General features: G+C 72.3%; 54 protein-coding genes and 2 pseudogenes (2 of these 56 running past the window's edge). 29 read left to right on the top strand and 27 right to left on the bottom strand.

Annotated elements, in window-relative coordinates:
* Positions 1–1,251, top strand: partial view of an MFS transporter gene (locus OG764_RS03360; protein WP_328966860.1) — the 3' portion only. 168 nt of this gene lie to the left of the window's left edge; only the last 1,251 of its 1,419 coding nucleotides appear in the window; its start codon lies off the left edge, out of view; it ends in the stop codon at positions 1,249–1,251.
* 260 nt (positions 1,252–1,511) lie between these two features.
* Here OG764_RS03360 and OG764_RS03355 read toward each other — a convergent pair whose 3' ends face one another.
* On the bottom strand, positions 1,512–3,497 hold the full coding sequence (locus tag OG764_RS03355; RefSeq protein ID WP_328966859.1) for a glyoxal oxidase: 1,986 nt from the start codon (positions 3,495–3,497) through the stop codon (positions 1,512–1,514).
* A gap of 152 nt (positions 3,498–3,649) precedes the next feature.
* Positions 3,650–4,084: a VOC family protein gene (locus OG764_RS03350; protein WP_328972862.1), complete on the bottom strand. Its 435-nt coding sequence runs from the start codon at positions 4,082–4,084 to the stop codon at positions 3,650–3,652.
* Between the two features lie 297 nt (positions 4,085–4,381).
* On the opposite strand from OG764_RS03350, the gene OG764_RS03345 reads away from it, so the two are divergent.
* Positions 4,382–5,584, top strand: a complete 1,203-nt coding sequence (locus OG764_RS03345; RefSeq protein WP_328966858.1) for an enoyl-[acyl-carrier-protein] reductase FabV — start codon at positions 4,382–4,384, stop codon at positions 5,582–5,584.
* A gap of 111 nt (positions 5,585–5,695) precedes the next feature.
* Here the strand turns inward: OG764_RS03345 and OG764_RS03340 are convergent, their stop codons facing one another.
* Positions 5,696–6,127, bottom strand: coding sequence for an OsmC family protein (locus tag OG764_RS03340; RefSeq protein ID WP_328966857.1), 432 nt, complete (start codon positions 6,125–6,127; stop codon positions 5,696–5,698).
* 139 nt (positions 6,128–6,266) lie between these two features.
* On the opposite strand from OG764_RS03340, the pseudogene OG764_RS03335 reads away from it, so the two are divergent.
* Positions 6,267–6,546: pseudogene (locus OG764_RS03335) on the top strand (serine hydrolase); the annotation flags it as partial.
* A 114-nt stretch (positions 6,547–6,660) separates the two neighbouring features.
* Here the strand turns inward: OG764_RS03335 and OG764_RS03330 are convergent.
* Positions 6,661–7,281, bottom strand: coding sequence for an L-threonylcarbamoyladenylate synthase (locus OG764_RS03330; protein WP_328966856.1), 621 nt, complete (start codon positions 7,279–7,281; stop codon positions 6,661–6,663).
* A 143-nt stretch (positions 7,282–7,424) separates the two neighbouring features.
* On the opposite strand from OG764_RS03330, the gene OG764_RS03325 reads away from it, so the two are divergent.
* On the top strand, positions 7,425–8,009 hold the full coding sequence (locus tag OG764_RS03325) for a TetR/AcrR family transcriptional regulator (protein WP_328966855.1): 585 nt from the start codon (positions 7,425–7,427) through the stop codon (positions 8,007–8,009).
* Positions 8,010–8,071: 62 nt separating this feature from the next.
* Positions 8,072–9,247: a GDSL-type esterase/lipase family protein gene (locus OG764_RS03320; RefSeq protein WP_328966854.1), complete on the top strand. Its 1,176-nt coding sequence runs from the start codon at positions 8,072–8,074 to the stop codon at positions 9,245–9,247.
* Positions 9,248–9,309: 62 nt separating this feature from the next.
* Here the strand turns inward: OG764_RS03320 and OG764_RS03315 are convergent, their stop codons facing one another.
* Positions 9,310–11,673 carry an NPCBM/NEW2 domain-containing protein gene (locus OG764_RS03315; protein ID WP_328966853.1) on the bottom strand — a complete coding sequence of 788 codons (2,364 nt, stop codon included), beginning with the start codon at positions 11,671–11,673 and terminating at the stop codon, positions 9,310–9,312.
* A 1,141-nt stretch (positions 11,674–12,814) separates the two neighbouring features.
* Between OG764_RS03315 and OG764_RS03310 the strand changes: the two genes are divergently transcribed.
* Positions 12,815–14,509 carry a D-alanyl-D-alanine carboxypeptidase family protein gene (locus OG764_RS03310; protein WP_328966852.1) on the top strand — a complete coding sequence of 565 codons (1,695 nt, stop codon included), beginning with the start codon at positions 12,815–12,817 and terminating at the stop codon, positions 14,507–14,509.
* A 468-nt stretch (positions 14,510–14,977) separates the two neighbouring features.
* On the top strand, positions 14,978–16,609 hold the full coding sequence (locus tag OG764_RS03305; protein ID WP_328966851.1) for a carboxylesterase/lipase family protein: 1,632 nt from the start codon (positions 14,978–14,980) through the stop codon (positions 16,607–16,609).
* A gap of 57 nt (positions 16,610–16,666) precedes the next feature.
* Here the strand turns inward: OG764_RS03305 and OG764_RS03300 are convergent, their stop codons facing one another.
* The 3 genes from OG764_RS03300 to OG764_RS03290 form a co-directional block, all read right to left on the bottom strand.
* A complete protein-coding gene (locus tag OG764_RS03300; protein WP_328966850.1) occupies positions 16,667–16,978 on the bottom strand; it encodes a hypothetical protein in 312 nt (103 codons plus the stop codon).
* 201 nt (positions 16,979–17,179) lie between these two features.
* Positions 17,180–18,520 (bottom strand): phospholipase D-like domain-containing protein, encoded by a 1,341-nt coding sequence (locus OG764_RS03295; RefSeq protein ID WP_328966849.1) that lies wholly within the window; start codon positions 18,518–18,520, stop codon positions 17,180–17,182.
* 218 nt (positions 18,521–18,738) lie between these two features.
* Positions 18,739–19,320 carry a MepB family protein gene (locus tag OG764_RS03290; protein ID WP_328966848.1) on the bottom strand — a complete coding sequence of 194 codons (582 nt, stop codon included), beginning with the start codon at positions 19,318–19,320 and terminating at the stop codon, positions 18,739–18,741.
* 172 nt (positions 19,321–19,492) lie between these two features.
* Between OG764_RS03290 and OG764_RS03285 the strand changes: the two genes are divergently transcribed.
* Positions 19,493–19,963 carry a Dps family protein gene (locus tag OG764_RS03285; RefSeq protein ID WP_328966847.1) on the top strand — a complete coding sequence of 157 codons (471 nt, stop codon included), beginning with the start codon at positions 19,493–19,495 and terminating at the stop codon, positions 19,961–19,963.
* A 300-nt stretch (positions 19,964–20,263) separates the two neighbouring features.
* On the top strand, positions 20,264–20,752 hold the full coding sequence (locus tag OG764_RS03280; protein WP_328966846.1) for a phospholipase: 489 nt from the start codon (positions 20,264–20,266) through the stop codon (positions 20,750–20,752).
* 97 nt (positions 20,753–20,849) lie between these two features.
* Here OG764_RS03280 and OG764_RS03275 read toward each other — a convergent pair whose 3' ends face one another.
* The 3 genes from OG764_RS03275 to OG764_RS03265 all read right to left on the bottom strand — a co-directional run bounded on the left by OG764_RS03275 (position 20,850) and on the right by OG764_RS03265 (position 26,000).
* A complete protein-coding gene (locus OG764_RS03275) occupies positions 20,850–23,648 on the bottom strand; it encodes a DUF7824 domain-containing protein (protein ID WP_328966845.1) in 2,799 nt (932 codons plus the stop codon).
* Entirely contained in the window at positions 23,645–25,240 is a 1,596-nt protein-coding gene (locus OG764_RS03270) for an SWIM zinc finger family protein (RefSeq protein WP_328966844.1), read from the bottom strand. The genes OG764_RS03275 and OG764_RS03270 overlap by 4 nt, the downstream gene beginning before the upstream one ends.
* 190 nt (positions 25,241–25,430) lie before the next feature.
* The gene (locus OG764_RS03265) at positions 25,431–26,000 is read right to left on the bottom strand and encodes a DUF4291 domain-containing protein (protein ID WP_328966843.1); all 570 of its coding nucleotides are present in this window, start codon (positions 25,998–26,000) and stop codon (positions 25,431–25,433) included.
* A gap of 298 nt (positions 26,001–26,298) precedes the next feature.
* Between OG764_RS03265 and OG764_RS03260 the strand changes: the two genes are divergently transcribed.
* Together OG764_RS03260 and OG764_RS03255 are read left to right on the top strand one after the other, a co-directional pair.
* Positions 26,299–26,700, top strand: coding sequence for a hypothetical protein (locus tag OG764_RS03260; RefSeq protein ID WP_328966842.1), 402 nt, complete (start codon positions 26,299–26,301; stop codon positions 26,698–26,700).
* A gap of 89 nt (positions 26,701–26,789) precedes the next feature.
* Positions 26,790–27,473, top strand: coding sequence for a DUF6766 family protein (locus tag OG764_RS03255; protein ID WP_328966841.1), 684 nt, complete (start codon positions 26,790–26,792; stop codon positions 27,471–27,473).
* 97 nt (positions 27,474–27,570) lie between these two features.
* Here the strand turns inward: OG764_RS03255 and OG764_RS03250 are convergent, their stop codons facing one another.
* The 3 genes from OG764_RS03250 to OG764_RS03240 are packed head-to-tail and all read right to left on the bottom strand — an operon-like array spanning position 27,571 to position 28,845.
* A complete protein-coding gene (locus tag OG764_RS03250) occupies positions 27,571–27,987 on the bottom strand; it encodes a DUF5133 domain-containing protein (protein WP_328966840.1) in 417 nt (138 codons plus the stop codon).
* Positions 27,987–28,454, bottom strand: a complete 468-nt coding sequence (locus OG764_RS03245) for an STAS domain-containing protein (protein WP_328966839.1) — start codon at positions 28,452–28,454, stop codon at positions 27,987–27,989. The genes OG764_RS03250 and OG764_RS03245 overlap by 1 nt, the downstream gene beginning before the upstream one ends.
* Before the next feature lie 13 nt (positions 28,455–28,467).
* Positions 28,468–28,845 (bottom strand): helix-turn-helix transcriptional regulator, encoded by a 378-nt coding sequence (locus OG764_RS03240; RefSeq protein WP_328966838.1) that lies wholly within the window; start codon positions 28,843–28,845, stop codon positions 28,468–28,470.
* Positions 28,846–29,043: 198 nt separating this feature from the next.
* Between OG764_RS03240 and OG764_RS03235 the strand changes: the two genes are divergently transcribed.
* The 4 genes and pseudogenes from OG764_RS03235 to OG764_RS03220 all read left to right on the top strand — a co-directional run bounded on the left by OG764_RS03235 (position 29,044) and on the right by OG764_RS03220 (position 32,507).
* Positions 29,044–30,138, top strand: coding sequence for a carboxylate-amine ligase (locus OG764_RS03235; RefSeq protein ID WP_328966837.1), 1,095 nt, complete (start codon positions 29,044–29,046; stop codon positions 30,136–30,138).
* A gap of 174 nt (positions 30,139–30,312) precedes the next feature.
* Positions 30,313–30,765, top strand: a pseudogene (locus tag OG764_RS03230) (SRPBCC family protein); the annotation flags it as partial.
* A gap of 327 nt (positions 30,766–31,092) precedes the next feature.
* Positions 31,093–32,058, top strand: coding sequence for an LLM class F420-dependent oxidoreductase (locus tag OG764_RS03225; protein WP_328972861.1), 966 nt, complete (start codon positions 31,093–31,095; stop codon positions 32,056–32,058).
* Between the two features lie 173 nt (positions 32,059–32,231).
* Positions 32,232–32,507, top strand: a complete 276-nt coding sequence (locus tag OG764_RS03220; RefSeq protein WP_328966836.1) for an isoamylase early set domain-containing protein — start codon at positions 32,232–32,234, stop codon at positions 32,505–32,507.
* 11 nt (positions 32,508–32,518) lie between these two features.
* Here OG764_RS03220 and OG764_RS03215 read toward each other — a convergent pair whose 3' ends face one another.
* Positions 32,519–32,707: a DUF6381 family protein gene (locus tag OG764_RS03215; protein WP_328966835.1), complete on the bottom strand. Its 189-nt coding sequence runs from the start codon at positions 32,705–32,707 to the stop codon at positions 32,519–32,521.
* Positions 32,708–32,900: 193 nt separating this feature from the next.
* On the opposite strand from OG764_RS03215, the gene OG764_RS03210 reads away from it, so the two are divergent.
* Positions 32,901–33,323 carry a secondary thiamine-phosphate synthase enzyme YjbQ gene (locus OG764_RS03210; protein WP_328966834.1) on the top strand — a complete coding sequence of 141 codons (423 nt, stop codon included), beginning with the start codon at positions 32,901–32,903 and terminating at the stop codon, positions 33,321–33,323.
* A 48-nt stretch (positions 33,324–33,371) separates the two neighbouring features.
* Here the strand turns inward: OG764_RS03210 and OG764_RS03205 are convergent, their stop codons facing one another.
* Positions 33,372–34,175 carry an alpha/beta fold hydrolase gene (locus OG764_RS03205; RefSeq protein WP_328966833.1) on the bottom strand — a complete coding sequence of 268 codons (804 nt, stop codon included), beginning with the start codon at positions 34,173–34,175 and terminating at the stop codon, positions 33,372–33,374.
* Positions 34,176–34,304: 129 nt separating this feature from the next.
* Between OG764_RS03205 and OG764_RS03200 the strand changes: the two genes are divergently transcribed.
* The 7 genes from OG764_RS03200 to OG764_RS03170 all read left to right on the top strand — a co-directional run bounded on the left by OG764_RS03200 (position 34,305) and on the right by OG764_RS03170 (position 41,830).
* A complete protein-coding gene (locus OG764_RS03200) occupies positions 34,305–35,012 on the top strand; it encodes a TetR/AcrR family transcriptional regulator (RefSeq protein ID WP_328966832.1) in 708 nt (235 codons plus the stop codon).
* A 44-nt stretch (positions 35,013–35,056) separates the two neighbouring features.
* Positions 35,057–36,439, top strand: a complete 1,383-nt coding sequence (locus OG764_RS03195; protein WP_328966831.1) for a mycothione reductase — start codon at positions 35,057–35,059, stop codon at positions 36,437–36,439.
* Between the two features lie 204 nt (positions 36,440–36,643).
* Positions 36,644–37,009, top strand: coding sequence for a PRC-barrel domain containing protein (locus tag OG764_RS03190; RefSeq protein ID WP_328966830.1), 366 nt, complete (start codon positions 36,644–36,646; stop codon positions 37,007–37,009).
* A gap of 197 nt (positions 37,010–37,206) precedes the next feature.
* Positions 37,207–38,787, top strand: coding sequence for an FMN-binding glutamate synthase family protein (locus tag OG764_RS03185; RefSeq protein ID WP_328972860.1), 1,581 nt, complete (start codon positions 37,207–37,209; stop codon positions 38,785–38,787).
* 46 nt (positions 38,788–38,833) lie between these two features.
* The gene (locus OG764_RS03180) at positions 38,834–40,561 is read left to right on the top strand and encodes a thiamine pyrophosphate-dependent enzyme (protein WP_328966829.1); all 1,728 of its coding nucleotides are present in this window, start codon (positions 38,834–38,836) and stop codon (positions 40,559–40,561) included.
* 126 nt (positions 40,562–40,687) lie between these two features.
* Positions 40,688–41,056, top strand: a complete 369-nt coding sequence (locus tag OG764_RS03175) for a PRC-barrel domain-containing protein (protein WP_328966828.1) — start codon at positions 40,688–40,690, stop codon at positions 41,054–41,056.
* 375 nt (positions 41,057–41,431) lie between these two features.
* Positions 41,432–41,830: an ATP-binding protein gene (locus OG764_RS03170; RefSeq protein ID WP_328966827.1), complete on the top strand. Its 399-nt coding sequence runs from the start codon at positions 41,432–41,434 to the stop codon at positions 41,828–41,830.
* 128 nt (positions 41,831–41,958) lie between these two features.
* On the opposite strand, the gene OG764_RS03165 is transcribed toward OG764_RS03170, so the two are convergent.
* Complete coding sequence (locus tag OG764_RS03165) at positions 41,959–42,408, bottom strand: SRPBCC family protein (protein ID WP_328966826.1); 450 nt, start codon at positions 42,406–42,408, stop codon at positions 41,959–41,961.
* Between the two features lie 175 nt (positions 42,409–42,583).
* Here OG764_RS03165 and OG764_RS03160 point away from each other — a divergent pair, with 175 nt between their 5' ends.
* Together OG764_RS03160 and OG764_RS03155 are read left to right on the top strand one after the other, a co-directional pair.
* Positions 42,584–43,651: a mechanosensitive ion channel family protein gene (locus OG764_RS03160; protein ID WP_328966825.1), complete on the top strand. Its 1,068-nt coding sequence runs from the start codon at positions 42,584–42,586 to the stop codon at positions 43,649–43,651.
* Positions 43,652–43,786: 135 nt separating this feature from the next.
* Positions 43,787–44,215, top strand: coding sequence for a VOC family protein (locus OG764_RS03155; RefSeq protein WP_328966824.1), 429 nt, complete (start codon positions 43,787–43,789; stop codon positions 44,213–44,215).
* A gap of 75 nt (positions 44,216–44,290) precedes the next feature.
* Here OG764_RS03155 and OG764_RS03150 read toward each other — a convergent pair whose 3' ends face one another.
* From OG764_RS03150 to OG764_RS03140, 3 genes are all read right to left on the bottom strand, one after another.
* Positions 44,291–44,656, bottom strand: coding sequence for an ATP-binding protein (locus OG764_RS03150; protein ID WP_328966823.1), 366 nt, complete (start codon positions 44,654–44,656; stop codon positions 44,291–44,293).
* Positions 44,657–44,865: 209 nt separating this feature from the next.
* Entirely contained in the window at positions 44,866–45,036 is a 171-nt protein-coding gene (locus tag OG764_RS03145) for a hypothetical protein (protein ID WP_328966822.1), read from the bottom strand.
* 286 nt (positions 45,037–45,322) lie between these two features.
* Positions 45,323–45,841 (bottom strand): DUF5709 domain-containing protein, encoded by a 519-nt coding sequence (locus OG764_RS03140; RefSeq protein ID WP_328966821.1) that lies wholly within the window; start codon positions 45,839–45,841, stop codon positions 45,323–45,325.
* 273 nt (positions 45,842–46,114) lie between these two features.
* On the opposite strand from OG764_RS03140, the gene OG764_RS03135 reads away from it, so the two are divergent.
* Entirely contained in the window at positions 46,115–46,387 is a 273-nt protein-coding gene (locus OG764_RS03135; RefSeq protein ID WP_328966820.1) for an SH3 domain-containing protein, read from the top strand.
* A gap of 52 nt (positions 46,388–46,439) precedes the next feature.
* Here OG764_RS03135 and OG764_RS03130 read toward each other — a convergent pair whose 3' ends face one another.
* The gene (locus tag OG764_RS03130) at positions 46,440–47,330 is read right to left on the bottom strand and encodes an oxygenase MpaB family protein (protein WP_328966819.1); all 891 of its coding nucleotides are present in this window, start codon (positions 47,328–47,330) and stop codon (positions 46,440–46,442) included.
* Positions 47,331–47,606: 276 nt separating this feature from the next.
* The gene (locus OG764_RS03125) at positions 47,607–47,873 is read right to left on the bottom strand and encodes a protealysin inhibitor emfourin (protein ID WP_328966818.1); all 267 of its coding nucleotides are present in this window, start codon (positions 47,871–47,873) and stop codon (positions 47,607–47,609) included.
* Between the two features lie 940 nt (positions 47,874–48,813).
* Between OG764_RS03125 and OG764_RS03120 the strand changes: the two genes are divergently transcribed.
* The gene (locus OG764_RS03120) at positions 48,814–50,976 is read left to right on the top strand and encodes a SpoIIE family protein phosphatase (protein ID WP_328966817.1); all 2,163 of its coding nucleotides are present in this window, start codon (positions 48,814–48,816) and stop codon (positions 50,974–50,976) included.
* Between the two features lie 25 nt (positions 50,977–51,001).
* On the opposite strand, the gene OG764_RS03115 is transcribed toward OG764_RS03120, so the two are convergent.
* Positions 51,002–51,400, bottom strand: a complete 399-nt coding sequence (locus tag OG764_RS03115) for a hypothetical protein (protein ID WP_328966816.1) — start codon at positions 51,398–51,400, stop codon at positions 51,002–51,004.
* A gap of 17 nt (positions 51,401–51,417) precedes the next feature.
* On the bottom strand, positions 51,418–51,693 hold the full coding sequence (locus tag OG764_RS03110) for an isoamylase early set domain-containing protein (RefSeq protein WP_328966815.1): 276 nt from the start codon (positions 51,691–51,693) through the stop codon (positions 51,418–51,420).
* A 207-nt stretch (positions 51,694–51,900) separates the two neighbouring features.
* Here OG764_RS03110 and OG764_RS03105 point away from each other — a divergent pair, with 207 nt between their 5' ends.
* Positions 51,901–52,095, top strand: coding sequence for a hypothetical protein (locus OG764_RS03105; RefSeq protein WP_328966814.1), 195 nt, complete (start codon positions 51,901–51,903; stop codon positions 52,093–52,095).
* Positions 52,096–52,257: 162 nt separating this feature from the next.
* Here the strand turns inward: OG764_RS03105 and OG764_RS03100 are convergent, their stop codons facing one another.
* Both OG764_RS03100 and OG764_RS03095 read right to left on the bottom strand, forming a co-directional pair.
* On the bottom strand, positions 52,258–53,463 hold the full coding sequence (locus OG764_RS03100) for a hypothetical protein (protein ID WP_328966813.1): 1,206 nt from the start codon (positions 53,461–53,463) through the stop codon (positions 52,258–52,260).
* Between the two features lie 87 nt (positions 53,464–53,550).
* On the bottom strand, positions 53,551–53,985 hold the full coding sequence (locus OG764_RS03095) for a CU044_2847 family protein (RefSeq protein WP_328966812.1): 435 nt from the start codon (positions 53,983–53,985) through the stop codon (positions 53,551–53,553).
* A gap of 60 nt (positions 53,986–54,045) precedes the next feature.
* Between OG764_RS03095 and OG764_RS03090 the strand changes: the two genes are divergently transcribed.
* The gene (locus OG764_RS03090) at positions 54,046–55,260 is read left to right on the top strand and encodes a hypothetical protein (protein ID WP_328966811.1); all 1,215 of its coding nucleotides are present in this window, start codon (positions 54,046–54,048) and stop codon (positions 55,258–55,260) included.
* Here OG764_RS03090 and OG764_RS03085 read toward each other — a convergent pair.
* Positions 55,250–55,417 carry the end of an NUDIX domain-containing protein gene (locus OG764_RS03085; RefSeq protein WP_328966810.1) on the bottom strand. 483 nt of this gene lie beyond the right edge of the window, so only the last 168 of its 651 coding nucleotides appear in the window; its start codon lies off the right edge, out of view — the gene reads right to left on this strand; the stop codon is at positions 55,250–55,252. The two genes, OG764_RS03090 and OG764_RS03085, sit on opposite strands and share 11 nt — an antisense overlap.

Genomic DNA, 55,417 nt, shown 5'->3' with positions numbered 1-55,417 from the left:
ATCTTCCTGCTGGTCATGGCCGCCCTGATGATCCCCGGCGGCAAACTGACCGACCGCTACGGCCGCAAACAGTGCCTGCTCACCGGCCTCGTCATCTACGGCGTCGGCGCACTGCTCAGCGCCGCCGCACCAGGCCTGGGCGTCCTCATCCTGGGCAACTCGATCCTCGAAGGCGTCGGCACGGCGCTGCTCATCCCGCCCGTCTACATCCTCACCACGCTGCTCTTCACGGACATGACCTCACGCGCCCGCGCATTCGGAACGATCATGGCGCTCGGAGGCATCGGCGCTGCGGCCGGCCCGCTGATCGGCGGACTCATCACCTCCGCGATCAGCTGGCGGGCCGCCTTCGTGTTCCAGGCCCTGGTGATCGTGGTGATCATCGTCCTCAGCCGCCGCATCGAGGACCCCCTCCCGCCGGACCCGACCCGCCCCTTCGACACCGTCGGCACCGTCCTGTCCGCCGTCGGCCTCGTCCTGGTCGTCACCGGAATCCTGGCCGCCGACGACAACGGCTGGCTGATGCTCGCCCTCCTCGCCCTCGGCGCGATCTTCCTGGCCGCCTTCTTCCGCTGGGTCCGCGCCCGGGAACGCGCAGGCAAGGAACCACTGCTCTCCACCAGCCTGTTCCGCATCCGCACCTCCAACCTCGGACTGGTCACCCAGAACACCCAGTGGCTGCTCCTGATGGGGGTGTCCTTCACCGTCGCCTCCTACCTGCAGGTCGTCCGCGGGTACGACGCGATCCAGACCGGCGTGATCTTCACCGCGGCCACCCTCGGAATCCTCGTCTCCTCCCTCGCGGCAGAACGCCTCGCCAAACGCCGCGCCCAGCGCACCCTCATCCTCACGGGATTCCTCACCACGATCGCCGGCATCGTCCTCCTGACCGTGATGGTCGGCGGATCACCCAGCCCCTGGGCCTTCACGCCCGGACTGCTCCTCATCGGCCTCGGGCTCGGCGTGATGCTCACCCCCTCGGTCAACATCGTCCAGTCGAGCTTCGCCGAGGACCAGCAGGGCGAGATCTCCGGCCTGTCCCGCAGCGTGTCCAACCTCGGATCCTCCCTCGGAACGGCGGTCGCCGGCACCATCCTCGTCGCCGGCCTCACCAGCCACGCGTACGCAGCCGCCATGATCACCCTGGCAGCCGTCGGGCTCATCGGCCTCACCGCCGCCGCGCTTCTCCCTCACCACTCGCCCCACACCCCGGCCCGGCCAGGCCCACCCAACCCGGCCGGCGGCAAGTGAGATCAGCCCGCCCATGGGCCAAGGCACCCCACGCCGCACTGCATCAGCACGCAAGGACGCACCAGGCCAACGCCGTCACCGCCGCCCACTGGTCACTGGAGATCACCGACAATTCGTGAAGAACAGCGTCCTCGCCTGCCGGACCACCGATCTGTGGCGGTGCGCTCGGCCCGCAGCGAATACCGCGCCGTTCGAATGACGCTCCCCGCCAGCTGTGCCGCGCGGCGCCGGCCGGCCTGCGGCACGCCTCGCTGGGGGAGTCAGCGGGAATCCGGGGCCCGGCCGAGCTTCACCCATTTCGCCGTGCTGGGGACGCCCTTCGCGTTGAGCAGGAACAGCATGTAGTAGCCGGGCGGGGCGTCGGCCGCGCTGGGCGGTGTCCGCAGCCCGATGGTGTTGCCGCGGACGCCGGTGCGCCGGAGCTCCAGGTGCCGCTGGCTGGTGTTCACCGAATGGGTCACGGTCGTCGGCGCCAGCAGCACGGCGCGTGCGACGTCGCCCGGCGTGGTGCTCGACACCTGGAAGTCGGCGTCGTGGGCGAGTTCGCCGGCCGGCACCCGGTCGAGCGCCGGGCGGGCACCGCGGTGCAGGTATGCGGGCTCGTAGAGTTCGATGCTGCCGTCCATCCCGTCCCCGATGTCGGGGTCGTTGGCGATCTGCTGGAGCTCGTCCCCGGTGACCAGCATCCGCCCGTCGGGCAGCACCAGGGCGTTGGAGTGGTAGCCGCGCGGCAGCCGCTGCGCCGGCCCGAGCCTCCAGTGCCCGCGCGCGTCGCGCAGCTCGATCTGCCGGTACTTCGGATCGGCCGTGGGATTGAACGGCCCGTTGCCGTAGTCCCGGGTGTCGAAGGCGCCGTTGACGGTCAGCAGGGTGCCGTCGGGCAGGATCAGCGTGTCGTCCTGCGTACGCCCGAAGGCCCGCGGCCCCTCGATGGTCCAGCGGCCGCCGGACAGCCGGTACGTGAGCGGATCGCGCGGGTCGCCGCCGAGCACCAGCACCGAGTCCGGCCCGCGGAACCCGGCGGGCAGCGGAACGGCCGAGCCGTACCCCCGGAAGTCGGCCGGCCGCCGCGGCAGGTCCTTGCGCACCTCCTTGACCGGGTCGAACAGCCACTGCTGATCGGCGTCGCGGCCCAGCCCGTAGATCATCCCGTCGCGCAGCGAGAAGAGGTGCGGATAGTCGTTGCGGAAGGGGGCGTCGGTCCGCAGCCGCTGCGACGCGAGGTCCAGCGGGATGTCGAACGGACGCCAGGGCACGGGGTGCCGCAGCGAGGGGAAGCGCTCCACGACCGGGGTGGGGGTGCCCGTACCGCGTTCGGACTGGCCGGACATGATGATCTGACGGCCGTCCGGCCCGGTCACGGCCGAGGGGTACCAGCGGCCCACGGCCATGTCCCGGTTGCGGTACCAGTGCTCGGTCCACGGGTCGAACACGAAGGACAGCTTGGCGCCGCTGCCGCCCTTCCCGCCGACGTTCCCGCCGAAGACGCCGACCATTCCGTTGGGGAGGTAGGCGTGCCCGGCGCAGAAGAACGGCGCCGGGCGCGGCGCGTAGCGCCCGTCCGGCATCAGGACCACGGGCGGGGGCACGTTCTTGAATGCCTGCGGGCCGGTGCCGCGGGCCGGGTCCCACAGGTAGGCGCGGCCGGCGTTGGTCACGCCGACCGTGTTGGTGGGCCCGGTCTCCTTGGTGGGGTCGGCCTCCACGCGTTCGAACGAGAAGAGCAGCACCTTGCCGGTCGGCAGCAGGGCCACGTGGACGCCGAAGTCGGGCGACGGGAAGAACTCTGTGAACCTGCCGAACCGGGCCGCCGGCAGACCCGCGTTGGCCTTGAGCTGGGACTCGCGGAGTGCGGCCAGGCTCGCCGTGCGCTTCGTCTGCGGATAGCCCTGGGTGCCCTTGGCGGCCTCCCGGAGCCGCGCGTGCGCCCGGGCGTGCTCCTCACCGATCACGGCGGCCTCGCCGGCCCGGACGTCGCCGGCCCGGACGTCGCCGGCCCGGACGTCGCCGGCCCGGACGTCGCCTGCCCTGAGCTCCCCTGCCCTGAGCTCGCCGGCCCTGGTCTCGGGCCCGCTCGCGGGTCTGCCGACGGGGTCGGCGTGGCGGCGTTCGGCGTGCGGGGACCGGTCGAGGGCGGGGGTCGGGGTGGAGGCCGTGGCCGGGCTCACCGCGGTGAGGGTCGCGGCGGCGATCACCCAGGCCGACACGGCGGCGATCCGGCGGGCGCGGGACAGGGGAGTCCTCATGCCGCAGACATTATGCGCAAAACGGGCAAATGTGATGATTTGGCGCGACGGAGAGACCAAGACGGCTCTCCGCCCCCTCCTGACCCCACGCCGACCCTCCGAAGCTCACCCGGCCCCGCCGCCGGAAGCCTGCCGAAGGCCGGCGCACTGCCTCAATCCAGGCAGAATTCGTTGCCCTCCGGGTCGGCCATCACGATGATCCCCTCGTCGATGCCGTCGGGCTCCAGCCGGTACAGCCGCTTCGCTCCCAGCCCCTCCAGCCTGGTCGCCTCCACCTCAAGCCTGGCCATCCGCTCGGCCCCGGCCAGGCCGGGCGCCGAGCGCACGTCCAGGTGCAAGCGGTTCTTCACCGTCTTGCCCTCCGGGACCTTCTGGAAGAACACCCGCGGTCCCTTCCCGTCCGGATCGGTGATGGCCGACCGGTCGTTGTGCCGCTCGGGCGGCACGCCCCACGCCGTCAGCGCCGCCGGCCAGTCGGGGAAGCCCTCGGGCGGCGGCTGGACGCGATAGCCCAGCGCCTCGGCCCAGAACGCCGCCTGCGCGCCCGGATCGGCGCAGTCGTACGTGACTTGGAATTCCTTGGCCATGACGCCTCCGAGCATTCGAAACCTGTCCACGTCCACGCTCCGGCCGTCGCCCGGAACGCACCGCCATCCTCGCACCGCCCTCTGACAATCGCCCACCGATCCCGGTGCCGGCAGCGGTGTCAAGACCGAAGGCCACAAGAAGCCGGGCACATCCTGCGTGACGCACTGTCACGAACCCTCCCCGGCCCCGTGGATACGATCTTGGAGGGGCCCGGCCGGCCGCGCGGGACCGCGGATCCGGACGCACACCCAGACCGCCTCGTACCGACGCCTCGTACCGACCGGAACGGACCCATCGTGAGCCTTCGCCAGATCGAGCCCAAGCAACGCGGATTCCTCATAGTCAACTCCCACCCCGAAGGGGCCGCGCAGACCGTACGCCGGACGTGGGACGGCATCGAGGCCCGCACCGACGGCCGCAGGCCCGTCGCCCTCATCCTGGGACACTCCGCCGGGTACGGGCTCGCCACGCTCCTGGCCGGACTGCGCCGGCACGGCATCCGCGGGGTCGGGGTCGCGTTCGAGTCCGCCGACACCGGACGCCGGACCGCGACCGCGGGCTGGTACCGGACCGCGGAGGCCGCCCGGCTCGCGGCCGAGGACGGCCACGACATCCGGTTCGTCAACGCCGACGCCTTCTCCACTGACGCCAAGTCGCACGTCTTGGACCTGCTGGAGGAGCACTACGGACCGGTCGACCACCTCGTCTACAGCCTCGCCGCGCCCCGCCGTACCGACCCGGCCACGGGCGCGGTCCACCACTCGGTCATCAAGCCGCTGGGCGCCGCGTACGAGGCGCCCGCACTGGACTTCTCCGGCGCGGACCCGAAGGTGTCCCGGGCCCGGATCGAACCCGGCACCGACGACGAAGTGCGGGCGACGGTCGCGGTGATGGGCGGCGACGACTGGGCCCTGTGGGTGCAGGCCCTGGCCGCCCGCGAGCTCCTCGCGGACGGGTTCACGACCGCGGCCCTGACGTACGTCGGGTCGGAGGTGACCGCGCCCGTGTACCGACAGGGCACCATCGGCGCGGCCAAGGAGCACCTGGAGCGGACCGCCCACGCACTGAGGGCCTCGGCCGCGCTCAAGGAGAAGGAGGGCCGGGCGTTCACGGTCGTGGCCGGCGCGGCCGTCACCCAGGCATCCAGCGCGATCCCTTCCATCGCGCTCTACACCGCCTTCCTCCGCACCGTCGTGGGCGAGGACGGCTTCCGCGGCACGGCCGAACAGGCCGTGGACCTCTGGGACCAGCTGGAAGGCCGTACTCCGCTCGTCCTCGACGAGGCGGGGCGGATCCGGCTGGACGGCTGGGAACTCGACGCGCGGGTCCAGGACCGCGTACGCGAGCTGTGGGCGGACCCCGAGCGGGGACTCGCGGCCGCGCGGGCCGGTGCGGACTGGTTCATGAGCCAGGTCCAGGACCTGTACGGCTGGGAGGTCGGGGGCGTGACCTACGGCCACCCGGTGGAGACCGACGTACCGTGGCCCGCACCGCGTTAGAGGCCTCCTCCCGGCCCGACCGGGCGGACTTCTGCGGCGGCCGCCGCGCACCGCCGGTCAGCTGCGCACGGCCGGTCAGCTGCGCACGGCCGGTCAGTCGCGCACGGCCCGTCAGTCGGCGGCGACGACCTTCGTGGCGACCGGCGTCCCGGCCTCCACGGTGCGGCTGACCGTGCAGAGCTTGTCGTGGGATGTCTTCACGGCGCGCGGCAGGATCGCCCGGGCACGGTCGCCGCTCTCGCCCGCGGGGAAGCCGACGGTGAAGGCGACCTCCAGGTCCGTCATGCGGTTGCCCTCCTCGTCCGCGACCTTGTGGCCGCTGACGGTGAGGGAGAACGCGGTGGGCTCCGCGTGCCGGGTGGTCGCGACGTCCACGTCCGCCGCGGAGCAGCCGCCGATCGCGGCGAGCAGCAGCTCGACGGGGGTGAAGCCCTCGCCGGAGCCGGTGGCGAAGGTGATCGTGCCACCGCGGGAGTTGGTCGCGGTGAAGAGGCCCGGACCGGTCCGCTCGACGGTGACGGAGCGCAGGGAGTCAGCAGTCATGGCACCGACCCTAACCCCACCTCCCGGCGCCACCCGGGCGCGCCGCCGCCCGGAGCCGGGGCGCGCACAGTGGCAGGGGAATCCAGCGCACGATGTGGGGCAGCCGCAGGCCCGGCAGCACGGTCAGCGCGATCACGGCGAGAAGGCAGACGGCAGGGAGTCGACGTACCGCGCCGACGAGCGCTGCGCCTACGCCTCCACGTTCAAGGCGCTCGCCGCTGGCGGCCGTGCTCCGTACGCACACGCCGGGCGACATGGACAAGGTGGTCGGGTGCTCCGAGGACGACCTGATCGCGAACTCTCCCGGGACCGAGCGCCACGTCCGGTCCGTGATGACCCCGCGCGAGCTGTGCGACGCGGCCGTCCGCTACGGCGACGACACCGCGGCCAACCTGCTGTTCGACGCGCTGGGCGAGCCGGCGAGCGGCCTCCTGAAGTCGTGAGCCGTGAGCCGTGAGCCGTGAGCCGTGAGCCGGTCGACCGGCCGGCCCGGTCGACCGGCATGGGGCGCCCCGGGGCCGTCCCCTCCGCTACTACTCGAAGCGGAGGGCGTCGCCGGCACCGCGGCGAACGACCTCGGCGGTGCCGCCGGAGAAGTCGATCACGGTGGTGGGCTCGGTGCCGCAGTCCCCGGAGTCCACGACGACGTCCACGACGTGCTCCAGCCGTTCCTTGATCTCCCAGCCCTGCGTCAGCGGCTCGGCCTCGTCGGGCAGGAGGAGGGTGCTGGAGAGCAGGGGTTCACCCAGTTCGGCGAGCAGGGCCTGCGTGACGCCGTGGTCGGGGATGCGGACGCCGACCGTCTTCTTCTTGGGGTGCTGCAACTGGCGCGGCACCTCCTTCGTCGCGGGCAGGATGAAGGTGTAACTGCCGGGGGTGGCCGCCTTGATGGAGCGGAACACGTCGTTGTCGATCTGCACGAACTGACCCAGCTGCGCGAAGTTCTGGCAGACGAGGGTGAAGTGGTGGCGATCGTCGAGGTTGCGGATCGACCGGATGCGGCTGAGGCCGTCGCGGTTGCCCAGCTGGCAGCCCAGCGCGTAACAGGAGTCCGTCGGGTACGCGACGAGCCCGCCGGACCGGATGGTGTCCACGATGGTGCTGATGGTGCGCGGCTGGGGGTTCTCGGGGTGCACGTCAAAATACTTCGCCATTGGTCGAGCCTATGGGATCAGGACACCCCCGACGGCAACGCGCCCGCTTCATGTGTGCCTGAACTCCTCATCGATTTGCCTAAATGAGTTAGGCAGATCCATAATCGAATTCGTCAGGATGGCAGACGAGACGGAGGATCGGGATGGCACAGGGAGGCCGGGTGGGACTGACCACCGAGCGCCTGGTCCGCGCCGGCGCGGAGCTGGCCGACGAGATCGGCTTCGAGCAGGCGACCCCCGCCGAACTCGCCCGGCGGTTCGGGGTCAAGACGGCGAGCCTCTACTCGCACGTGAAGAACGCCCACGACCTCAAGACCAGGATCGCCCTGCTCGCCCTGGAAGAACTCGCCGACCGGGTCTCCGCCGCGGTGGCCGGTCGCTCGGGCAAGGACGCGCTGACCGCCTTCGCGGACGCCTACCGCGACTACGCCCTGGAGCACCCGGGCCGCTTCACCGCCGCCCGGTTCCCGCTCGACCCCGAGACGGCGGCCGCCAGTGCCGGCGTCCGGCACGCCCGCATGATGCGTGCGATGCTGCGCGGCTACGACCTCGCCGAACCACAGCAGACGCACGCGGTGCGGCTGCTCGGCAGCGTCTTCAGCGGTTACGTCACGCTGGAGAGCGCCGGAGGATTCAGCCACAGTGCCCCCGACGCCCAGGAGAGCTGGACCGACATCCTCAACGCGCTCGACGCCCTGCTGCGTGCCTGGCCCGCCGCGTCCTCCTGACGGACCCACCGCCCACGTCGCGTGACCACCTGCCCGAGCAGCCGATCGGAACCCGCGAGAAGATGAACGCCGACCACGACTGGACCGCCACCCCCATCACCGCCGACCTCCTGCGCGGCGCCCTCGACCTGGAGCACACCGAGCGGGGCGTGCTCCCGCACCGGCTGCCCGCACGTGCCCGGCAGCAGATCCCCGACGGCCAACTGGCCATGGCCCAGTCGCAGCCGTCCGGCGTCCGCCTCGTCTTCCGCACCCGGGCCACCGCCGTCGAACTGGACGTCGTGGCAACCAAGCGGGTCTACCCCGGAGCGCCGCCGCGCCCGGACGGGGTGTACGAGCTCCTCGTCGACGGGCGGCCGATGGGCCGGGCCGTCGCGCCCGAGGGCGACGTCCTCACCCTCGACATGGCGTCGGGGACGGCGCAGACCCGCCCCGGGCCGGTCCGGACCCTGCGCTTCGGCGGGCTGCCGGGCCGCGAGAAGGACGTCGAGATCTGGCTGCCGTACGACGAGACCACGCTGCTGGCCGGGTTGCGTGCCAACGCGCCCGTCCACACGCCGCCGCCCAGTGGACGGAAAGTCTGGCTGCACCACGGCAGTTCGATCAGCCACGGCTCCAACGCCGCCACCCCGACCGGGATCTGGCCCGCCCTGGCGGCTCGCCTGGGCGAGGTGGAGCTGGTGAACCTGGGGTTCGGCGGCAGCGCCCTCCTCGACCCGTTCACCGCCCGCACCCTGCGCGACGCTCCGGCCGACCTGATCAGCGTCAAGATCGGCATCAACATCGTCAACACCGACGTGATGCGGTTGCGCGCCTTCGGCCCGGCCGTCCACGGCTTCCTCGACACCATCCGTGACGGCCACCCCGACACGCCGCTGCTGGTCGTCTCCCCGTTGTACTGCGCCATCCACGAGACCACGCCCGGTCCCAGCGCCCCCGACCCCGGCGCGCTGCGCGAGGGCCGGCTGCGCTTCGCGGCCACCGGCGATCCCGCGGACGCGGCGGCCGGGAAACTGACCCTGACCGTGATCCGGGACGAGCTGGCCCGGATCGTCCGGCAGCGTGCCGCCACCGACCCGAACCTCCACCACCTGAGCGGCCTCGACCTCTACGGCGGAGCCGACCACGCCGAACTGCCCCTGCCCGACGCCCTGCACCCGGACCCCGCCACCCACCGGCGCATCGGCGAACGCTTCGCCCGCCTCGCCTTCGGCAGCGGCGGCCCGTTCGCAGCCTGAGGGGCGGGTCGCGGACCGGCGGAGGTCGCCCCGAAGGCTCCCCGCCGGCCCGCGGGCCGGTGTCAGCGCACGAGTCGGGCGCCGGCCCAGTCGGCGTGGTCGCTGTTGATGCCGTCGCCGGTGTCGGCCACCTTCAGTACGAGGGTGTTCACGCCGGTGATGTCGACGTCGACGGCCCGGGTGGCGCTGGCCGGTGTCATGGCTGTGGGGCTCTCGTACAGCTTGACGCCGTCGCCCCAGACCTCGAACTTGACCGTTGCGTTGGCGTTGACCTCGTCGTCGACTCCGATGTCCGACCGGAAGCGCGTGTACGCGCCGTTCAGGGTGTACGTGACGGCGCCGTTGGCGTGCGTGCCGATGCCCTTGGCGTAGGCGGTGCCGTTCAGCCGGATCGGGTTCCCGTCGACGCTCTTGTCCTTGCGCACGGATCCGAAGTCGCTTCTGGCGTCGCTCCAGGTGAGATCGCTGAGATCGACCGTCCGGCCGTCCACCGGCGTCCCCGCCGTAGCGGTCACGGACGCGCCGGCGGCCACCGGTACGGTCACGTACGACACCGTCCTGCCGTACAGCGTCTTGGTCTGAGGCGTCTGCGGGGCGCCGTTCACGGTGATGGTGGTGGGGGTCCCGTAGAACTGGGCCTCCCAGTTGACGGTGCCGCCGGAGGTGTTGGTCAGCGTGGAGCCCGTCGTGCCGGTGTGCTTGAGCTTCAGGTCGTTGTCACCGACCTTGAGGTGGTCGATCTCCACCCACGGCGTCTCGGACGTCAGCCGGGAGACGGTGGCCACCTTGTCGTGCGGGGCGTCCGGCTGGACTCCCATCATGCCGTCGATGACGCTGCTGACCGCCAGGAACGAGATCTCCGGGTAGCCGTTCTTGCCGGTCATGAGCTTCTTGAGCCACGCCCAGCCCTCCGTGGACCGGTTGTACTGGTAGTACATCTCCGGCAGGTAGGAGGTCGCCTCGACATTCAGATCGTCGTCGTTGGCGGCGATGAAGTCCAGGTAACTGCTGGTCCGGGCGCCGTGGTCGCCCAGCCCGGTCAGCATCATCAGGAAGCTGGCCTCGTGCCCCCAGCTGCTGTAGCCGGTGCCTGCGGCGTCCTTGCCCCGGACGTACCGGTTGGCCGACGCATCCCACCAGTTCGCCTCGAAGTGGCTGCGCACCCGCTTCGCGCGCTCCGTCCACTTCGCGCTGTTGGCGGTGTCACCCTTGGCCTTGAGGATCTCCGCGTAGGCGAGCATCGACTGGTACTGGTACCCGAGCGAATCGGCCGCGGAGACGAGGTTCTCGTTCGGGAACTCGAAGAACGTCGCCGTGTATTCCCCCGGCTGCTTCCTCGAAACCGGCTGCTCGGCGGACGGGTTGGCGTCGTTCCACTTCACCTCGTGGCCGGCCAGGAACGAACCCATCGTCGAGTCGTAGAACGCGGAAAGGCTCGGATCGTTGATCCATTCCGACGAACCGGTCCACTGGTACTGCTTGTACGCCTTCGTCATGAGGTTGAACGGCGACGGCAGTTCACGGAAGCCGGTGCCGTCGATGTAGTACATGGCGCCGGAGGAACTGTGCGCCCACAGCGGCCAGCCGTTCTGACCCGGATCGTCGGCGTCGGCGGCGAACGTCTTCATCATGTGGAGCGTCTCGGCGTCCAGGCCGAGCGCGTGCGCGCCGTCCGACTGGTGGGCGATGTCCCGGTTGTAGTACGACTCCCGGTTGGTGTACGCGCCCCAGTAGCCGGGCTCCACCGTCGGGTGCGCGGCATTCTTGAGGCGCCACCACTCGGGTTCGTGACCCATCATCGGGTTCCCCGGGTAGAACGTCATGCCCAGGGCCCGGTTCTTGCCCCAGTTGAAGCCGTCGTTCAGTGTCGTGTTCGGGGAGTTGATGGACAGCGTGCTGGTCGGCGGCCCCACGTGCTGCTGGATCGTGATCTTGTCGACGCGCGGGACCTCGCCGGTGGACGTGGCCGTCAGCTCGACGACGTCACCGGCCTTGAGCGCCACCTTGCTCGACGTACGGGTGTCGATGCTCATCGGGTCGGTGTGGTCATGACCGTACCGCTGGGACGTGGCCCAGGAATCCACGGGGGTGGAGTTCACGGAGACCGCGTACCTCACGCCGTTCGCGGTCTTGCCGTTGTAGCGCGTGATGAGGTCGTAGGTTCCGGCAGACCCGTTGAAGGTCGTTCGGGCGGTGCTCGTCTGACCCGATGCACCCCGGGCGTAGGTGACGTTGTCGACGGTGGCGCCGTTCCAGGTGTGATTCACGGTCTCTGTCGCGAAGTTGGTCAGCGACATGTTCTCGACTTCGATCACGTAGGGCCCTGCCATCGCCCCCGGCACGGCCGCTGCGGGCGTGCCGGGAACGGCGATCACGGTGCCGACCGTCGCGAGGAGGACGGTCAGCGCACAAGCAGAACGATGCATGGGCAGTGGATCCTTTCGGGTGGGGGGCTCCCCGCACGAGGGCGGTCGGTCGCGACCGCCCGGCCGTGAGGGTGTGGAACATGCGGGAAGGCCGCGGTCCCTGCGGTGGGACGGCGGCCCGAGATCGTGCCGACGACGGCGCGCGACCGGCTGAGCTGCTGAGGTGCTGAGCTGTCGTACTGGCGTGCTGGCGTGCTGTTGGAAGTTGTTGAACTGTGTTGCCTATTGATGCTTTGACGCGGAGTGGTGTCAATAGTTGCGTTCAGTTCGATCGCGCCGGGTTCGCTTGGGCGGGGCTCGAGGTGCTCTGGTCCGACTGGGCCGCTCCGGTGTGCTCGGGCCGGTGCGGGACGGCCTCTCCGACGCCGTGAACTGGCAGGTCAGCGGCTTGATTCGGGCGCAGCCGGCCTGGTTCGGGTGGTCGGCCGGGGGTGGGGTGGGTGTGTCTGGAGAAGTCTGCGAGTGTGCTTCCAACTTCGGCCTTGCGGCGAATGATTGACGCACATTCAGAAAGTTTTCATCAATGGTTGCGGGATGCGGCACGCGTGGGTAGGGTCCTCGCCGTAACGCTCACCTTTGAACCGCGCAGGATCGATCACCGCTGCCGTCGCGGCGGTGGCTGTGCCGCGCGGATTATGACCGGACCGTCACAAGATCCCGTCGGGGGAACACATCCGGCGCGGTGCGCATCTTGGGATGCGGCAGGGGCCTTCGAGCCCAGGCGGAACGTATCTGCGAACAAGGCTGGGCTGGGATGACGACGGTAGCGATGACGGGTGGTTCGGAGGCGGGCGCGGAGACCGAGGCGGAGGCCGAAGTCGGCGCTGAGGCTGGGGCCGAGGCTGAGGCGGAATCTGGCGCCGCGGCTGGGGTCGGGGCTGAGGTCGAGGCTGAATCCGGCGCTGAGGCTGAGGTCGGGGCGGAGGGCGAGGCGGAAGCCAGCGCTGAGGCCGAGGTCGAGGCGGAGGGGGAAGTCGAGACCGGGCTGGCCGACGGTCCGGAGGCGGAGATGTCTGCCGATGGCCGCGCAGAGGAACCGAGCGCAGAGGAATCGAGCGCAGAGGAATCGAGCGCGGAGGAGCCGAGCGCGAGTCTCCCCGAGGAACCGGCGGAGGATGTGCCGGGCGACCCTGACCCGCGCGTGTCCTACTCTTCCGGAATCACCGACGAGGTCCCCGAATCGCCGGAAGTGGAGGAGCCCGAAGCCGCCGCCCCGGCCGCACCGCGATCCGGAACCGCCGTCCCGGACGAAGAGCCCCAGGCAGCCGGCCCGCTCCAGCCCGTGCCCTCGTGGGCGCGCGCCGAGAGCGACGCCGAGCGCACCAGCACGTTCGTCGCCCTGAAGAGCCTCGACGCCCCCACGACCAAGGTCGCCGTTCCCGCACCCGCCCCGGCCTCGGCCCCGGCGGCACCCGGAACGGCCGACGTACCCGCCCCGGCGGCACCCGCGCTCCTATCCGCCGCCCCGGCCGGCGCGCCGACAGCCGGGACACCGGCGGCGCCCGCGACCGCGCCCGCCGTTCCCCCCGCGGCCCCCCTCGACCTGCTCGCCCAGCTGACCAACACCCCGCCCCCGCCCGAGACCCTCCGCCGCACGGCGCTGCGCCGCGCCAAGGTGTGGGCGCCGGTCCTGCTGCTCCTCGCCGGCGCGTTCACCGGCGGCCAGATGCTGCGCCCGCTGCCCGAGGCGCGGCTCGTCGCGTCCGAGCAGGTGCACACCGTGGCGGGCCGCTTCGACATCCCGTGGCCCGCGAAGGGCCAGGGGGCCGCACGCATCCCCGGTTCCGGGACCATCGGCACGTTCGGCGAGCAGAAGCCGGTGCCGACGGCCAGCGTCGCGAAGGTGATGACGGCCTACGTGGTGCTCAAGGACCACCCGCTGCGCAAGGGCGAGGCCGGCCCCTCCATCGAGATCGACGCGAAGACCGTCGCGCAGGGCGGTTCCGAAAACGAGTCCCGCATCGAGGGGCTCACCGAGGGCAGTAAGTACAGCCAGCTGGACATGCTGAAGATGCTGATGATCCCCTCGGGCAACAACGTGGCCCGGCTGCTGGCCCGCTGGGACACCGGTGGCGACTCCGAGGCCGCGTTCGTGCAGAGGATGAACGCCGCCGCCCGGGAACTGGGCATGAAGGACACCAGGTACACCGATCCCAGCGGGCTCGACGCGGGCACGGTCAGCACCGCCGTCGATCAGCTCAAGCTCGCCGAAGCGGTGATGAAGAACGACGCCTTCCGCTCCGTGGTCATGCTGCCGGAAGCCGAGATCGAGAACCTCTCCCAGCGGCTGATCAACAACAACTCGCTGCTCAGCGCACCCGAACTGAGCATCCGCGGCATCAAGACCGGGTCGAGCACCCCGGCCGGCGGCGCCCTCGTATGGGCCGGGTACAAGTCCGTCGGCGGCGAGACCCCGTTGGTCCTGGGCGCGCTCATGGACCAGCACGTGGACGGGGCGGACCCGAACGCGACCCGCAGCCTGGCCCTGGTGCTGGCCAACAGCAAGAAGGTCATCGAGGCGGTCCGTGGAGCACTGGCCGCCGCGCCGGTGGTCCACAAGGGTCAGACGGTCGGATACGTCGACGACGGCCTCGGCGGCCGCACGCCCCTGGTGGCGACGAAGGACCTGAACCTCGTCGGTACGCCCGGCCAGCGCTTCCGCATCTCGCTCCGCAACGCCGCGAAGGGCGGAGCGGTGCCGCACTCGGCCGCGGCCGGGACCGAAGTCGGCGTGCTCACCGTGGGGGAGGGCGCCGGGGCCAAGGCCGTACCGGTGGCGGTCGGCGCGACCCTGGCCGAGCCTTCCTTCGGCACCCGCCTGACCCGCCTCCGCTGACGACAGGCGACACCGGTACTCCCACCCCGGCCCACCCCGACCCGACCCGGCGCGAAGCGGTGCGCCGGGTCCGGGTGGCTGATTCATTGCGCTGAGCCGGATCGCCCGGAGGGCACAAATACCTTGCCGATCTCGTTGAGTGGCGAATTTTCGCCGCACCCGCATTTTGGTTGAAAGTCGCCGCAATTCGCGATCACTTTCGCGTTCGGCTTTCGCGCCGAAGCTGCTTGAGCCGCCGAACTGCCGAAGTGCGGAATTCCACTTCGTGCGGCCTTCGATATGCGGATTCACGGGTTCCTGAACCGGCAAGATCCGTTGTCGGGCCCGCCCGAGCCGCGGAGTCCCCACAGTCGCACTCACCCGTCCGGGGTGGGCCAGGAAAGCCTGGCCTATTCGAGGGACATGGCGTAATCATGGCTCTCGGAAATTGCACGCCCCCATCTCGTGACCCAGAGGGAGTGACGCAATATGGCCCCCGATCGATTACGGCGGGACATCCTCAAGACCGGTGGCGTACTGGCCGGCGGACTACTGCTCTCCGGCGCGCCCGGCACAGGTCAGGGACCGGCGCGGGCCGACGCACCGACGCCCCCGCCCCCGCCTTTCGTCGACCTGCCCGCAGGCCGGCTGCGCGGCGCCGTGGAGGGAGGCGTCGCCGTGTTCAAGGGCGTGCCCTACGCCGCACCGCCGGTCGGCGCCCTTCGGTGGCGGCCCGCCCAGCCCCACCCCGGCTGGGACGGAACGCGGGACGCGACCGCCTTCGGACCGAGCGCACCCCAGCTGTACCTGGAAGAGGGCGACCAGATCCTCGGCCACCACGGTTCGCCGCCCTTCTCCGAGGACTGCCTGACGCTGAACGTCTGGACCCCGGGTGCCGACGACTCCAAGCGTCCGGTGCTGCTCTGGATCCACGGCGGCGGCTTCATCTCGGGATCCGGCGCCCTGCCCCACTACTCCGGCGAAACCTTCGCGCGCAACGGCGACCTGGTGGCGGTCACCGTCAACTACCGCCTCGGGCCGCTGGGGTACCTCTACTTCGGCGAGGACGACGCCGGTGGAAACTTCTGGCTGACCGACCAGCGCGCCGCCCTCCAATGGGTACGGGACAACATCGCCGCCTTCGGCGGGGACCCGGACAACATCACCGTCGCCGGTCACTCCGGCGGCGCGCTCTCGGCGGCGGCCCTCGCCGGCCAGTCCAAGGGCCGCCCGCTCTTTCGCCGCGCCATCCTGCAGAGCCCGCCGCTGGGCCTGCGGATCCCCACCCGCGCCGAATCGCTCCAGCGCACCGCCACCTACCTCGACATCGTGGGTGCCGGGAACGTCGCCGAGCTACGGACCGTGCCGTGGCCCCGGCTGATCGGCGCCATACCGGAGATGTTCGGACGCACGGCACGGTGGGGGTACTGGCCCACCCCGTTCCTGCCGGTGATCGACGGCGTGACCCTGGACGCCCACCCCGCCGAACTCCTGCTCAGCGGTTCGGGCGAGGGCATCGACGTCCTCATCGGCTGGACGCGGGAGGAGGCCAACTTCGCCTTCGGGCTCGACGAGGGATACGCGGCGGCGACCAGGGACCAGGTGGTCGCCAGAGTGCGCGACACCTTCGGGAGACAGGCCGACGAGGCGTACACCGCCTACGCGGAAGTCCGGCCCGGAGCCCGTCCGGTGGACGTGCTCATGGACCTGATCGGCGACGACCTGTTCCGCATGCCGAGCCTGGCACTGGCCGAACGGCGGGCGTCGCGGGGGCGCCCCGTCTGGGCCTACCAGTTCGGCCTCCCCACACCCGCGCACAACGGCCGACTGGCCGCCGCGCACTGCCTGGAACTGCCGTTCGTGTTCAACAACTTCGACAAGTGGGCACCCGCGCCGTTCCTCGCCGGGCTCCATCCCCGAGTCCGCGACGGCCTCGCCGCGACCATGCACCAGTCCTGGATCTCCTTCATCCGCACCGGCGACCCCAACCACCACCCGATGCCGAACTGGCAGCGCTACGACCGCAAGACCCGCACCACCATGAACCTGGACGCCGTCACCACCGCGGCCGGTGACCTCGTCGGGTACTGGCGGCAACTGCGCCGTCCGGCAGCCGGATAGCTTCGGTCATCGACGCCGCTCCGCACCGTGGTGCGGCTTCGGGGGGTTCCGGCGGAGTCAGCTCGGCCGTTTCCGGTCGTCGTCTTCGTGCGGGGGCGGGGGCGGCGCGGACCGCTTGGCGGTACCGGGCACCACGTGCGGGGTTTCCGGCGTCTGCGGCATCGGGCCGCGCAGGACCTCGTGCTGCGGAGGAGCGGACCGCTTGGCCGCCTCGGGCGGTGTGTGGGTGGTCGCAGGCCCGGAGTGCGGCACGGCCGGCTGGGACGGCGCGGCCATCCGCCCGGCGACGCCGGGCGGATGCTCGCCCCGGTCCGTTGCCTTCTCGTCCTTCTGTGCCTTCTGGTGCTTGAGGAAGTCGAAGATTCCCATGGTGGTGCGCCTCCGCCTGCTGGTGGTCCTCCGGGCCGGGTGCCTTCCCCCACTCTCGGCCACGCCGGCCCCCGCCGCCCCCTGACGGCCTCCTCCCGGGTGGCCTCGACCCGGTTCCGTCCGAGGCGGGGACCGTCCCGGGGACGGCCCCCGCCTCACGCCGCTGCGGAGCGCGCTGCTCCCGACTTCACGGCAGACGGGTCAGAGCGCGCCCCCGTAGCCGTCCTCCGCGGCCGCGGCGGCGCGCTGCGCGCGGAAGTTGTCGCGGTAGGCGTCGTGGACCGCGGCGTCCTCGTACTTCAGCAGGGTCTCGTCGTTGGCGGTGAGGGCCAGGCCGGTGAACGTGTGGCTGCCGGTGAAGGTGATCTTCTGGTCCTTGAGGCCCTTGTAGGCGCCCTCGACCAGCAGGTACTTGGTGTGGCTGGCGGTGCCGGCCGCCCCCGAGAGGGGGTCCTTGTGGTCGTTGTTGTTCAGGCGGTGCAGGGTGATCCGGCCGAGGGCCGTGGACCTGGTCAGCCAGTAGGCCGTCTCCCGGTGCTCGCCGGTGGCCTCGTAGTCGGACAGCTTGCCGTACACGACGTCGATGAAGCAGCCCGCGTCGGCCAGCTCCCACAGCTTGCGGGCCACCGCGGGGCGGGAGACGTGGCCGTTGGCGATGCGGATCACGGTGCGGCCGTCCGCGGTGCCGTGGCCCGGGGTGTTGCCGTGGCAGACGGGGGTGGTGGGGGTGACCGGGGTGGCGACGGTGGTGAGGATGTTGACGATCACGTCCTCGGGCGTCCGCGGGAAGAAGTACGCCTTCGCGGGCCCGGCCTGCACGTCCTGGTCCAGGTCCGCGGTACGCAGCGGATCCGTCGGACCCGTCTGCGAGGCGGCGGACAGCCGGTCGAAGTAGGAGACGTAACCGGCGTGCAGGGCGCTGTTGCCCACCACGGTCATGGCGTCGTTCCACAGCTCGTTCGAGTCGGTGGCCGTCAGGTTGCCCGAGGACTGCACGACCACGTCGTCCACCGGGACGCCCGTCGTGGGGGTGCCGCTGCCGGTGGTGCGGGAGAACAGGAAGAACTTGTTGTGGTTGACCCCGCCGGTGCCCTTGGCCAGGCACGCCTGTCCGGCCGCGCACTTCTTGAACCAGGACGTCCCGAACTGCTGCCCCGCGGCCGGCGCCTTCGCGAAGGCCGTCTCCAGTTTGCTCTGCACCAGCTTGCCCGAGGAGCCCATCCAGGCGGCGTTGACGGAATCGTCGTCCACGAGCACCTGCACGCTGACGTTCCGCTGGTGCGCGGCCACCAGCTGGTCCGCGAGCCAGCTCGAACCGAAGGCGTACAACGATATCCGGATGGTCGAGCCCTCGGTGGCGCCGCCGACGAGGCGGCCGAGGTGGCTCAGGATCGCCCGCTGCTTGACGCCGCCCGGGTCCTTGGGGTCGTTGAACACGGGGCCGGTGCTCACGTACGTCGTCGGCTCGGCCGAGGCCGAAGGGGCGGCCACCGCCAGCGCGGCCCCGACGAGGAGGGCCGGCAGGAGTTTCTTTTTGAACATGTGCACACGATAGAAGGGCCCTGAACTGCGCTGATGCCCCACCCATCCCCTTCGCGTCCGGACACGGCCCGGACGGCGCCGGACCCGGCCGTTCGGGTGGAACAAGGCGGCCGCCCCATGGGCACCCGCGGCCGGCTCTGCGCCCCCGCCCACGGTCCGGGCGATCGGTGATCGGGCGGTTGGCCGGCTCTTGCCGTGGTGGTGCCGGCGCCGTCGCCCTACGGGTGGTAGAGCCTCTGGGCGCGGGCGGTGTCGAGGGGCCCGTCCTTGGACCCGTCCTCGGGCACGTGCAGGAAGTAGTCCAGCTGCCACGCCTGCGCCCTGCCGGCCTGGTCGTTGGTGGTGGTCACCCAGGGCGGGTAGACGCGGAAGGCCCGTTTCCCACCGGAACCGTTCGTCGACACGACACCGTGCCGGCGGAGCGCGTCCACGGTAAGGACGAACTGGCCGAAGTGGTGCCGGTCGCGGGTGCTGATCACGAAGAGGTCGACGGGGTCCGCCGCGTCGAAGGGCTGGATGGGCCCGCCCGGGGACCTCTTCCACACGGTGACGAACTGTCCGACCTTGGTGGGCGTCGTCCTGGCCGCACGGAATCGGACGGAGAGCCCGTCAAGGGTGAACGCGTGGGCGGCGTACGCGGCGCTCTCGGCTTCGGGGACCGGCTGCGAGCAGGTGAACCCGCAGGGGGTGTAGACGAGGGCTTTCGCCGCGAGGAGATCGCCGTGGACGGGGGCGGCGTCCGTCCACGGCGGGAAGTCGGCGGGGTGGAGGTCGGATGGGCGTTCGCGTTTGGTCACCATTCACACACCCTGTCACGCATGATCACCGGTCGCGTTTCGTGCGCCTTGGGGATCTGATCGACGTTCAGCGGGCCCGCCCGGAGCTGTCGTTGCCCTCGGGATGTGACTCTACGGATAGGGTATTTGCGATTCGTCCCGTTTCGCGTGGTTGTTGAGACAGAAGGAAGATCGCATGTACGTCGTGAAGAGCCCGCTGCCCGACACGGATCTCAAGACGGTTTCCGAGGCGCTTCAGGGGGCCCTGGTCGACCTGATCAACCTCACCCTGCTGGCCAAGCAGATCCACTGGAACGTGGTCGGCCCCCGCTTCCGCTCCGTACACCTCCAGCTCGACGAGGTGGTGGACACCACGCGGGTGCACTCCGACGCCGTCGCCGAACGCGCCGCCACCCTCGGCGTGTCCCCCGACGGCCGCGCCGCGACGGTGGCGCAGAGCCCGGCCACCGGGACCGTGGCCGCGGGCTGGATCAAGGACACCGACGCCGTCGCCACGCTCGTGGACGCGCTCGCGGCCGTGATCATCCGGATGCGGGAGCGCATCACGGCGACCGCGGACGCGGACGCGGTGAGCCAGGACCTCCTCATCGGCATCACGGCCGACCTCGAAAAGCACCACTGGATGTTCCAGGCCGAGAACGGCTGAGCGGGTCGGCGGGTGATCGGCGTGGTCTGCTGCGGCAGATCGAGCGGCGCCGGCGGCGACGTGGGCGGCGAGGCGTGCTCCGTCCCCTGATGTGAGAACGGCAACCGCGGTGCGCCGAGTCGCAGTTCACTGTCGTTGTGCCCCGGGGTGTCCGCTGTGCCCCGGGCGGCTCCCCGGGGTGATGCCGGGGTGTAACCGGCGGTACAGCGGGGCTCCAGTCCCGCGATATCCCGCGCTCCCAGTCTGTGAGGCACGCCCGCGCCGGTACCGTTCCGGCGCTCCTCTCCTGGGAGTTCACGCATGCGCCGTCACCTCGCCACCGTCCTGGCCGCCTCCGCCGCAGCGCTCCTGGCGCTCGCCAACCCGGCCGCCGCCGCCCCGGCCGACAAGCCCCAGGTGCTGAGCAGTTGGACCCAGACCAGCGCGGCCAGCTACAACGCCTGGGTGTCGGCCAACAACAACAAGGGCGCCTGGTCGGCGTACGGCTTCGACTGGACGACCGACTACTGCTCCACCTCCCCCGACAACCCCTTCGGCTTCCCGTTCCAGACGGCCTGTGCCCGCCACGACTTCGCCTACCGCAACTACAAGGCGGCCGGCAGCTTCAGTTCCAACAAGTCCCGTCTCGACGACGCCTTCTACGCCGACCTCAAGCGCGTCTGCGGCGCCTACTCCGGCCTGAAGAAGACCTCCTGCGACTCCACCGCCTGGACCTACTACCAGGCCGTCAAGGCCTTCGGCTTCAGCGCCGCCGTCGACGGGACCGCCGACACCACCGCCGGCCGCTAGCCTCCGGACCGAAGGCCCGTACCACGGACCCGGCGGCGAGGACGGTGGAACCCACCGCACCGCACCGCGCCGTCGGGCCCGGCGGTCGTGGACGAGATCAGCCGACCGGCGGCTGGTCGGCCAGGGCGGTCCGCAGGCGCCGGGCCTGTGTGGCGAGCTGGCTGGTGCCCTTGCGGGCGGCGGCCTCGGCGAGGCCTTCGGGGAGCGGCCCCGTGGCGCCGCTGTGCTCCGCGCAGTCCGCGGCCACGGCGAGCAGTTCTCCCGCGCCGCGGACCGCGCCGTCGGCGAGTACGGCGGGCAGGGCTCCGGCCAGGATCGCCCAGGTGGTCGCCCAGGCGCCGGTCGCGGCGGCCGTCCGGGCGGCGTCCGCCAACCGGTTGGGTTTCACGGTGCCGAGGGACAGCAGTTCGGCCAGGTCCCGGCCGACGCGGTGGGTGTCCAGCTCACCCCGCCCGGCGAGGACCAGCAGCGCGTCGACCGCGGCGAGGCGGTCCTCGGCGTGGCGGGCGCCCAGCCCGGTGGCCACGGCGAGGTGCAGTACGGGCCCGGCCGTGCCACCCAACTCGGCCAGCAGCGAAAGCAGTTCACCGGCACCGCGTTCGTCCACGGTCGCGCAGGCCGTCACGTCGGGCAGCAGCCACAGCGCCTGGGTCTCGCGGTCCTCGGGGAGAGCCGCGAGGCGCGCGGACCGGCCCCCGCGCCAGTGCCAACAACGCGAGCCGCGGCCGTCGAACGGGCGGCCGAACTCGTGGAACACCCGCGGAAAGCCCTGCTGGAGCGCCGGGCGTTCCGCGGCGTCCACGACGATGCGCCGTACGGTCTCCCGCCGGTCGACCCACCAGTGCCGGGGCGCGGCGCCGCCCTCGTGGACGGTACGGGTGTACTTCACCGGTCCGCTGTCGACGCCGGCGGTGGTGAGCCAGGACGCGAGGCGCTCGCCCCAGGGGGTGCCGAGGGCCGCCGCGGCCGGCGCGGCCTGCGGGTCGAGGCGCACCCGGAGCAGCGCCTGGGCGAAGTCCACGGCGGCGGGGGAGGCGCCCGACTTCCCGTATTCGGCGAGGCGTTCGACGAGGTCCCCGGGCTCCAGCGACCCCGAGTCCCAGCTGGGCATGGCGAGCAGGAACGGCAGCGGGTCATCGCGCAGTATGCGCAGCGCTGCCTCATGCATGCGTGCGACGGTGATCCGGTCCAAGGCGTCGTGGATGCACCGGCGTTCGGAGCCGGCACCGCCGTCGTTCCGGTCCGCCGCCCGCAGGCTGCGCGGGTCGAGGCGGCCGAGGACGGCTGCCGCGACGACCTCCACGCCGTCCAGGTGATCGGGATCCGTCCACCCTGACCCGCCCTCAGGGTTCTCCGAGACCCAGTGGCGGTCCGCCAGGGCCGGGCGCAGGGCTTCGGCCAGTGCGGCCCGGTCCCGGTACGCGTGCCGGACCAGCAGGTCCAGGGCCGTCTCGGTTTCGACCATGTCGGGCGCGGAGGAGTTGACCAGGGCGGCCACCAGCTCGACCGTCTCCGCCACCGACCTCCCACCGCTGCCGCCCCCGTCGCCGCCGCTGCTCCCGGCGCCACCGCCGAGGCGGCGGCGGACGGGCGCGGCCGGCAGGGTCTCCTCGTACGCGGCAGCCGCGCCGAGGGTCCCCTCGCCGTCCCCGTCGCCCTCGGCGCCGTCGCGCATGTCGTCTCCGAGCAGCTCGCGGGCGGCGCGCCGCAGGGCCGGACTGAGCTGTTGCGCCTCGAAGGCGAGCTCCTCGCGCAACGCGCCGTCCTCGGGCCGCAGATGGGAGGCGACGAGCTTGAAGGCTCGCTCCTGGATGCCGGTGTCCGCGTGGCCGAAGGCCGACGCGACGGCGGGCAGCAGGACGAAGCGGTCGCCGCGCTCGCGCCGCAGGGCCTTGCCCAGCAGCACGAGCTGGGCGCGTACGAGCTTCTTCTCGGGGCGGAAGAGCACCGCGGTGGACATCTCGGCGAGGCGGTCGGCCGGCAGGCGGCCCTCTGCGAAGAGTCCGGACAGGATCAGTTGCGCGCGGCCCGCTATGGGCGACTCCGCGTCGGCGGCCACCGCGATCCAGTCGGCCGTGTGCTCCGCCCTTTCGTCCCCGGTGAGTTCGAGGACGTCGAGCAGGTCGGCGTAGAAGGCCAGTTGGTTCGCCCGGCCGCCGCGCAGCAGCCGGGCCACGCTGCCGTCGACGAGGCAGCGGCGTTCGACGACGCCCTCGGCGGCGAGGTCCGCCAGTTCCGCGGGCCAGTGGTCGGGTGCCTTGGGGTCGTCGTACCAGCCGAGCGAGGGCGCGGGTTCGGCCGTCTCGAAGAGCATCGGTACGAGTTCCCGTACGGCGGGATCCTCGCGCAGCACCACCCGCAGGGGCCGGGGACGGCGGCGGCCGCGGAGGACGTCCCGCCCGCCGGCGCCACCGCTGGTGCTGCGACCGCCGGCGGCGGCGTCGAGAGCCCAGGCGTGTACGAACGCGTCGTCGGTGGGGGAGGGAGCCGCGGTGTCCTCAAGGAGGGCGCGGATCAGAGGGTAGTCCTCCTGGACGGTCGTCGTACGGGCCGCGAGCCGGTGGGCGACGTCGGCGCGCCACGCGGGCTCGCGGTCGGCCAGGAGCACGGCCAGCGCCTCGATGTCGGGGCCGCCGCGTCCGTCGCGCAGGTCGCGGGCGCCGATCCAGGAGGCGGCGGCCGCCGCGCCGGTGTGGCAGACGGCTCCGGCGAGGTGCAGGGCACGCAGTACGTGTTCCTCGTCCCAGCGGCGGCTCCACCCCCAGCCGCGGATCTCCTTGCGCAGGGCGGTCAGTTCGGGGACGAGCTCCCGGCGGTCGGCTTCGCTGAGCGGCGGGAGCAGGCCGGCGACCGAGGTGTGGCGTCCCGCGCGGACGGCGTCGAGGAGGGCGTTCATCGGGTCTCTCCGGGGGTGCGGGTGCCGACGGCGGTTGCGGTGGTCGCGATGGGTGAGGCGGCGGGCGCGGGCCCGCTGGAATCGGCAGGTCCGGGCAGTCCGGTGGCGGGCGTTCCGGTGGTGGACGAGCTTGTGCTGGACCAGCTGGTGGTGGCCGGGTCAATGGTGGACAGGCCGGTGGGGGACGAGCTGGTGGTGGCCGAGCCGGTGGTGGACCGGTCGGTGGCGGACCGGCCGGTGGCCGCGCGCCGTGCGGTGCGGACGGCGAGGGCGTGCTTGCACGGGCCGCGCCGGCCCCGGTAGTCGGCCCACCACTGGCAGGTGCAGCCGAGCACACCGCCGGCGCTCTCGCGGACCTGGTAGGTGCGCTCGCCGGACCGGACGGTGGCGGTGGCGTCGGCGCGCAGAGTGACCGCGCCGTCGGCGACCAGGGCGCGGGCGGCCACCAGGCGGGGGTTGTGCCGTTCCGCGCGCCGGGTGTCGTAGGGGAGCTCGCGGTGGAAGTAGGCGGCCTCCGCGGTGTCGTAGCCGACCCGGCCCGCGGTGCCGAGCCGGACGAGCGCGGCACGGACCCGCTCCGGGCTCAGACCGCCCTGGGCGGCGAGATCGGCGATGTCGACACGCGGCTCCCACGCCAGCAGTACGGACACGAGTTCGGCATCGGCGGCCGCCTCGTCCGTGGCGAGGGCCTCCAGGACGCCGCCCTCCCCGGAGAACCCGCGGGACGAGTCCGGGGACAGGGTCAGGGTGAGCCGCATCCCCGGCAGGGTGACCTCCCAGGCGGTCGCGGTGGCGGCTCCGTCGTGGCCGGCGGGACCGTACACGCGCAGGCCGGTCGCGTCCCGCAGGACCCGCTGGAAGGCGGCCAGGCGCTCCGGGCCGGGCAGGCAGACGGCACCGGCCCCGGGGCGGGTCGTGGGTCGCAGGGTCCGGCCGGCGGGCACCACCCACAGGGGGCCGCCGGTGCCGGCGCTGCGCGGGAGGGAGCGCACGAAGCGTACGGCTTCGGCCGCGGACAGCTCGGCGCGCAGGTCGAACCCGGCGGTGGCCACCTGCGATTCGGCGAAACCGCGCAGCCAGCGGTCGGGCAGCGGCACCTTCTTCTCCACCACCGGACCGTCCAGGGTGGTGACCGCCAGCTCGTCCGGGCCGACCCGCAGGTGCAGGGGCTCGTGGCCCGCCAGCCGGGAAAGGGCCTGGCGCAGGGGGTTGTTGACGTCGACATTGGTGGTGCCGTGCCCCGTGTCCGCGCCGTCGAGCCCGTCCGGGAGCACGTCGAGCCGGGCGTACACCCCGCAGCACCCGGAGAACGACTCGAAGCGCAGCCGGTCCCCGTTGGCCGTGACGACCGGGTCCAGGGAAGCACGCAGCGTCCGCTGGTAGTAGCGCGCGGCGGCGACGTCCGCGACGGCGAGCAGTCCCCGGGCAGCCGCCTGAGGGGAAGTCAGAAACCCTGCGAAGAACTGCGGATGGGCCTCGGGGCCGACGGGAGTCAGCCCGCCGGCCGTCTCCAGACCGAGGAGACGGCCGTCCCCTGCGGAGGTAAGTGCGGACGGGCGTACGTAGGCGAGTGCCTGAACGGATCGGCTCATGAACGGCAACGTAGGCGCCTCCACTGACAACGCTCCGCCCCGCCCGTCACCCATGCCCCGCGCGAACCCGTTCCGACGCCGAACGGACAGCACCGGACCCGCAGCCCGCAACGGGCAGCCCGCAACCCGCAGCCCGCAATCGGCAGTGCTCAACCGGCAGGGCCAGCGAGCAGTGCTCGACCGGCAGCGCTCAACGGGCGGCAGCGGTGAGGCGGTTCTCCAGCGCCGGAGGCAACGGGTAGACGCGCTCCGCCGGGAACAGCCGTCTGGCCTTCGCGGCGTCCCCGTTCTGCATCAGGGAGGCGGCCTTGCGGACCTGCGGGGTGAGGTCGGTGAGGCCGACGACCCACTCGTCGGCGAACGTACGGATCAGGTGGCGGCCGATGCCGACCTGGATGCTGTAGTGGTTGAGGGCCGCCCCGCGAGGAGAGCGCTCCGGGTCCCACTGCACGTGCACGGCCGCCCGGGCCACGGCCTCCGGGTCGGAGGTGGTCAACACCCCCTGGGACAGGGCCTCTTCCCAGCCCGCGCGCGTGATGCGCACCGCGAGCACCCGCTCCTGACCGGGCTTGCGGGCCCAGTTGCTGCGGTGCATGAGCCACATGAACGACGGCTTGATCCACGTCATCCGGTGGAACGAGAACGGCGCCACGAAGCGGCCCGCCCGCAGCGCTGCGTCGGCGATGGCAGGCGCGTACGCCTGGTAGACCACGACCGTGTCGGCGTCGTGGTCCGCACGGATCTGATACCGGGGTGCCATGCCCCGCACCCTGCCATCCGCCCGACCGGCGCCGCGAGCCGTTTTCCCGCGGCGCTTTCCGCACGACTGCCGGCGGGGAGGTCGCCGGACGCGTCGGGCCCCCCGGAAAGCCCGGGTGCGTCTCGTCGGCGTCCAGGCCCAGGAAATCTCGGCGGTACCAAGCGCCCGGGGCCGCCGGGCCCGCCCTCGCCGCCTCGCGCCCGTCTCGGGCGGGGTGTGCTGACCGAACGGGCTAAGCGGCGCGTGTCGCGACCCCATGGGCGGGGGCGGCGGCGCCGGCGGCGACATGCTCGGGCGCATGCGTCCGATCACTGGCTGGTTGTTGGCAGGCACGGTGGGCCTGGGCGCCTCGGGGTGCGCGACGGTCGGCGAACGGGCCGTGGCGGCCGAGGCGGCGGCCCGGAGTTTCGAGCGGGCGCTGACGGCCTCCGACAGCGTACGGGTGTGTGACGCGCTCGCGCCCGCGACGCGGGAGGAGTTGGAGGCCGACGCGCCGTGCGGCCCGGCCCTGGACGCGTTGCGGCTGCCGTCCGAGACCGGTCCGGTCGAGCGGGTGGACGTCTACGGCTCGCAGGCCAGAGTGGTCTTCGAACACGACAGCGTCTTCCTGGCCTCGTTCCCGAACGGCTGGCGGGTCACGGCCGCCGGCTGTACCCCGCGGTCGGGGCGCCCGTACCGCTGCGAGCTGAAGGGGGACTGAGTGGCTCAGGTGCGCGTGCTGTTCGTACTGTTCCTGGCCGGGGTGTTCGGAGGGCTCGGCTACGCCTTCACGGTGGGGCTGGCGCACCGGTGAGCGCGACCGGACGGTTCCTTCGCGACAACGGGCTGACGCTGGCGTTCGGGCTGGGGTTCCTGCTCTCCCTGGTGGGCCAGGCCATCGCCGGCCACGCGGAGCTCAACAGCGTCCTGGAGGCGCAGAGCCTGCACCCGCTGCCTTTCGTCGACTACCTCCTCACCTCGGACTTCACGGTCGACGTCACCGAGAACTGGCAGTCGGAGTTCCTCCAGTTCTCCCTCTACATCGTCGGCACGGTGTGGCTGGTGCAGCGCGGATCCCCCGAGTCCAAGCCGCTGGACGACGTGGGGACGGGATCGGACGAGCGGCAGCGGGTCGGCGCCCACGCGCGTGCCGACTCCCCCCGGTGGGCCGCGGCCGGCGGCTGGCGCCAGGCCCTCTACTCGCGCTCGCTCGGTCTGCTGATGGGCCTGGTCTTCCTGCTGTCGTGGCTGGCCCAGTCGGTCACCGGGAACATCGCGTTCAACGAGGAACAACTGCGGGAGCTCCAGGAGCCCGTCGGGTGGACGACGTACGTGAGGTCCGCCGAGTTCTGGAACCGCACGCTACAGAACTGGCAGTCCGAGCTGCTGGCCGTGACGGCCATGGTGCTCCTCTCGGTCTACCTGCGCCAGCGCGGTTCGCCGGAGTCGAAGCCGGTGGGCGCCGCCCACGCCGCAACCGGGGTCGAAGGCTGACCGCATGCCGCATGCCGCATGCCGCTGACCGCTGCCCCCTGACCGCCGGCCGCTTCCGTGTCCGGGGGAGCGGCGGCCGGCACTGCCGGGCACAGCATCAACCGACGCTGATGTACTGGAGGGCGTCGGCTACCGCTACGTCGGGGCGGGGCTGGGACATCAGCACGCACAGGGTGTAGACGGCGTCCTCCAGGGCGCGCCGTGCTTCCTCGTCCGCGGGCGCGGACCGCAGGCGGATCCTGGCGTCGAAGAACCGGCCCAGGGCATGTTCCGTTTCGGCGAGGGCCGGAAGCAGGAGGTCGCTCGCCGGCGGTGCGGGACGGGCCGCGGACGAGCGGCCCGCTGCCACGCTCTGGCGCAGGCAGCGGTCGAGGCGGGTGGGCAGGGGTGCGCCGCCGGAGGCGGAGGCGGCGACGAGGGCGCGCGCGAACTCGGCGACCGTGGTGCAGGCCAGGGCCGCCGCGCAGGCCAGGATCCGTTCGGCGTCGTCGGCGAGGCAGGGTGTCCCGGCCATCACCATCCCGACGGCCTGGGGAACGACGGGCTCGGGCGCAACCGGTCCGGCTCCCCAAGGGCTCGCGGACGCGCCGACAGCCCCTCGGGGGCGGCCACAGTGAAGAGGTGCAGCGTGTCGGTCAGCTCCAGGAGGCGGCTGACCCGGGGGCCGAGGGCGGTGAGCACGAGGGTCTTGCCGGTGCCGGCGGCGAGCGCGTCCATGTCGAGCAGGACGCGCAGTCCCGACGCGTCACAGAAGGTGACGTCCGAGAGATCGAGGTCGAGGCCGGTACGGGCGGCGTCCAGGGCCGCGGAGAGGTCCTGGTGGAGGTCCTCCGCCTGGTCCAGGTCGATTTCGCCGGCGACGCGGGCCAGCGCGCGGTCCTTCCGGGTTTCCACGAGCACGGTCAGGAGGGCGGGCCCGGGCGGGCGGATGGCCGGGGGTTCTCCGGCGCCAAGGGCGGGTGACTCAGGAGCCCAGGTCATGGCCGTTCTCCTTTCAGTGCCGTGCCGGTGCGTCGACGTCCTCGCGGTCCGTGGCGGAACGGTCCGTGGCGGCGTGGTCGCCGGAGCCCTTCGGCGGGCCGAGTCGGGCCAGCAGGCTCAGGAGGTCGGCGACTTCGTGGTGTCCTTCCGCGGGGTGGCGGAAGGAGGTCCCGGGGGTGATGTTGTAGTGATTGCGCCGCCCCTGGCGGACCCGGCTCAGGTAGCCGGCGGCCTCCAGGTCGGTGACGATGGCCTGTGCTGCGCGTTCGGTCACGCCGCAGGCGGCCGCCATGTCCCTCAGTCGCACCCCGGGGTCCCGCTGGATCATGGCGAGGATCCGGGCGTGGTTCGTGATGAACGTCCAGGTGGTACGAGGCTCGACCGTTCCCATGGACCAAATCATACGATCAGGAATTCCGGTTTCGCCAGAGCGGAATCCGTGATCCGGATTTGGTGATCCGGATTCGAAGATCCGGATTCGGAGATCCGGTGAAGCCGTCGTCGACACCGTCCGCGGCCCCCGCGGACGGGGGCGGCCGGGGTGACGGCCGCAAGGCGTGATCATGGGGTGCCGGGGTAGCCGCACGATGTGATCACCGTCGGAGTGGAAGAAGAGTATTTGCTGGTCGACCCGCTCACGGCCGTCCCCGCATCGCGCGTGGAAGAGGTCAGCCGTACGGCAGGCCTCGGCCGCCTCGCCGAGCGGGGCGAAGTCCAGGACGAGCTGCTCCAGGCCCAGATCGAGGTGGCCACTCCCGTGTGCTCCACCTTGGCGGAGGTCGGCGGCCACCTGCTGCGCCTGCGTCACGCCCTGGCCTCGGCGGCGGAGGCCAACGGCTGCCGGATCGCTGCCACGGGCGCGGCTCCGCTGCCCGGCGACCGGCCGGTGCCGGTGACGCCGATGCCGCGCTACCGCAGGCTGGAGGGCGCGGCGCGGCAGCTGGTGGACGAGCAGCTGATCTGCGGCATGCACGTGCACGTGGGGGTTCCCGACCCGGAGACCGGCGTGGCGGTGCTGAACAGGATCCGGCCCTGGCTCCCCACGCTGCTGGCGATGTCGGTCAACTCGCCGCTGTGGGACGGCCGGGACACCGGCTTCGCGAGCTGGCGCACCATCGTGTTCGGGCGGTGGCCGGTGAGCGGTCCGCCGCCTGCGTTCGACGGGTTCGCCGACTACGAACGGCGCCTGGACGCGCTGGTGGCGTCCGGGGTGGTCGCCGACCGGGCCCAGGCGTACTGGCAGGCGAGGCTGTCCGACCGGTACCCCACCGTCGAGGTGCGGTGCCCGGACGTGCAGCTCCGGGCCGACGACGCCGTCATGATCGCCGGCATCGTCCGGGCGCTGGTCGCCACGGCCGTCGCCGAGACGGAGGCGGGCGTGGCACCGGACCCGTGCGCGCCGGAGCTCCTGCACGCCGCCAACTGGCACGCCGCCCGGCACGGTCTGAACAGCACCCTGGTGGGCCGGGACGGCCTCCCGTGCAGCAGTGGCGACCTGCTGAGCGCCCTGTTCCGCCACCTCACGACCGCGCTGGAGGAGTCCGGGGACTTCCGGGAGGTGAGCGCCCTCGTCCACCGGATGCTGCGCGAGGGCACCCCCGCCGACCGCCAGCGCCGCGCACTGGCCGACGGCGGGCTACGGGGATTGATCGACCTGATCACCGGAACCACGGCGTCCGACTGAGGCCGCGTCCGGCCGCTCCGGCCGCTCCGGCTGTGCCCGGCTCTCGCCTGCTCCGCCCCACCACCGCCCCGCGAGCGTCCCGGCTCCGGGGTGGATCGGATTGAAGCGCGATGCGCCGGGCAGGCGCCGCGTAGCCGGCACGGCGTCGGTTTGATCGCAGGGAGGCGAGATCCCGTGAGCATGGTGAAGGAATCCATCGACATCGATGTTCCGGTGGGCAGTGCGTACAACCAGTGGACGCAGTTCGAGGAGTTTCCCCGTTTCATGGAGGGCGTCGAGGAGGTTCGCCAGATCGACGACCGACGTTGTCACTGGAAGACCAAGGTGGCGGGCGCGGAGCGCGAGTTCGACACGGAGATCGTGGACCAGCTGCCCGATGAACGGATCGCGTGGCGGTCGGTGAGCGGCGATGTCCGCCAGCGGGGTGTCGTGTCCTTCCAGCGTCTGGACGACGCGCACACGCGGGTCAGTCTGGCGATGGACTTCGAACCCCAGGGCATGGCCGAGAAGGCCGGAGACCTGTTGGGCGTCCTGGACCGCCGGGTGAAGGGCGACCTCAAGCGGTTCAAGGGCTTCATCGAGGAGCGTGACCACGAGAGCGGTGCCTGGCGCGGCCGGATCGCGCCCACGCAGGAGGGCATGAGCCACGGCATGGGGACCCGGGGGCCCGGCGACACCTCGCCGCGCGTGACCCCGGACTCTCCCGGACCGATGGGTGCGGCGGGCTCGGGCACGGGCACGGGCACGGGTGCGGCCCCTGGCGCGGGCCGAGACTCCGGACCGTCCCTCGTCGACCCGGACGACATGCGGCACGGCTGACCCACGGGCAGTCGTGTTGCCCCGGGGCGGCACGAAGGCGGCCCCGGGGCAGCCGCATGCGGTGGGGCGGGGGCCCGTGGCGGGGCCGGGGGAGTGCCCATGGGCATGGAAAGGACAGAAGGGCAGGGCGCCGACATGGTGCGAATCGGGTACACGATGATGACCGAACAGGCCGGGCCGCGTGAGCTGGTTTCCCACGTCGTGGGAGCGGAGGAGACCGGGTTCGACTTCTCCGTCATCTCCGACCACTCCTACCCCTGGCTGGCATCGCAGGGGCACGCGCCGTACGCGTGGAGCATCCTCGGCGCGGCCGCGCAGGCCACGTCGAGGATCCCGCTCATGACGTACGTGACCTGCCCTACGTACCGCTACCATCCGGCGGTCGTCGCGCAGAAGGCGGCGACGGTGCAGATCCTCTCCCAGGGCAGGTTCCGCCTGGGGCTGGGCTCCGGCGAGAACCTCAACGAGCACATCGTCGGCGCCGGCTGGCCCGCGGCCCACGTGCGCCTGGAGATGCTGGAGGAAGCCGTCGGCATCATCCGGCGGATGTTCACCGGCGAGTGCGTGAGCCATCACGGCGCCCACTTCGACGTCGAGAACGCCAGGCTCTGGGACCTCCCCGAAGAGTCGCCCCCGATCGGGATCGCCGTCTCGGGGCCGCGCTCCTGCGAACTGGCGGGCCGCAGCGCCGACCTCCTGATCGCCACCGAACCGGAGCAGGAGTTCCTGCAGCACTTCGATGCCCATGGTGGCGCGGGCAAGCCCCGTATCGGACAACTGCCCGTCTGCTACGACCGCGACCGCGACGCGGCCGTGGCCCGCGCGCACGACCAGTTCCGGTGGGCGCTGGGCGGCTGGAAGGTGAACGCCGAACTCCCCGGCCCCGCCGGGTTCGAGCAGGCATCGCAGCACACCCGTCCCGAGGACGTCGCCAAGGCGATTGCGTGCGGCGACGACGTGGAGGCCGTCGTCGAAGCCGTACGGCCGTACGCGGAGGCGGGATTCACGGAGGTCGCCCTCGTCCAGATCGGTGGCGACCAGCAGGAGCCGTTCCTCGAATGGGCCGGGGCCGAACTGCTGCCCGCGCTCCGCGATCTGTGAGCGCCACGCCCCACACTGCGACGGTGAGTGACAATCGGCCCCCGGCCGGTCACTTTGTGTAGCGCACGGGTGACGCCTGTCGCCGAAGTGGTGGTGCCGGAGTGCGAATTCCTCCGGGAGATCCCAGGATGGGCACGATCCACCCACCCAGTTCTGCCGTCAGGAGCCCTCCCATGCTGGAGCGCAAGCTGCGCAAGGACCGCACTGAAGTGACGTTCATCCTTCCCGCCGACCGGCCACCGGGCCCGGTCAGCGTGGTGGGCGACTTCAACGACTGGAAGCCCGGAGCGCACACCCTCCAGCCCCGCGACGACGGCAAGCGGGCCGTCACCGTCGAGCTGCCGAAGTCGAGCACGCACTCCTTCCGGTACCTGGCCGCGGGTGACTACTGGTTCAACGACGAGAGCGCCGGTGACCAGGACGGCCCCAACAGCCGCCTGCACACCTGAGTTTCGTCGACCTACATGGGATCCATGGTTCCGCTGCCCGGGCCGTTCTCCTGCTCGCTCTTCTCGCGGATGTGCATGGCCTTGTCCTTCAGCCGCTGCCGCTCCGCCGGATCGGTGGCGTGCTGTGCCGCCTGCTCCAGTTCTTGAGCCTTGTCGCGCATCTGCCGGGCTCGCTCGCTCGGCCCGCTGTCGCCGCTCATGATCACTCCTGGGCTCGTGGTTTCGGGTCCTCCCAGGCAAACAGCTGGAGGGCCGACCCGCCACCGCAGTCCCTTTAGGGTCCGGCGCGTCCCGCCGGACCCGAAGGGACTGCGGTGGCGGAGGGCACCCGGGACCCGCCCGAGGGGGTCCGGGTGCATGCGCCGGATGCCTCCGGGGGAGCAGGATGGGTCCATGCCCGACCGATTCGCCAGCCGCGTCCTCGACCTCACCACCGGCCGTACGGAGACCGTCACCGATCTGACCCGCCACTGCGAGAGCTTCCTGTCCGAGGCGGCAGCCGGGCGGGACGGGCTGCTCAACGTGTTCGTCCCGCACGCCACCGCCGGTATCGCCGTCATCGAGACGGGTGCGGGCAGCGACGACGACCTGCTCGCCGCCCTCCACTCGTTGCTGCCGTCCGACGACCGGTGGCAGCACCGCCACGGCTCGCCGGGTCACGGCCGCGACCACGTCCTGCCGGCGTTCGTACCTCCGCACGCCACCCTGCCGGTCCTCGGCGGCCGGCTGCAATTGGGGACCTGGCAGTCGGTCTGCCTGGTCGACACCAACAAGGACAACCCCCAGCGCCAGGTACGGCTGTCCTTCCTCGGCTGATCGTCGGCGGCCGCCCGGCGGGGCCCGGTGGCCGTGGTGCCGGTTCCGTCAGTTCCGGGCGAGGAAGTCGCTGATCAGCCGGAGCCATTCCTGCGGGCGTTCGGCGAAAGGCAGGTGGCCCGTGGGGAGTTCCGCGACCTCGGCGGTGGGGAGAGCGGCGGCGAGCTCCCGCTGGAGGGACGGCGAGATGAGCGGGTCGGCGGTGGTGACGACCACGAGGGCGGGTACCGCTATCCCGGCGAGGTCCGCACGTACGTCGATGCGGCGGACCAGGTCGACGTGGTCCCCGGTGCCGGTCGGGATGACGGGCGCGATCTGTTCGACGGCGTCCTGGACCTGTGCGGGAGTGAGGGAGTTGAGGACGCCCTCGCCGAGGGCCATGAGGTTCACGTACTCGGCCAGCAGCGTGTGCTGACCGGACTCGAACAGCTGCTGCCAGATCGAGGCGGCCGTGTCCGTACGCGTGTCGGCGTGGGCGAACGTCGCGCTCAGCACGAGTGAGCTGACCCGGTCCGGATGGCGGGCGGCGAGGCGGATCGCGACGGGCCCGCCGAGCGAGTACCCGCTGACCGCGAACGTGCCGAGCCCTTCGGCGTCGGCCGCCGCGACCAGATGGTCCACCAGTTCGTCCACGTCCAGGGGGGCCTCGGACTTCGGGGTCGCGCCGGCCCCCGGAAAGTCGACGCCGACGACGGTGTGCGCCGCGGCCAGGCCCTCCATGATCGGCCCGTAATTGGCCTCGATGCCGCCGCCCGCGCCGTGGACGAGCAGGAGGCCGGGGCCGGAGCCGCGAGCGGTGCGGGCGAACGCGGCGAGCGCGGGTGCGGTGGTGGACGTGGGTGCGGTGGTCATGACGGTCCCCTCGTGGCATCGGCCGTGCGGCCGGATGGATGCTTCTGTAGCGATCGCTAAAGCAGCTGACGTCCAGGACCGTAGCAGGGATCTTGTAGCGATCGCTACAGCGGTCGCTATGCTTCTTCCGTGAGCAGCAATGAGGCGACCCCCGCGGATCCGGCGATGCCCGCGATGCCCGCCAAATCAGCGAAGTCGGCGAGCCCCGCGGCCGGACGTGCCCGGCGGGCCTTCGACCGCGACAAAGCGCTGGCCATCGCGCTGGAGCAGTTCTGGACGCACGGCTACGACACGACGTCGGTCGCCTCGCTCACCAAGGCGATGGGCATCAATCCGCCGAGCCTGTACGCCGCTTTCGGCGACAAGCGGCAGTTGTTCGACGAAGCCGTCGGACTGTACGTACGCAGTTACGCGAGCCCGTTGCAGGGTGGCGACGCCCGCTCTGCCATCGCGGCGATGCTCCGGCGCCTCGCCGCCGACTACACCGACCCGAGCCACCCGCCCGGCTGCTTCATCATCACCGGCGCGACCAACTGCGGCCCCGGCTCGCAGGAGGTGAAGGCGATGCTGCGCGCCATGCGCGAGGAATCCAAGGCGGCGATCGCCGCCCGCATCCGCGCCGACATCGACGCGGAACGGCTCCCCGCGGACACGGACGCCGACGGGCTGGCCGCCTTCTACGCGGTGGTCGTCCAGGGCATGAACCAGCAGGCATGGGACGGCACCGGGCGCGAGACGCTCGACCGGGTGGCCGACGCGGCGATGGCGGCCTGGCCGGAGCCCGCGCACCCGCCCCTGCGCCGTCTGCCGGACGGCGGGCCCGCCCGACATGCCTGACGCGCCTGACCCGCCAGGCCGGGCCGCCCTCGTACCCTGAGGCGATGCGGCAATACGATCTTGTGGTCATCGGTGCGGGATCCGGCAACGCCGTCATCGACGATTCGTTCGCCGATCTGGACGTGGCGATCGTCGAGGAGCGGTGGTTCGGCGGCACCTGCCTGAACGCGGGCTGCATCCCGAGCAAGATGTTCGTCCACACCGCGCACGTGGCCCGTACGGTCGCCGAAGCCGGCAGGTACGACGTGGACGCGGAGCTGCGCGCCGTACGCTGGCGGGCGATGCGCGACCGGGTCTTCGGACGCTTGGACGCCGAACGCGACGAGGGCCGTCAGGGGCGCTTGGACGCCGACCACATCACCGTGTACGAGGGAACGGCACGGTTCACGGGCCCCCGGCAGCTGCGGATCGACCTCGCCGACGGCCACGGCACCGTCGACATCGGCGCCCGGCAGGTCGTCATCGCCGCCGGCGGCCGCCCGCTGGTGCCCCCGCCCGTCGCCGAGTCCGGGCTGCCGTACGAGACGTCCGACACGGTCATGCGGACCGACGCCCCGCCCCGCCGCCTGGCCGTCCTCGGCGGCGGCTACATCGCGGCCGAGCTGGCGGAGGTGTTCGCCGCGGCGGGCAGTGACGTCGTCATCGTCGAGAAGGAGGAGCGCCTGCTCGGGCCGGTGGACGAGACGGTCGCCGAACGGTTCACCGAGCTGGCGCGTTCCCGCTACGACCTCAGACTCGGCCGCGAGGTCACCGGGGTCACCGCCGTCGCCGGCCGTCCCGGCGTGCTGCGGCTCACCCTCGACGACGCTTCGACGGTCGAGGCGGACATGCTGCTGGTCGCCGCGGGCCGCGTGCCCAACAGCGACCGGCTGAACCTCGACGCCGCGGGCGTCGACACCCGCGAAGACGGCCGCATCGTCGTCGACGCCCACCAGCGCACCACCGCGGAAGGCGTCTTCGCGCTCGGCGACATCTGCACACCGGTCCCGCTCAAGCACGTCGCCAACCGTGAGGCGCAGGTCGTCGCCCACAACCTCCGCCACCCCGACGACCTGACCTCGGCGGATCACGAGCGGGTGCCCGCGGCGATCTTCACCCGCCCCCAGATCGCCTCGATCGGCGCCACCGGGCAGGACTGCCGCGACCGGGTCCTGGACCCGCTGGTGGGCGAGGCCCGGTACGCGGACGTCGCCTACGGCTGGGCGATGGAGGACACCACCGGCTTCTGCAAGGTGCTCGCCGAGCGCGGCACGGGCCGGCTGCTCGGCGCCCACGTCATGGGCCCCCAGGCCGCCGACCTCATCCAGCCGCTCGTCCTCGCGATGACCCTCGACATCGACGCGGCCACCCTCGCCAAGTCCCCGTACTGGATCCACCCGGCACTCACGGAAGTCGTCGAACAGGCCCTCCTCGACCTCGACCTGTGACGAAGCCCCGGTGACGAAGCCCAGCGGCGAAGCCCCTCGGCGGACCGCCTCCGGAATTCCACCCCGGGTGAATGAACTGCCGGGCGCGGGGCAGGCGAAAGTCGAGGCGGGGAACGAACGCCGCCGCGCACGACGCGTACGGAAGAGGACGGACGACAGGCATTCGGCTCTCCGTCCTCGGTTTACCGGAGGAGTTGTTTTCGCGTGACTGAGCATGTGTGGAGTTACAAGTCGACCGCCGGCCCGCTGGCCGGTACCGATCTGACCGGCTTCGAGGTCGTGGCGACCGACGGCGGCATCGGCAAGGTGGACGAGCACTCCGACGAGGTCGGTGACGCCTACCTGGTCGTGGACACCGGCGTGTGGATCTTCGGCAAGGAGGTCCTGCTCCCGGCGAGCACCGTCGTCAGCATCGACCCGGAGGAGCGGAAGATCTTCGTCGACCGGACCATGGGCCAGATCAAACACGCCCCCGAGTTCCACCGGGACAAGCACCTCGCAGACGCCGGGTACCGCAAGGAACTGGGCACCTATTACGGCACCGTCCCGTTCGGCATCCCGCCGGCCTGACCGGATCGAGGCCTGACCGGATCGAGGCCTGACCGGATCGAGGCCACACCGGATCGAGGCCAGTCGGATCGAAGGCAGTGGGCCCGAACTCCTGTGGTTCGGGCCCACTGCCCTGTCCGCTCCCGATCGGTCCGCGACCTGGGCACGTGAACGGACGGCCGATTGGCGGGCGGACTTCGGGACACAAGCGTGTTGTGCTGAAATCACTCGCAGTCGCCCTCCTCGGTGCCCTGGCGGCGGGAACCTCCTGCGCGGCGGTGCTGGTCTCGCCCTGGTGGGCGGCCGCGGCCGTCCCGTTGCTCCTGCTCGCGCCGGTGGCCGTCCACGACCTCGTGCAGCGACGGCATTCCCTCCTGCGCAACTACCCGTTGCTCGGGCACCTCCGCTACGCGATGGAGGCGCTGCGGCCGGAGCTCCAGCAGTACTTCATCGAGCGGAACTTCGACGGCCGCCCCTTCGACCGCGACACGCGCAGCATCGTCTACGAGCGCGCCAAGGGCACCGACGCGGAGGAACCGTTCGGCACCGAACTCGACCTCTACCGCGCGGGCAGCGAGTACCTCGTCCCCTCGATGGCCCCGCGGCCGGTGCGCGGCGATCCGCCCCGGGTCCGGATCGGCGGGCCCGAGTGCACCCGGCCCTACGACATGGCCCTGCTCAACGTCTCGGCGATGAGCTTCGGCTCTCTGTCGGCCAACGCCGTACTCGCCCTCAACACGGGTGCGCGACGGGGCGGTTTCGCCCACGACACCGGTGAGGGCGGCCTGTCCGAGTACCACCTACGGCCGGGCGGGGACCTCGTCTGGGAGATCGGCACCGGATACTTCGGGTGCCGGACGCGGGACGGGGGCTTCGACGAGCGGGAGTTCGCCGGGAAAGCGGCGCGCGAGCAGGTCAAATGCGTGTCCCTGAAGATCAGCCAAGGGGCCAAGCCCGGCATCGGCGGCGTGCTGCCCGGTGCCAAGGTGACCGCGGAGATCGCGAAGGTGCGCGGGGTTCGGCAGGGGGAGACCGTGATCTCGCCGCCGTTCCACCGGGTCTACTCCACACCGCGCGAGCTGGTCCGTTTCCTGGCCCGGATGCGCGAACTGGCCGGCGGCAAGCCGGTCGGGTTCAAACTGTGCGTCGGATCCCGCCGCGAGTTCCTCGCCGTGTGCAAGGCCATGCTGGAGGAGGGGACCACACCGGACTTCATCGTCGTCGACGGCGCGGAGGGCGGTACGGGCGCGGCGCCGCTGGAGTTCGCGGACAACGTCGGCCTGCCGCTCGGCGAGGGGCTGATGGCCGTCCACAACGCGCTCGTGGGCGTCGGGCTGCGCGACCGCGTCCGGATCGGAGCCGCCGGCAAGATCGCCACCGGCGGCGACCTCGTCAAACGTCTGCTCCAGGGCGCCGACTACGCCAACGCCGCCCGCTCCATGATGTTCGCGATCGGCTGCATCCAGGCCCAGCGGTGCCACACCAACACCTGTCCCGTCGGCGTCGCCACCCAGGACGAGCGGCGCGCCCGCGCCCTCGACGTCGGCGACAAGTCGCAGCGCGTACGGCGCTACCAGCAGGCCACCGTCAGCAGCGCCCTGCAGATCATGGCGGCGATGGGGATCGACGACCCGTCCGGGCTGCGCCCCCACATGCTCCTCCAGCGCGTGGACCCGCACACGGTCCGCTCCTACGCCGACATCCACACCTGGCTCACCCCCGGGCAACTGCTCGCGTCACCACCGGCCGACTGGGCATCCGACTGGCGGGCGGCCGACCCGGACCGCTTCACCCGCTGACACCGGCACCCGCACCCGCACCCGCACCCGAGAGAAGGGCACTTCCGTGGCACGCACCGTGGCCCGCGTCATCGTCGACGCACTGAAGGAACTCGGCGTCCAGCACGTCTTCGGAGTCGTCGGAGACGCGCTGAACCCACTGACCGATGCGATCCGCACCACGGACGGCGTGGACTGGATCGGCTGCCGGCACGAGGAGGCGGCGGCCTTCGCCGCCGGCGCGCAGGCCCAGCTGTCGGGCACCCTCGGCGTGTGCACGGGCACGGTGGGACCGGGCTCCGTCCACCTCCTCAACGGGCTCTACGACGCGGCCAAGAGCCGAGCGCCCGTGCTCGCGATCTGCGGCCAGGTGCCCGTCGCGGAGATCGGCAGCGACTACTTCCAGGAGGTCGACAACGACCTGCTCTTCCGTGACGTGGCGGTCTACCGTGCCACCGTCACCTCCCCGGACCAGATGCCCCGCATGCTGGAGTCCGCCGTACGCGCTGCCGTCGGTCAGGGCGGCGTGGCCGTCCTGACCGTGCCCGGGGACCTGGGCGATCAGGAGGCGGGCGACGACCGTCCGGCCCGCTTCGCCCTCGACCGCGCCGTCACCCGCCCCGACGACCCCGCCCTCGCCGAGGCCGCCGACCTCCTCAACTCGGCCTCCCGGGTCACCATGCTCGTCGGCTGCGGCGCCCGGCCGGCCCGCGCCGAGGTCCTGCGTACCGCCGAACTCCTCGCCGCTCCCATGGTCCTCACCCTCAAGGCGAAGGAGGGGTTCGAGGACGACAACCCGTTCGAGGTGGGGCAGACCGGACTGATCGGCAACCCGGCAGCCGCCCATGCGCTCGACCACGGCGACGCACTCCTCATGCTGGGCACCGACTTCCCCTACCGCGACTGGTACCCGAAGGACTGCAAGGTCGTCCAGATCGACGCCCGTGAGGAGAACCTGGGCCGCCGGGTGCCCGTGGACGTGGGCCTGGCCGGCGACGCGGGGGCCACGTTGCGCGCCCTGCTGCCGCTCCTGAAGGAGGCACCGGACCGGGCCCACCTGGAAGACGCGCGCACCCGGTTCGCGCGCTGGAAGGAAGGCCAGCAGCGCCTGGCCGACCCGGCTCACGAACACCGCTGGACCGGCAGGCTCCGGGCGGCCCTGGACAACCGGAGCCACCAGATCCGACCCGAAGCCCTCGCCGCGGCCGTCGACACCTACGCCGCCGAGGACGCCGTGTTCACCTCCGACACCGGCATGGCAACCGTCTGGCTCTCCCGCTTCGTCACCATGCGCGGCAGCAGGCGACTGATCGGCTCGTACAACCTCGGCTCCATGGCCAACGCCATGCCCCAGGCCCTCGGAGCCCAACTCTGGGACCCCGACCGCCAGATCGTCGCCCTCTGCGGCGACGGCGGCCTGAGCATGCTGCTGGGTGACCTCATGACGATCAGGACGTACCGGCTGCCGGTGAAACTCGTCGTCTTCGACAACCACAGCCTGGGCATGGTCAAGCTCGAACAGGAGCAGGCGGGCCTGCCCGAGTTCGGGACGGAACTCGACAACCCCGATTTCGCGGCGGTCGCCACCGCGCTCGGCCTCACCGGCATCCGCGTCACTGACCCCGGCGATCTCCACGACGGCGTGCGCCGGGCGTTCGAGACGCCCGGTCCGGTCCTGCTGGACGTCGTGACCAACCCCGACGAGGTGGCGGTGCCGGGCAGGCCGACCGCGCGGCAGGGATGGGGGTTCGCCGTCGCGAAGGTCAAGGAGATCCTTCCGGGCGGCGCGCGCTGAAGGCCCCGCGGCGCTGGAAGAGATCCGGCCGGTGCATGCCGTTCCGCAGGCGGGGCAGGCGAGTTGGAGCGGGGCACGGACGCCGCCGCGTGCGACACGGAGCGACAGAGAAGGAGTTGTATTCGCGTGACTGAGCATGTGTGGAGCTACCGGCCGACCGCCGGCCACCTGGTCGGTGCCGACCTCACCGGCTACAAGGTCGAGGCCACCGACGGCAGCATCGGCAAGGTGGACAAGCACTCCGGCGAGGCCGGTGACGCCTACCTGGTCGTGGACACCGGCGTGTGGATCTTCGGCAAGGAGGTTCTGCTCCCGGCGAGCACCGTGATCAGGATCGACGAGGTCGAGGAGACGGTCTACGTCGACGGCACGAAGGAGCAGATCAAGAACGCCCCGGAATTCCACCGTGAGAAGCACCTCGGTGACCTCGGGTACCGCGAGGAACTCGGCACGTACTACACCAACGGAGGCCCCTTCGGCGGCCGCATCGTCTGACCCGGACACGGCAAGACCCGGACGCGCAAGACCCGGACACGGCAAGACCCGGCCACGGGAAGGGGCCCGGACTCATCGAGTCCGGGCCCCTTCCCTACGCCCGTCCCGTCCCGTCCCGTCCCGTCCCGTCGCGTTCGGCCCGGCGCAGGGCGAGTCGATGGCAGGGTGTCCGGACCTCGCGGCGATCAGGTGTCCCGGCGATCAGGCCGGGCATACGCGAAAGCGGGAGGACGGTTACGGGCCGGCCGGCCCGGACGACCCGCAGGCGGAGCCGTCCCCTTCCGTCCCAAGAACGGCAGCGTCAACGGTCGGGGTGAGGCATCAGTGAACACGACGGGAGCGGCCCCCAACGGTCTGCCAGGGTTTACGCCGGTCATGTGCCGGCGCCGCCGGCTGGCCCTGCGCGGTGTCGCGGGCGCGGTCGCCAAGAGCCGGGACTTCACCCGGCAGGCCCTGCGGGACTGGGGCTGGGACGGCCGCGAGAGCTCCGAGGACGCCCTGCTCGTCGTGTCCGAGCTGGTGACCAACGCGACCCTGCACGCGCGCGGCTGCCAAGAGCTCGTACTGACCGCCGGCGAGGCCCTGCACATCGACGTCGTCGACGGCGGGGCCGTACCGCCACATCCCCGGCCCGTACGCCGGCCGGGCGGCCATGGCGGCCACGGCCTGCACATCGTGCAGCGGGTCTGCGACCGGTGGGGCTCCTGCGCCCACGGATCCGGCAAGGTCGTATGGGCGGAGATCCAGGCCTCCCGACTGGCCACCGGACGGTGAGGTCCGGTCCCGGCCGGCGACGCTCAGCCCGCGGCGGCCGGTGAGACCAGACCCCGCGCGCCGCCCGGGGCCCGCTCCCGCGCCCGTTCGGCGTGGAGCGGGCCCCGGTGCCCCTGGCGCCCCGGCGGTCAGACCTCGCCGCGCCAGGCGCCCGTCTCGACCCCGCGCGATTCGATGAACAGCTTGAACCGCTTCAGGTCACCCGTGACCTGGCGCTTGACGAAGCCGAGCTTGTCGGCGGCCGTCTCGGCCAGGCCGTCGGGCACCCAGTTCATGTGCAGCACCACCTTGGTGGTCGTCGCGTCGATCGGCTGGAAGGTGACGAGCCCGGCCTGGCGGGCCTCCCCGTCGACCGTCATCCACGCGACGCGCCGGTCCGGGAGCTGCTCGGTGATCTGCGCGTCGAACTCGCGCTGGACGCCGTTCACGTTCGTCACCCAGTGAGTGAGCGTGTCCGTGCGCTGGTCGACGCGTTCGACCCCCTCCATGAAGGCGGGGAACTCCTCGAACTGCGTCCACTGGTTGTAGGCCGTGCGTACGGGGACGTTGACCTCGACGTACTCCTCGACGTGCGACATGCGCACCCCTTTCCGTGTCATCGGAAGCCCGGAACCCGGGGTCCGGGTCCGCTCTCAGGACGTCTCGCGGCGCGGCTACCCACGCGCGGACGCCCCAAGCGCGGGCCCTGGTGTGAGCTCCCACCGCCGGGGCAGGCGCGTGCCAGTCCATGCCGCCTCCACCCGATGGGAAGTTATGAACAGCGCTCTTCTCCTGCCGACCGTCCTGGGGGGCTCGATCCTGCTGACCGTCGCGGCCGGATGGGCCGCCGACCTGCTGCTGCGCCGAGCCGACGCACGACACCCCGAAACGCCCTTGTGGGGCCTGCTCAGGCGCTGCCGCCCCGCCCTGTGCATCGTCCTGCTCGCGGCCCTCCTCAGGGGTGCCCTCCGGCACGTCGACGGGCCGCCGCTCGACGGGAACGCGGGCGCCGTGGGCCGCGTCCTGTCGCTCGTCCTGATCGGCGCGGGAGCCTGGCTGGTCGTGGCGGTGGCCTCCGCCGTCGTGGAATCGGGGTACGCCCGCTACGCCGCCGGCACCCGCGACCCGGCCCGGGTGCGCCGGGTCCGCACCCAAGTGACGCTGATCATGCGGGTCGTGACGGTCCTCGTGGCCGTCGTCGCGGCCGCCGCGATGCTGCTCACGTTCCCGACCTTCCGCGCGCTCGGCACCTCGCTGCTCGCGTCCGCCGGCATCATCGGCATCGTGGCCGGCATCGCGGCCCAGTCCACCCTCGGGAACCTCTTCGCCGGCTTCCAGATCGCCTTCGGCGACATGGTGCGCATCGGCGACACGGTCGTGGTCGCGGGCGAGTGGGGGGTGGTCGAGGACATCACCCTCACCTTCCTCGCCGTACGCACCTGGGACGAACGCCGGATCACCATGCCCGTCTCGTACTTCACCACCCGCCCCTTCGAGAACTGGTCCCGCGGCGGCGCCCAGATGACGGGCACCGTCTTCCTGCACTGCGACCACGGCGCGCCCGTCGACCTCATGCGGGAGAAGGTCCACGAGATCCTGCGGAACTGCCGGGAGTGGGACGGCCGCGGCTGGGACCTCGCCGTCACCGAGACGACGCCCTCCACCATCGTGGTGCGCGCCATCGTCACGGCCAAGGACGCCGACGACGTGTGGGCGGTGCGCTGCGCGGTACGGGAACAACTGGTCGCCTGGCTCGCGGAGAAGCACCCGGCCGCCCTGCCGCGCGTCGCCGTGGGCCAGGCACCCGGTGAGGAAGGCCCCGCCGCCGAGCGCCCCTGCTGACGGAGCGCTCCGGCGGTCGCAGGACCGGCAGGACACGGCCGATGGCCCCCCTCCGCAGCCGAGCCCGCCCGCACGGTCCGCATGCGGCCCGCGTACGGTCCGTGTACGCCCGGCGACACCGGGCACACGCGGGGCATGACCGTAACCAAGACAAGCGTTCTCGTCCTGGACTGCGCCGAACCCGAGACGCTGGCCCGTTTCTACGCCGAACTGCTCGGAGGGACGGCGGGCCCGGCCCCGGGCGACGGGGAGCTCTTCCTCGTCACCGGCCGCAGCGGGGTCGTGGTCGGGGTCCGCCGCGATCCCTCGTACCTGCCGCCGAGCTGGCCGGTGCCGGAGGACGCCCAGCAGACCCACCTGCGGATCCTGGTCGCCGCGGACTCCCTCGACGAAGCCGAGCGCGAGGCCGTGGCCCTCGGGGCGCGCCCGGTGGCGGCGGGGGAGTCCGGGAGCCGGCCGGAGAGCGACCGCACGACGCTGCGCCGGTTCGCGGACCCGGCGGGGCACTCCTTCGTCCTCGCCGCCGTCCGGGAAGGCCTCACCGCGGGCAGCGCCGACGGGTGAGGCCGCGGGCGGGGCCGGACCGGCGGAAACCGTTCGTTCGTCAGGGTCCGGAGGTCCGGGTGCGTGCCGGACCGGTCATCGCTGCGGGGGGTTGTCGGACACCAGCCGGGCGGCCTCGATCTCGGCCCAGACGGCCTTGCCGTGTTCGTGTGTGCGGGCGCCCCAGCGATCGGCCACGTGTTCCACGATGTGCAGGCCGTGGCCGCCCGGGATGCCGCGCTGCGGAGCCGGGTGGCGGATGGGCAGCGCCGTCGTGCCGTCGTACACGTCGATGCGCAGGAGGTCCGTGGCCGTCAGGACGAGTTCGTGGCAACCGCCCGCGTGCAGTGCCGCGTTGGTCAGCAGCTCGGACACGAGGAGCAGGGCGTCCTCGGCGGTCTCGGTCCCGTCCCAGCCCCAGTCCCGCAGGGCCTGGCGCGTGAAGTCGCGTCCTTTGGCCACGGGGCCCGGGACCCCGTTCAGAATGAGCCGACGGCGCTGTCCCCGGAAGGGACCGGTGCTCACCGGATCACCCGCTTCGGGTCCGATGGTCTCCACTGCGGCCTCTCACCCCCATATCGCGACACGGCCGTGTCAGTTTAAGGGGCGCCCGGCTTCAGGGCACTGGCCCTGTGAAGCCGCGGGTCGAGGCGGAGGAGTGCGGCCGCGCTTCAGGCGGCGTGCCGGCCGTGGCGGTGGCCGAGGCCTCGCAGTGCGTGGCGCCACCCGGTCCGGGGGGCCGCGTCCTGCTCGTGCGGGGTGAACATGTACTCCTCGTAGCGGCCGAGAGCCAGCACGGCGCACAGGAGAAGGGGCGGTACGAGAAGCACGGCGAAGATCACGGCGGTCCCTCCCGGGCAGTAGTCGGATGGCGCAGATCCGGGTGCTGTGCTCTGCTCGTGACGAGCCGGTCCCTTCCTGTCGGGGTACTGATGTTCACCATGCAGCCGCAACGACCAGCCTGCAATTTGTACCGGAATGCCCCAGCTCATCCACCCGGACGGCGGCGCAAACCCCGCCACGAAGGCCGAACGGAACCGCGCCTCTTCCAGGCGGTGACGGGCGCGCCCGTCACCACCCGCACACCTCGCGCCTGCCCGGCCGGCCGTGACTCAACCAGCTGTCTCTTCACCGCTCCATCGGTTCCTCGTCCTCGATCACGTGCATGGCGGCCTCCTCCGCCGAGGCGGCGCCGCCGTCGATCCCGGTGTCCCGGGCCCTGACCGGGCCCGCCTCGTCGGGCGGAGCCAGCCGGCCGGCCCGCTCCCGGCCCGCCGTGGACGTGTCGCCACCCGGGTCGCGGGTGATGTCCTCGCCGCCGTCGCCGTCCCGGTCCCCGTCGGCGGCCCCGCTCCAGTCGTCGCCCGGGTCCGTCTCCGACCTCGGCTCGTCCTCGAACACGGCGGTGGGGTCCGGCTCCTGCTGGGCGAGCCGCTGGTCGAGGGTCTCGCCGGCGTGCTGTTCCGCGGCCGTGGTGCCGTACCGTGCGGCCACCAGGGGCCGGTCGGGGGGCGAGTAACCGGTGTCCAGGGTGTCGTCCTGGTCCGGCTCCCCGAGGGCGTTCTGCATGTCCGGCTGGGACTCGCCGGGCTCCGCCTCCGCCTGCGGCTGATAGACGTCGTCGCCTTGGTTCTCGCTGCTGCGCATCGCCGTAGCCTCCTCGGGGCGTGGTGCGGCCGGGACGGCAGGCCGTCCCGTGCCCTCGAATCGAGCATGTGCCTTTCCACGGGCGCAGGCCAAACCGGCCCCACCGGCGGCCGGCCGAGCCCGGCGTCCCCTCCGAAGCGTGACGCCCGGCCGCCGGTCGGGGCATGCCCCGCACGCCTGCGGCCGCCCGGCGGGATTGGGCCCTACCGTGCGAGAAACCCGCCCGCACGCCGGACGCGGCAACCCCGCTCCGGCGCTCCCCTGGAGGTCATGATGCCCAGTCCGTCCCAGCCGTTCGGCACCGTCGTCAGCACCGCCGGCGTCAACCTGCGCAAATACCCGAGCACGGACTCGTCCGTCGTCGGCGAGCTGAGCCACGGCGCGCAGGTGGGTCTGCACAGCAAGGTGCACGCCCAGGCCGTCGACGGCAACAGCATCTGGTACCTGCTGCGCGACAAGGCCGCATGGGTTTCCGCCCGGCACGTCGACAACACCGGGACGGTGCCGCTCTCCAAGGACGTCGAACCGGCCGCTCCGCAGGGCTGACGGCCGAAGCCGGCTCTTCCGCGATCCGAAAGCCGGCCCGGGGCGGTGGCCGTCAGCCGCCGGGGTCCGGTGGCGGGCGGCGCATCGCCCAGCGGATGGTGCCGGTGACGGCCGCGCCGGCGGGCCGTACGCACCAGTGCTCGGCCCGCGGGAGCAGGGGAAGGCCCAGGGGCTCGCGGGCCCAGGGCGGCAGCAGGGCCGCCGAGGCCGCCGCCAGCATCGCGTACGGCACGCGCGCCGGCCACGGCAGCGGCGGCCGGAGCATGAGGAAGCGGGTCGCCGCACGGGCCTCCTCGGTCCCGCGCAGCTCGGGCCGGTAGCCGTCGATGCGCTCGGCGAGCTCGCCCGTGGTGAGGGGCGGGCTGAAGACGCCCAGCGCCCGCCCGACCCGGGCCGCGGCGGCGACGTACGCGTCGCACTCGTCCGCGGCCAGGGGTGCGGCGCCGTACTGCCGGTAGGCCCGCAGGAAGCTGTCCACCTCCGCGATGTGCACCCATTCGAGGAGGTGCGGGTCGTCGGCGCGGTACGGCTCCCCGTCCGGGGTGCGGCCGCGCACGCGTGCGTGGACGGCCCGTACGTGGTCCACCGCCCGCTGCGCGTCCTCGGCCGTACCGAACGTGGTGAACGCGAGGAAGGTGCTGGTGCGCTGGAGGCGGCCCCACGGATCCCCGCGGTAGCCGGAGTGCGCCGCGACCGCGGCCATCGCCCGCGGGTGCAGCGACTGCAGGAGCAGGGCGCTCAGCCCGCCGACGAACATCGAGGCGTCGCCGTGCACCCGGCGGATGGGCTCGTCGGGGGCGAACCATCTGGGGCCGGGGGTGTCGTGGATCCGGGTCCGGTTCTCCGGGCCGTGCGGGCCGGCGACGCGCCGGAAGAGCGCGTCGCCGAGGCGGTCACGGGCCCGCAGCGTCACCAGTCCGTCCAGCTTTCCCGACCGGTTCACGATTCAAGTGTCACTCCGGCGGGCCGTTCGGGACAGTCGCCGTCGGCGACCGGGACCGCACGTCCCCTCGTCGGCGGGTCCGCGCGGATGCCCGCGACCGGATCCACCGCCCGCCTCCAGGCAGTCAAGGACTCCCTGCGCGGCCGCGGCCGGGCACCCTGACCCGGGCTGTTCCGCCGACGGCCCCCGGCGCATCGCGCGCCGGGGGCCGCCGCATCGAGGCCTTCCACGGATCGGTTCTGCCGCCGACGCGCCGGTCGGGCGACAGGGGCTGCGTCAGGCGCCCTCCTCCAGGACGGCCCTGATCAACTGCCTCTGGTTCTCGGTGAGATACGGGTCGTGTAACTCCATGACCTTCCCGTCGACGTGCACGACGTAGTGGTAGCCGTCGGCCACCGGCGGCTGGTCGACCGACCGGTCGTCGCTGAGGGCCCGCTCGGCCAACAGCTCCAACTCGGCGCGGTCGGCCCGGCATTCCGTGGTCACGGCGCCCTGGCGCTCCTGGCCCGCGAACCCGCCGGTGCGTGTCACGGTGATCAGCATGCTGGAACCTCCTTGTCGTCGCCGTGCCGCCCGGTCGGCTGACCCGGCGGCCGCGGCGCGGCTGTGTCGGACACCGACTCGCCTGCCCCGCCGTCTCGTTCACGGACACCGGGTCGGCTCCTCGGTGTGAAGACGGCCGAAAACCGTCGCCTCGCGGCGCGAGGGCGGTCCGGCGCGGAGGGCTGCCCGTCACTCGGCAACCCTCGCTGCTGGGCCGCTCGGCCCGGCAACGGGGGTCGACGGCTGCCGTCGGGGTCCGCGGCCCGAGGGTGGTGGTCCGAGCACCGCCGCCGGGGGCTTGCCGGGATCGCGGCCCGTTGCCCCGGCTGGGGAGGGAGCCGGGGTCCGGGCGCCCGGGCGCCGCGCGGATCCCGAGCGGCAGTCGTTCCGGGGCCGACCGCCTCGGCCGCGTCGGTGATCGTGCCGCCGCGCGGCTCCGGCCGGCAGGAGCCCGGCCGCGTACGATCGCGGGCTCCGCTGTCCACGCGTGTGACCCGTTCGCGCGCGGGCAAACATCCCGCGGGCCGATCGTTCTGAAGCTCCGTCAAAAAGCGCTCAGCGAACAGCCGATACGGTGCCGCCCGGCAACCCCGGGGTGCGTGCGGACGGCCCTGGCTCCCGCGGCGTCGGGGTTTCCGGCATGTCCTCGCCGCACGACCCCCACAGATCCGGCCCGCCCGACCGCCCGGCCGGATTCCGGGCGGCGACGGCCGGGGCTCCCCGCTGGCCGGTCATGCCCGCGATCACTGGCCGTTTCGGGCGTATTCTCACCATATGAGCGCCGGGAGCCGTGTGCGGGAGAGGAACCCCCTCCCCCCGCTCTTCGCAACCGTTGCCGTGCGCAGCCGACACCGTACTCCTCCCCCCGCGACCCTCGGGACGGCCGTCACCGGAGGAGCCCCGCGGGATCGGTCCGCGCCCGGCCGGACGGGGAGGTGTGGTGGCCGACAGGGGTGACGAGCCCGGTCCCGCAGGACTGCTGGACGCAGCCCTCGCCGACACGGTCCGCCGCACCGGGGCCTCGGCCGGCGGCCTCTACCTGCTCGACGAGGCCGCGGGCGTCCTGGGCCTCCTGGTGCTGTCCGGAGTCCCGGCGGAGGTGATCTGGCCCTGGCGTCGGGTGCCACTGAGCGTGTCGGTCCCCGTGAGCGACGCGGTCCGCGAGGACCGGCTGGTGTGGGTGGGATCCCAGGACGAGCTGGCCCGCGCCTATCCGCGCGCCGCAGCCAGCCTGCCGTACCGGTTCGCGGTCGCGGCGGCCCCGCTCCCGGGCCGGAACCGGTGCTGGGGAGCCCTGCTCCTGCTGTGGCCCGCCAGCCATCCGGCCGACGCCACGGCCCGCGAGCGGAGCCACATCCGCTCCGCCGCCCGGCGCATCGCCCGCGACCTGGACGACACCGCCGTCCTGCCGGCCCTCCCCGACGAGCCCCGCATCGTTCCCGCCGGCGCACCCGCGCACACGCGAACCGGGCTGCCCCAGGCCGCGGCGGACTACGCCGAGCGCCTCCCCGAGGGCGCTCTCGCCCTCGACCTGGAGGGCCGGATCACCTTCCTGACCGCCACGGCCGCATCGCTGCTCGGCGCCGACGCCACCCGGCTGCTCGGAACCCGCCCCTGGCAGTCCCTGCCCTGGCTGGACAACGGAATCGTCGAAGACCACTACCGCACGGCCGTCATCAGCCGCGACCCGGTCGCCTTCACCACCCTGCGCCCCCCGGACACCGTCCTGCACCTCCAGCTCTACCCCGACGCCAGCGGCATCAGCGTCCGCATCACCCGCGCCCCGGCCCGCGACGACGACCGGAGCGGGACCACTCGCCCGCACCCGCCCCCGTCGGCGCACCCGCAGCCGGCCGGCCCCGGCAGCCCCCCGAGCTCCGGGACCGCGCAGGCCGGACGGCTGTACCAGCTGGTCCACCTGGCGGCCGCGCTGACCGAGACCGTCGCCGTCCGCGACGTCGTCGAACTCGTCGCCGACCAGATCCTTCCCGCGTTCGGCGCCGACGGCCTGGTCCTGTCCGCCGCGGAAGCGGGCCGCCTCCAGATCACCGGCTACCACGGCTACACCCAGGAGACCATCGACCGCCTCGACGGCCTGCCCCTGGACACCGACCTCACCCCCGCCGGGCAGGTGCTCGCCGACGGCACCCCGTCGTTCTTCTCCAGCCCCGAGGAGATGGCCCGCCGCTACCCCGGCGCGCCGCGGATCAGCGGCAAAGAGGCATGGGCCTTCCTGCCGCTGATCGTCTCCGGCCGACCCGTCGGATGCTGCATCCTCTCCTACGACCGGCCCCGCGACTTCAGCGCCGACGAACGCGCCGTCCTGACCTCGCTCGCCGGGCTGATCGCCCAAGCCCTGGACCGCGCCCGCCTCTACGACGCCACCCGCGACCTCGCCCACGGCCTCCAGCAGGCGCTGCTGCCGCGGAACCTGCCGGACCTGCCGGGGCTGGAGACCGCCGCACGCTACCTGCCCGCCAGCCACGGCATGGAGATCGGCGGCGACTTCTACGACGTCATCCGCATCGACTCCACGACCGCCGCGGCCGTCATCGGCGACGTCCAAGGGCACAACGTCGCCGCCGCGGCCCTCATGGGCCAGGTCCGCACCGCCATCCACGCCACCGCGGGCGCACCGCCCGACCAGGTCCTCGCCCGCACCAACCGCGTCCTGGCCGACCTGGAGAGCGACCTCCTCGTCTCCTGCCTCTACGCCCACATCGACCTCGCCCGCAACGAGGTGACCCTGGCCAGCGCCGGTCACCCGCCGCCGCTCCTGCACCAGGCGGGCCGGCGGCCCGGCGTCGTACGGCTCGAACCCGGACCCCTGCTGGGCATCGACCCCGGCCACTCGTATCCGGTCACCGTCCTGCCGCTCGTTCCGGGGACCACCCTCGCCCTGTACACCGACGGTCTGGTCGAGGCACCCGGCACCGACCCCGGGCAGACCGCCGACGACCTCGCCCACCACCTCGCCCGGCACGGCGGGCAGGAACTCGAAGCCCTCATGGACGCGCTCCTGCGTCGCGCGCGACCCACCGGCCACTACACCGACGACATCGCCATGCTCCTCCTGCGCACCACCACCCCGCCGCCCGAATGACCGCGGGGAGACGGCCGGCCGGGCATCAACCCGCTCTGGACACCAGCTCCTGGTACTCGAGTTCGGAGTGCTCCGTCGCCTCGACGAACACCTCGACGCCGTCGAGGGCGTCCTTGAGCGCGCTGTAACCGGCGGCGCTCGCCGCCCGCTGCGCGGCATCGGCACGTGCGGGACACCAGGAGATCATCACCACGGTGTTCCGCCGCGTCCCGTCCGGATCGGCAAAGGGCAGGTCGTACACCACGAACACCGGATCGGAGACCGGTACGGCGGCCAGCAACTCGTCGTGGGTCACGTTCCCTTGGAAAGCGACGACGAGTGCGTCCATCGCGTCGGTGAACCGGTAGATCACCGTGTTGATTTCCCGCTTGGCCTTCAGATCCTGGAACGCGCTGACGCAGCTGTCGTCCACGGCGATGTTCACGGCGGTCCCTTCCGATCTCATGTCCGGAGCCGGCTGTTGACGCCGTCGTGACCGTCGGCGCTCTCGTCGTCGAACCAGTAGTCGCCGGCGGCCAGGTACCGGAAGGAGTGCTCGCCCTTGCCCGGCAGGGTGACGGTGGCCGCGCGAGTGCCGTCCGTACGGGGAACCAGGGGGTGGGTCCCGGGCCGCCACTCGTTGAAGTCGCCGACCACGCTGACCGGACCGGGCGGTGTGTCGGCGGGGAGGACGAAGGTGATCTCGGTGCGGTCCTCGCGCGGCTTTCGTTCCAGCATGGACGGGCTCCTGGACGCTTGTGGGGAGTGAAGGTGACCGGACCATCCTCGGCACCGGGCGGTCCCGCCGCATTCCGAAGCGGCCACCCGGGCCTGCACGCCCCTCATCGACGAACACTGTCCGTAGTCGAAATGGTGCGAACTGTGACCACATGTGTCAGCGTGGTGACGGAGGAACCGATTCGTCCCAGCAAAGGAGTTGCCGTCATGGGCGGTATGCAGGACAAGCGCCAGGAACCGGGCAAGGGCCGCGAGGAACAGCGGCGTCCGCAGCGCCCCGGCCAGGACCCCGTGCACGCCGAGCCCGGCCGGCCGTCCCGTCAGCCGCAGCCCGGCGAGAAGACGAGCCGCCGCGAGGAGGACCTCCTGCGCGAACAGGACCTGAGCGACGAGAACATGTAACCCACGCAGCACCCCACGCACCCAGAGCCCGGCCGGGGCACGTAGTCACCCCGGCCGGGCTCTGTCGGCTCCCGGGCGCTCCCGAGGCCGGCGGTGCTGCCGAGGTCATGGGGGCGCGTGCTCACACTCCGACCGCATCTCACGATCCCCGAGCATGTGCTCCTACCGGCACACCAGCCGGTCGCGCGGATCGACCGCGGTGTCCGGCCGGGCCGGGGCGGACGGATCCGGGGCGCCGGCCCCCTCGGTGACGGCGAAGGAGAGGTGCCGTGCGTCCGGGACGGCGGTGCCCACGTCAAGGCACGCGCCGAGGCGTCCCGTGACCGGGTCCTCGTCCAGTCCGAAGCGCATGAGGCGGGTCACGCCCCGGAGGTGGACCCACTCCCTGCCGTCCGCGGGGCGGAACGCCCGCTCGAACGCGTCGCGAAGCCAGTGGCTGAACTCCTGAACGGCCTCGCCCAGTACGGGGAGGTCCGGCGGGAGGCCGCGGCGCACCCGGGCCAGTTCCTGCACCATGGCGTTCCTGGCCGGCTGCGCCACGGTCTCCAGGACGAGGTCCACGGGCAGGCGGGAGAGCAGGAAGGGGTCGAGCAGGGCCGCGGGGAGCGCGTCCTGGGTGAGCAGCCGCCGACTCTCGCGCGCGGGCAGGTCGCGCCCTTCCCGCGGTCTGGCCACCCCCGTGCCCAGGACGAGGGGCAGCGCACCGCGGTACGCGTCGATGGCCCAGTCGTCCAGGGACTGAAGCGCCAGAACGACACCCGTGTGCTGCTGCCGTGTCCCCGCGGAGCGGTAGGACGCGATCCACGAGCGCAGCTCGATGTGCAGGAGCTGCGGCTGCTCCGCCACCCACTGCCGGGCGTCGGACAACGCGGACCGGACGGGTCCCGTCGCGCCGTCGAGGGCGGCACCGATGCGGGACAGCACACCCCCGCGGAACGCCTCGCCGACCTCCGCGACGTCGTACGGGACGGCATGCGCCGAAGCGAGGGCGTCCAGGTGACTGACGTACGCCCGGGGCGGAACGTTGTTGACCTGCCTGCGGGCGTGTTCGTCGCGAATGCCGAGCAGGGTGCTCCCCTTGCGCTGCGCCACCCTGACGCGGCCCTCCCGCAACAGCGGCGCGAGGTCCGAGAGCACCGCGTCCCGCTGGAGCCGCGGTGCTCCACTTCCGTCGTCGTGCTCTCCCGGCGAGATCAGGCACCGGAAGTACTTGTTGTTGAGGCTCTGCGAGTCCCCGACCAGCAGGGCGTCGGCGAGGAGTACGTGCAGCAGCACTCTGGAGCGCAGATCCGCGGCGTAGGCCAGCGGCCCGACGGGGTTCGGCTCGACATCGGAGAGGTAGATCCGTTCCACATGGCCGTCAGGCACGTCCGGGCCCATCGTTTCCCCCTTCGTTCAGAGCGGATGGCGCCCCGGGCCGGCACGCGGTCTGCCGCACGGCGGTGCGACCACGGCTCACTCCGCGGCGCCCGGAGCGCCGGCGGTCTCCGGAACACGCGCGGTTTCGGCCGCGCCGGCGGGCTCTGCGGTCTCGGCGGGCTCCGGGGTCTCCGCGGACTCGGCGGACTGTGCTGAGGCGACCGCGTCGCCGTTCCTGCGCCACGTGGCGGACACCTTCAGGGTCGCCTTTCCCCCCGATGCCGTCACGACGCTCACGAGGAGGCCGGACTTCAGGGACAGCTCGATGCCGAACTCGAGCGTCAGCTCGTCCGGAGCGGCGCTCCTCAACCCGGACCGCACCGTGGCGACGACCGTCGCCAACGTCTCCGGAAGGTCGTCCAGACGGTGCCGGACGCCGGTGAACGAGGTGTCCCGGGGGCCTCCCTCGTCCTCGACGCGCACCCACAACGTCCCGCCGTCCGGGGTCTGGACCTCGACAATCTCCGACATGGCTCTCCCTCGTGCGCTAGGGTCCCCCGGCAGGGGGTGGACGGCGTGAACGATCGCTTGGTGGAGAACGTCTATCTGTCGGATGTGGAGCCCCATTCCGCCGCGCCGATCGACGGCGCAGCGGATCTGCGGGCCCGGATTCTCCTGCACGTGCTGTTCTGCGACACACTACTTATCGGCGATTCGCAGAGTCTCAACAATCGTTATTTCCGAACCCTGGTGACGGATCATCAGGTAAATGTCCAGGCTGATGCCCACGTCGAAGGGCCGGGACTGCGCGATCTGGCACCACTCCTGACGGAGGGTCATATCCGTGTGGCGCTGCGCACGGGGTCGACGTTCCACGACATCCGGAACGCGCACGCGGCCAAGAACGTCGACAACGTACCGAGCCCGGCCTACGTGGACGAGCTACAGGCGATGACGAGCGGACGGGTGCTGCCGTACGACGGTGCGGTCGTCTCGGCCGCCTTCAAGTCGGGTGTGCTGGAGCGGATCGAGCGGGCGCTGGAACACGCCCGAGGCGAGGCGCGCCCCACGCTCCGGGCCGCCCTCGAATGGGGCCGCGGGCAAGAGCCGCTGGAGTACAAGGCGATCCGCGACTGGCTGTCCGAGCACCGCACCGGCCGCCCGCACGCCAGCGCCGACGTCGTGCTCGCCCTGCAGTCGATTGACCAATGGGCGGGGGAGTCCTATCGGCAAGCGCTCCCGCGGGCGCTCGGGGCCGCCGTGGCCGGCCCGCGCGACGAGGCGGATCTCATCCCGACGGCCCGGCGCCAACCACTGCTGGAACGAACCGGGTTGGCTCCGGCCCTGCTCGACGGCCTGCTGCTGTCCCTGCTCCCGGTGGACGTGCTCCTCGATGCGGTCGCGCAGCACGCGCGCAACGCGCTGCTGGGAGAACTCGCCCGGATGCGCCGGGGGCAGCGGCCGGACGCGGCCGTTCTCGGCGCCGCGACCGAAGAGTTCAGTGCCTGGATGGCCGCGGCCTGCCGACGCGTGTTCCGCGACCGGGGCGGCCGGGCCTGGGCGCACCTCCAGGGAGAGGACCGCCTCATGCGCTTCGGCCTGGAGGAGGATCCCGCGGAGGGTCGACTGGGCGCCGGCCTGGAAGTGGCGCACTCTTCCGGCGGCCGGACGGGGGCGCTCTCGTTCCACGTCCTCAGCAGTGCAGCGGGCGGCCCCGGAGCAGCGGGTACGGGGCCGGCCGGCGTGCCCCGGCCCCGGCGCCCGCACCAGGACCTGGACCCGCTGCACCGGTTGGTCACCCTCTGACGGCGCCGGGCGCGCAGGGAACGTCCGGAGAGGGTTGGCCAGCGACGGCGGGGGCCCCCTCGGGGAAGGAGGCTCCCGTCCCGGCCGTCGCGACGGCGAAGGCGGCGATGGTGATGCCACAGGTGATGCGGCCCTCCCGGAGCCACTCGGCCATCGT

This window comes from Streptomyces sp. NBC_00239, assembly GCF_036194065.1.
Taxonomy (GTDB): Bacteria; Actinomycetota; Actinomycetes; order Streptomycetales; family Streptomycetaceae; genus Streptomyces.
The sequence above is the reverse complement of the archived record's forward strand: the minus strand, read 5'-3'. Positions and strand labels throughout refer to the sequence as shown.

Excerpts from the sequence above, each read along its gene's own strand:
- OG764_RS03355 (WP_328966859.1), bottom strand. The coding sequence starts at position 3,497 with ATGAGGACTCCCCTGTCCCGCGCCCGCCGGATCGCCGCCGTGTCGGCC.
- OG764_RS03350 (WP_328972862.1), bottom strand. The coding sequence starts at position 4,084 with ATGGCCAAGGAATTCCAAGTCACGTACGACTGCGCCGATCCGGGCGCG.
- OG764_RS03340 (WP_328966857.1), bottom strand. The coding sequence starts at position 6,127 with ATGACTGCTGACTCCCTGCGCTCCGTCACCGTCGAGCGGACCGGTCCG.
- OG764_RS03330 (WP_328966856.1), bottom strand. The coding sequence starts at position 7,281 with ATGGCGAAGTATTTTGACGTGCACCCCGAGAACCCCCAGCCGCGCACC.
- OG764_RS03325 (WP_328966855.1), top strand. The coding sequence starts at position 7,425 with ATGGCACAGGGAGGCCGGGTGGGACTGACCACCGAGCGCCTGGTCCGC.
- OG764_RS03320 (WP_328966854.1), top strand. The coding sequence starts at position 8,072 with ATGAACGCCGACCACGACTGGACCGCCACCCCCATCACCGCCGACCTC.
- OG764_RS03315 (WP_328966853.1), bottom strand. The coding sequence starts at position 11,673 with ATGCATCGTTCTGCTTGTGCGCTGACCGTCCTCCTCGCGACGGTCGGC.
- OG764_RS03305 (WP_328966851.1), top strand. The coding sequence starts at position 14,978 with ATGGCCCCCGATCGATTACGGCGGGACATCCTCAAGACCGGTGGCGTA.
- OG764_RS03300 (WP_328966850.1), bottom strand. The coding sequence starts at position 16,978 with ATGGGAATCTTCGACTTCCTCAAGCACCAGAAGGCACAGAAGGACGAG.
- OG764_RS03295 (WP_328966849.1), bottom strand. The coding sequence starts at position 18,520 with ATGTTCAAAAAGAAACTCCTGCCGGCCCTCCTCGTCGGGGCCGCGCTG.
- OG764_RS03290 (WP_328966848.1), bottom strand. The coding sequence starts at position 19,320 with ATGGTGACCAAACGCGAACGCCCATCCGACCTCCACCCCGCCGACTTC.
- OG764_RS03285 (WP_328966847.1), top strand. The coding sequence starts at position 19,493 with ATGTACGTCGTGAAGAGCCCGCTGCCCGACACGGATCTCAAGACGGTT.
- OG764_RS03280 (WP_328966846.1), top strand. The coding sequence starts at position 20,264 with ATGCGCCGTCACCTCGCCACCGTCCTGGCCGCCTCCGCCGCAGCGCTC.
- OG764_RS03275 (WP_328966845.1), bottom strand. The coding sequence starts at position 23,648 with ATGAACGCCCTCCTCGACGCCGTCCGCGCGGGACGCCACACCTCGGTC.
- OG764_RS03270 (WP_328966844.1), bottom strand. The coding sequence starts at position 25,240 with ATGAGCCGATCCGTTCAGGCACTCGCCTACGTACGCCCGTCCGCACTT.
- OG764_RS03265 (WP_328966843.1), bottom strand. The coding sequence starts at position 26,000 with ATGGCACCCCGGTATCAGATCCGTGCGGACCACGACGCCGACACGGTC.
- OG764_RS03260 (WP_328966842.1), top strand. The coding sequence starts at position 26,299 with ATGCGTCCGATCACTGGCTGGTTGTTGGCAGGCACGGTGGGCCTGGGC.
- OG764_RS03250 (WP_328966840.1), bottom strand. The coding sequence starts at position 27,987 with ATGGCCGGGACACCCTGCCTCGCCGACGACGCCGAACGGATCCTGGCC.
- OG764_RS03245 (WP_328966839.1), bottom strand. The coding sequence starts at position 28,454 with ATGACCTGGGCTCCTGAGTCACCCGCCCTTGGCGCCGGAGAACCCCCG.
- OG764_RS03240 (WP_328966838.1), bottom strand. The coding sequence starts at position 28,845 with ATGGGAACGGTCGAGCCTCGTACCACCTGGACGTTCATCACGAACCAC.
- OG764_RS03225 (WP_328972861.1), top strand. The coding sequence starts at position 31,093 with ATGGTGCGAATCGGGTACACGATGATGACCGAACAGGCCGGGCCGCGT.
- OG764_RS03220 (WP_328966836.1), top strand. The coding sequence starts at position 32,232 with ATGCTGGAGCGCAAGCTGCGCAAGGACCGCACTGAAGTGACGTTCATC.
- OG764_RS03215 (WP_328966835.1), bottom strand. The coding sequence starts at position 32,707 with ATGAGCGGCGACAGCGGGCCGAGCGAGCGAGCCCGGCAGATGCGCGAC.
- OG764_RS03210 (WP_328966834.1), top strand. The coding sequence starts at position 32,901 with ATGCCCGACCGATTCGCCAGCCGCGTCCTCGACCTCACCACCGGCCGT.
- OG764_RS03205 (WP_328966833.1), bottom strand. The coding sequence starts at position 34,175 with ATGACCACCGCACCCACGTCCACCACCGCACCCGCGCTCGCCGCGTTC.
- OG764_RS03195 (WP_328966831.1), top strand. The coding sequence starts at position 35,057 with ATGCGGCAATACGATCTTGTGGTCATCGGTGCGGGATCCGGCAACGCC.
- OG764_RS03170 (WP_328966827.1), top strand. The coding sequence starts at position 41,432 with ATGTGCCGGCGCCGCCGGCTGGCCCTGCGCGGTGTCGCGGGCGCGGTC.
- OG764_RS03165 (WP_328966826.1), bottom strand. The coding sequence starts at position 42,408 with ATGTCGCACGTCGAGGAGTACGTCGAGGTCAACGTCCCCGTACGCACG.
- OG764_RS03160 (WP_328966825.1), top strand. The coding sequence starts at position 42,584 with ATGAACAGCGCTCTTCTCCTGCCGACCGTCCTGGGGGGCTCGATCCTG.
- OG764_RS03155 (WP_328966824.1), top strand. The coding sequence starts at position 43,787 with ATGACCGTAACCAAGACAAGCGTTCTCGTCCTGGACTGCGCCGAACCC.
- OG764_RS03140 (WP_328966821.1), bottom strand. The coding sequence starts at position 45,841 with ATGCGCAGCAGCGAGAACCAAGGCGACGACGTCTATCAGCCGCAGGCG.
- OG764_RS03135 (WP_328966820.1), top strand. The coding sequence starts at position 46,115 with ATGCCCAGTCCGTCCCAGCCGTTCGGCACCGTCGTCAGCACCGCCGGC.
- OG764_RS03125 (WP_328966818.1), bottom strand. The coding sequence starts at position 47,873 with ATGCTGATCACCGTGACACGCACCGGCGGGTTCGCGGGCCAGGAGCGC.
- OG764_RS03110 (WP_328966815.1), bottom strand. The coding sequence starts at position 51,693 with ATGCTGGAACGAAAGCCGCGCGAGGACCGCACCGAGATCACCTTCGTC.
- OG764_RS03105 (WP_328966814.1), top strand. The coding sequence starts at position 51,901 with ATGGGCGGTATGCAGGACAAGCGCCAGGAACCGGGCAAGGGCCGCGAG.
- OG764_RS03095 (WP_328966812.1), bottom strand. The coding sequence starts at position 53,985 with ATGTCGGAGATTGTCGAGGTCCAGACCCCGGACGGCGGGACGTTGTGG.